Source organism: Rhizobium sp. SG741, from assembly GCF_012275435.1.
Classification (GTDB): Bacteria; Pseudomonadota; Alphaproteobacteria; order Rhizobiales; family Rhizobiaceae; genus Rhizobium; species Rhizobium lusitanum.
Map to the genome: position 1 here is coordinate 171,466 of NZ_JAAZQP010000009.1, position 57,671 is coordinate 229,136.

The following is a 57,671-nucleotide window of genomic DNA, read 5'->3' on the forward strand; positions in this document are numbered from 1 at the left end:
TGGGGGCCGCCCTGAAGGTGAATTCGCGGTCATCCTGCGAGACAGTGAGACCTTCTGGCCGATTGAGGGCAAGCAGATTGCGCAGGTCGCCGATCATCGCTTCATCGGATTTCATCTCGGTGCCGCCACGCAGAAGCGAGCTCGTCGCCCAGTCGGCGCCGGTCGAGCGGCCGATGCCAAGGTCGACGCGGCCGGGATAGCAGGCCTCCAGCAGGCCCATCTGTTCTGCGACGAGCAGCGGCGGGTAATGCGCCAGAAGCACGCATCCACCGATCCGGATGCGCGCCGTATGCGCTCCAATGACTGGCGCAAACGCGGCCGTATGGCTGGCTGCGACGGCCGCGACGTTGTGATGTTCCGCCAACCAGTAGCGGTGATAGCCGAGCTTCTCTCCAAACTTAGCCAGTTCAATCATGGAATTGAAGCAATCCGTCGCCGTCTGGTTCGAGCGGATCGGGCCGATGTCGAGGATGGATAGGGTCAGCTTCTCGCTCATGTCGGTCAGCTCACAATTCTGTCGGCGATCTGGTGGAAGGCGCGGATCTTGTCCTCGATGTCGAAACACATCATGGTCAGCATGACTTCATCAGCATCATAGGCGGCGCCCCGCGCCGAGATTTCCGCCACGGCATCATCGATCAGGCCGATGACTTCGCGGTTGGCGATCTGATCGAGATAGGCTTTCTGACTTGCGGAGAAGTCGATGCGATCGAGCGTGTCCGGTGATGGGACGGCCTTCGGATAGTTGCCGCTATCGCGCATCAGCCTGAAATAGTCGGAGGCCTTCTTCAGTTCCGCCAGTTTCGCCGGCGTATCCGCGCCGACGAAGTTAAGCGCGATCAGGACGCGCGGCTCGGGGAATTCAGGCGAAGGTCTGAAATTGCGTCGATACAGATTGACGGCTTCTCGCGTCGCCGCCGGATTGATGAAGAGCGCGATGGCAAGGCCCATTCCCTTTTCGGCCGCCATGCGCCCGCTCTCCGGATGAGAGCCGGCCGAGAGGAGCCAAAGCGACGGGGCACCGTCCACCTTGGGCATTGCAATCGCCTTCTGGTGCTCGTCGTGGAAGAAGCGCTCGAGCTGACCGACTTGCTGGGGAAAGTCGATCCCTTCGGGAGGGTTGAGGAGAGCGGTGGAATAGGGATCTCCGCCACTCGCACGTCCGATACCGCAATCGATACGGCCGGGAAACAGGGCTTCCAGAACCCGGAAATTCTCAGCCACCTTGTAGGCGGAATGGTTCGGAAGCATGACCCCACCCGAACCAAGCCGAATACGGTCAGTCTTGGAGCCGACGGCGGCCAACAAAACCTCCGGGGACGAGCCCTGTAGAATGCTCATGTTGTGATGTTCTGAAAGCCACAGCCGCTCGTAGCCGAGATAGTCTGCCTCCCGCGCCAACCACACCGTGTTCTGGATCGCATCTGTCGGAGAGCTATTTTCCGAAAGGGTCGACTGTTCGAGGATGGAGATTTTCACCGCTGTTCCTTTGATGAAGGGTGGCTACCCTTCTCATGCTGTCGGTTCGCATGCCGGCAGGGACATTTTGAGAGAGTACGCCTGCGTGAGTATTCGCGAGCTAGATTGTCCGGGCGAGCCGTTTAAGCCGATTACCGCCGGTTGACCGTGGGTACGCTAGACGAAGGTGTGTGGGCCCGTAACTATACGAGAGTGTAGGGACGGTTATTCCTAGATCCAGTGGCCGAGACGGCCTGCATTCCGGGGTGGAATGCCAGGGGAGGATCGCGCGCGGTGTCTCAAATGCACGCTTGGGCATCAAACTGGGCTTACCGCTCGTATGGGCTAACCTAGCCCTACGTATAGTTCAGACGCGTTGCCGATCGCCGTAATCTGCAGTTGGCTCGAGATCTGGAAGGTGGACATGGCAGAAGGACGTTTGGAGAAAGATTTCCCTGGCCGACCGGGTCGCCGATCGGTGCTGATCGCAGATCCAGTGCTGGCCCTCGACGCCGAGATCGCTCAACGCCTCGTTCGTGAAGGGTTCGACGTCATGGTGGCGAGACGCGTATCGGACGCCGCAAGCCAGATGGCCTCAACACAAGTTTCGCATTGCATGACGGAGCTGAGGTTCTCTGACGGCACGGGCTTCGACATCTTGCGCATGATCGCAGGACATCACCCATCCTGCAGAACCATTGTTCACAGCGGCCACTGCGATATCGCCACCGCGGTTGCGGTCGCGCGCGCTGGCGCAGCTGACGTCTTGCCGAAGCCGATGACAACCGATTTCCTTCTGGCGGTCTTGCTCGACCGGGACTTGAGACATTCGGGCTGTATGGAAACCTTGCAAGGCCCAAACGTGGTCCGCGAGGAGCATATCCGGCAGGTTCTGATATCTTGTGGGGCCAATGTATCACGCACCGCTCACCGATTGTCGATGCATCGGCGCACCCTTCAACGGATGCTGGAAAAATCGCCATCTCTTCGGGCGCTGGTCCGATGACCCTTCTTCGACCGACACTGCAATCGACGCCAAGCCGCTCCGTCAAAAATACCCATTTCGAGCGAAGCACCGTCCGCCTCGTACCTGAGGAGGTCCCGGTCGCGATCTCTTATGCTGGTTCCTCGCATGCCGTTTTGATGGCCACGCCGGATGATCTCGTCGACTTTGCGATCGGCTTCAGTCTGACGGAAGGGATCGTCCAGAGTGCTTCGCAAATCCGTTCGGTTGACGTCGTCGAAGGCGAGCTCGGGATCGACGTGCAGGTCTTTCTCGCCGACGATGTGTCAGACCGGCTGCGCGCAAGAAAGCGCAGTATCGCCGGCCCCGTAGGCTGTGGGCTTTGCGGTATTGAGTCGATCGATCAGGCGATGCGTACCCTACCTGACCTGTCTGCGGTCGAACTCCGGATGTCGCATGCCTCTATTGTGGCGGCGACGGCGGAGCTGGCGAGGGCACAGGACCTTCATCGCCAAACCAGGGCGGTTCATGCGGCTGGTCTCTATGTTGAGGGGAGCGGTCTCGTAGGAGCGCGCGAGGATGTCGGTCGCCACAACGCTTTGGATAAACTCTGTGGCTTCGTGTTCAGGTCATCCGTTGCGGCGGAAAAGGGCGCCGTCGTCGTTACCAGCCGCATATCGGTCGAGATGGTGCAAAAGACCGCCATGCTGAGCTGTGCGATGCTGATTGCAGTATCTGCTCCGACTGCGCTCGCCATCCGAACGGCTGAAGCGGCCGGCATCACCCTGATTGCGCTTGCGCGTGGTGAAGACTTCGAAATCTTCTCGAATCCCCATCGTGTTGGCCCATAACGGGGTTATTTCCTCGTCACCAAGCCTACCAACCAGCGCTTGCGAATTCAGGGCTGCTTTCCGTAGCCGAGCGCCTCGCCGACCCGCACAAGATCGGCAAGTGAGCGCACATCCATTTTGCGCATCACGTTTCCCCGGTGGAGTTTGACGGTTACCTCAGTAATACCGAGTTCGAAGGCGATCTGTTTGTTCATCAAACCGCGCACCACAAGCTGCATGACCTCCTGTTCACGTGGCGTCAGTGTCTGGTAGAGGGCCGCCGCCGCATCGATTACCGTGTCGCCCTGACGGATCTCATCGTCACGGGCCAGCGCGACGTTTACGGCCTCGATCAGCGCCGCCTGATCGAAGGGTTTGGTGAGGAAGTCGGATGCACCGGCTTTGATCGCCTTCACGCTCATTGGGATATCGCCATACCCCGTCATGAAAATTATCGGCATCTTGTTGCCTTTGGCGTTCAGATGCGCCTGCAGTGCCAGACCGTCAAGATCTGGTAACCTGACGTCGAGCAGGATGCAGCCTGCTCCAGGCCTCGCGGCGGCCAGGAACGTTTCCGTATTTTCAAAGGCAACGGCGTCGATTGAAAGGGAATGGAAGAGGTCGACGAGCGATTCTCGCATGGAGAGGTCGTCGTCGACGATATAGACGACCGGACCGGGCGGACGGGCAGGGGGCTTTCGAGAGGCGATCATGAGATCAGTCTTTCCAACTCCTGCTCAAGCCATGTCAATGCCTGGGATCGCCGTCATGCCGCCTCTGCGCGGACAATCTTCACCGGAACGCCCTTATAGGCCGGCGTGCCGGACTTTCGGTCGTAATGGCTGAGTGCCACGATGGCATTCATCTCCGGATAATAGCCGCCGACTGAACCCTGCGGAAGATCATATGCGACGGCAGTATAGCCACGGACCGAGCGCTCGAGACCGTTTTCCGCCACGGCATGCACATCAATCCGGTCGCCTTCCTTCAGACCGCGGGAGGCAAGGTCCGCGGCGCTGATGAAGATGACATCGCGCCGCCCGAAAACGCCGCGGTATCGATCATCCAGACCGTAGACGGTGGTGTTGTACTGGTCATGACTGCGCATCGTGGCCAGCACGAGCGTATCCGGATCTTTCAGTCTCGGGTCCTCGTCGAGACCGCAGGCAATCAGAAAATTCGCCTTTCCGGTCGATGTCCGCCATTCGCGATGGGAGGCCGGGACATTCAGCCGGAAGCCGCCGCGCACCCTGACCCGCTTGTTGAAGTCGGCGAAATCGGGGAAGACGATCTCGATCTTGTCGCGAATGCGGTCATAATTCTCGATCATGCCGAGCCAGTCGATCCCATGCCCGTTGCCGACCGTGGCATGGGCAATGCCGGCGAGGATGGCCGGCTCCGACTTTAGGAACGGGCTCGGCGGATTGAGGAATCCGCGCGAGGCGTGAACCATCGACATGGAATCCTCGACCGTGACCGATTGCGGTCCGGATGCCTGCGTATCGAGGTCGGTGCGACCGAGACAGGGCAATACGATGCAGGTCTTGCCGGTCAGAAGGTGCGAGCGATTGAGCTTGGTCGAAATGTGGACGGCGAGATCGAGCTTGCGCATGCCGGCGAAGGTAATCGTCGGGTCAGACATTGCCACGGCCAGATTGCCGCCGAGGCAGATAAGTGCCTTGGAGCGCCCTTCGGCGATGGCCTCGATCGCTTCGATCGCATTGTGACCCTTGTCGCCCGTCGGGCGGAAGCCGAAGGCACGTTCCATACCGTCGAGAAGGGCGGTATTGGGGATTTCGGTGATGCCGACCGTGCGATCGCCCTGGACGTTGGAGTGGCCGCGAACCGGGCAGATGCCGGCGCCCTCGCGTCCGATATTGCCGCGAAGCAGGAGTAGATTTGTGGCCTGCTGGACATTGTGGGTGCCGTTGGCATGCTGGGTTAGACCCATGCCGTAGCAGAGAATGACATTCTTGGCCTTGAGATAGACGTCGACGGCGCTTTCAATCGATGCGCGCGACAGGCCGGAATAGTGGAGGATATTGTCCCAGCTGGTCGCTTCCACGTCGCGGCGCAGGTCTTCAATGCCGACCGTGTGTTGCTCGATAAAGGCCCGGTCGAGGACACCGCTGCCGCCATTGGCCAGATCCAGCGCATCCCTTTCGAAGATCAACTTCATCATGCCCTTGATCGCAGCCAGATCGCCGCCGGTGCGGACCTGATGGTAGGCCGAGGCAATCTCGGTCGAGGAGAATGTCGCCATCTCGATCGGGTCCTGCGGCGCCGCGAACTTTTCCAGCGCCCGCTCCTTGAACGGATTGAAGACAACGATCGGCGTACCCCGGCGCGACGCTTCGTGCAGCGTGGTCATCATGCGCGGATGATTGGTGCCGGGATTATGGCCGAAGCTGAAGATCGCATCGCAATGATCGAAATCTTCAAGCGTGACCGTGCCCTTGCCCACGCCGATCGATTCCGGCAGCCCGACGCTCGTCGCCTCGTGGCACATGTTCGAGCAGTCCGGAAAGTTGTTGGTGCCGAAGGCGCGCACGAATGCCTGATAAAGGAAGGCGGATTCATTGGAGGCGCGGCCGGACGTGTAGAATTCCGCCTGATGCGGACTTTCCAGTGCGTTGAGCTCCTTGCCGATAACGGCGAAGGCGTCGTCCCATTCGATTGGCTGATAGCGGTCGCTTGCCGCGTCATAGATCATCGGATGGGTGAGGCGCCCCTCGTTTTCCAGCTCGTGATCCGTCCAGGTCCACAGTTCGGAAACGGTATGGGTGGCGAAGAATTCCGGGCTGACGCGTTTGGCGGTCGATTCCCAGGTGATTGCCTTGGCGCCGTTCTCGCAGAATTCGAAGGACGATGTGTGCTTTGGATCGGGCCAGGCACAGCCAGGACAATCAAAGCCTTCCGGCTGGTTCGCCTTCAGAAGCGTCGCCGTCCCTTGGGCGACAACCTGCTGCCGGGCGAGTGTTTCGGCAACCGCCTTGAGGGCTCCCCAGCCGCCAGCTGGTTCGTTATACGCCTTGATGCCATCGGGCCGCTTCTTTGTCATCGGGGTCTCCACGGTTCGTATGCGGATAGCCTAGCAGCGAAAGGAGATGGCCGAAGCTATACAGAAGCATAGGTCGGCTCCTAAAAAACGAGATGCTGGAAATCGACGCCGGATAACATCGAGACATTTCGCCGAATGAGGCGTGCTGCTTCCCGCCAATCACCTCGCTCGTGAGGCAGGGCGGACCAAGACCCTCGTTTGGCCGACCTATATTCATGGATGATAGCCGGGTGAACCTTCGCGGCGTTACGACTTCATGGAAGCGCGCCGGCATCGGTCCGCAATCCAGCAGCGCGACAGCGGAGAAAGCTATGAATTGTATTTCGAAGATCGCAGTGGTGACCTTGTCCACGATGGTGGTCCCGCAATTGGGCCATGCCCAAGCTGCGTCAGGACCTTCAGCCGGAATGCTCGTCTGTGTGGTCGATACCCGAAAAGATGAAATGAGCGACCCTGATCAGGATGTCGTTTGCGATTTCATTTCGGCAAGTGACGGAAGCCAGACCCGCTACTATGGGACGATCAAGGACTTGGGAATCGACGTTGCCGAAATAGATGGCGGGCATATGACCTGGCTCGTGCGTAATCCTGCATCCATCGCCACAATCGCGGGTGCTTACGGGGCATCGCCTGCCGCATCAAATCTTCAGCTCCCTCCACATGCGATGGTTTTGTCCGGCGAAGGTGGGACGGGGATCGTGCTGCAACCCGCAATGCTCGAAGGCTATGGCCTGAATTTCGCAGTCGGCGTAAAGGCTCTCACACTCACCAAGTCATGAAGTTTAGCTCGCCCCATACGAACGCATAGGGCGGATGTCTACCCGTATGATTTTCGAACGGACGAGAACTGACGAAACTCCCCTCGTCAAATCCCCAATGGAGAGTGGAAAATGCCCTTCAAGAAACTTGCACCAAGCAATCGGCGTCTCGGTTTTGCAATCATCACCATGGCCGGCCTATCACTGGCGCTGGCATCCTGCGAAACGGTATCGCAGACCGTTCAGTCTAAAGAAGATAACCTCTCTGCCGCCGGCTTCGTTGTCCGCCCCGCAAACACGCCGGCTCGCGTTGCAATGCTGAAGCGCTTGCCTGCGAACAAATTCCTCATGCGCAGCCGGGGCAACACGGTGAGCTACGTCTATGCCGATCCGATCAACTGCAACTGCCTGTATGTCGGAACACAGAAGGCCTACAGCCAGTACCGCCAGACGCAGGCTCAGGAACGGATCGCCAATAGGCAACTGCTGGCGGCTCAGACCTACGCCGACGCGAAATGGGATTGGTCCGGCTGGGGACCTGACTTTCCGGAATTCTATGGTCCCTTCGGTGCAGGCTACGGCTGGTGATCAATCGGTATTCTGACACGCGCTGTGGCAGCAACGACATAGGCTCATCACCAGAGAACGTTGCATAAGGCTGCTTGATTGGGCCTGACCTCGGCGTGCCGAATGAATGCGCGGTTCCAGAAATGGAGCCGCGCATTTTTAGTTCCTGAATGACCTCGGTCCTGTTCCCACTTCCGATTGCCCTCTCGACCGAAAACGGAGACCTCAGCATAGCCCGTCCATACCTTCGTGTAGGGTTCAGGTTCCATGAGTATGATTTTCCCAGGCCGATCAAGTCCGTAACTTTCGGGTCGTCGCCAAAGAGCGGCGATAGGGGAGCGCTTTCGCATCGGCGTCTCGTCCCCAATGTCTACCGAAAGGAATATCTCATGAACCGCGTTTCGAAACTTGCCAGCGCTGCAATCCTGCCCTCCATGTCGTTTGCCGGCGCAAGCTATGCCGCCGATAGCCTGAAGATGAACTGGGAGCCCGAGCTCGAAAAGACCCTCACGACGTTCAAGGCGCCGTTCAACGTCGACTACACCGATGATTACAATCGCGGCGATGACGATACGAAGCCGGGCCGCTGATGGCAGCGTGACTTTCTGGTTGTAGTAATCGACCGGCCCGGGCCGGTCTCCGGCCCACCCATTCCCTTCTACGGTTCGTGGTTGTCCAGCACTCCTATCCACCCGCTGGCACGACGGCCGCCACGCGCTCCTTTCCAAGGATCGCCCTCCCTCGAATGATCCTTAGCTTGAAAGGACCCAAACTATGCGCAAACAACTTCTCTTCTCCGCAGCAATTGCCGCCCTGTCTTTCATCGGGGCTCAGTCCGCCTCAGCTGTCGAGCATGTCGAAGCCGGCCGCCTCGACTGTGACGTCTCTGCCGGTCTTGGCGTGATTGTCGGATCGCAGCAGGACATGAGTTGCGTTTTCACGCCCAGCGACGGTGGTGCGAAGGAAGACTATACCGGCAAGATTACTGAGTTCGGGATCGATATCGGTGAAGTCAGCAAGGCCAAACTGGCATGGCTGGTCTTTGCGCCGGCCTCCCGTGAGACCTCCGCGCTATCCGGCACGTATACCGGCATCACCGCTGATGCGGCGCTCGGCGTCGGTGTCGGCGCCAAGGTTCTCGGTGGCGGCCTGCATGGCACCATCGCCTTGCAGCCGATCGCGCTTCAGGCCGAAGAAGGCGTCAACGTCGCGGCCGGTATTACCGCCTTGACACTTCACACCAAGAACTAAGCGGAAAGCCCCGGCATGTGCGGCACCATGCGTGGCGCACATGCCGATCGTCGAGACATGAGGGGCATGTTTGCTCCTGGCATATGAGTATTGGGGATCAGTCGCGTGAACGCGCCCGTAACACATACCGCAAGAGCCAGCACAGGACGATCGCCGAAGGGAAGCAACCTGATTGCCAACCGGCCGATTGATGCCGTAAGTGGCGTGCTGTTGAGACCAGGCCACGAATGCCGCATCGATGAGCTACGGCCCGGGCTTGCCGACTACCTGCGCCGCCGGTACCCCTCGCTGAGACCTGATGACTATATCGATAAGGCCAGCATCGAAGAGTTGCGACGTCAGTCCATCCTTGATTTGCTACGAGAAGATCGCGGCGAACTGACGTCGATCGAGAACGAAGTCGCCGAAAGCATTGCGTCACGCGAAACTCTAACGGAAAACCCCGAAACCGAGTTTGACGATCGCGAGAGCCTCGGCAGCCGGGTTGCCGATCTCGTCGCAGACTTCGGCGGCAGCTGGCCGTTCATCATCGGCTTTGGCGGCTTCCTTGCGCTTTGGATGATATTCAACACGCTGATCGGCCCTCGCGATGTCTTCGATGCCTATCCATTCGTTCTTCTCAATCTCGTTCTATCGACAATCGCCGCTTTCCAGGCGCCGGTGATCATGATGAGCCAGCGTCGGCAAGAGGCCAAGGACCGCCTTCGCTCCACGAACGATTACAAGGTCAACCTTAAGGCGGAACTCGAAATCCGGCGGCTTCACGAGAAGGTCGATCATCTCATTCAGAAACAGCGCCGCTCGCTAGACCTGGCAGAGCGCCGAGAGACCAAATCGAACGTCGGGGTCGCCGGCAAAGTCCATCGGGTCAAGCCGGCCCGAGTGACATCGTCGAAGGCGCGCTCGCCGTCGCTACGAAGGTCGATCACCGTAAGCCGAACTGAACTTACCCAATAACCCAAAGACCAGCAGCACCACAGTCGAGACCAGACCGACGTGATGAGCCCTTCCGATTCACCACCCTGTTTAGGAGCCGAACATGACCACCATCACCGCAAATTCCAATTTGAGCGCTGCGCTGAAGACCGGCCGCACCAGTTGGGTATGGTATGTGATCCTCGGAGTTGCCCTCATCGCCGTCGGCTTATTGGCCAGCATCAATCTCTTCGCCACAACCATCGTCTCGGTCATATATATCGCAGCCATGATGCTCGTCGGGGCTGTCTTCCAGATCGCTCACGCCTTCGCTGCCAGGAACTGGCGCCGACGCACGTTTGACCTGATCAGCGGCCTCTTCTACGGGGCGGCCAGTGCCATATTGATCTTCGATCCCATCTTGTCAGCCGTCGATATCGCGCTTGTCATCGGAGCGCTGCTGATCGCGGCGGGCATCTTCCGGATCGCGACGGCTCTCCGAGATCGTTCCAGAACGGGGTGGGGTTGGGTGCTCTCGAGCGGGATCGCCACAGTCGTTGTCGGTTTGCTGATCGTTCTGACATGGCCAGCGGTCGGATTGGGCTTGCTCGGCGCGATGTTGACGATCGACCTAGTGTTCCAAGGGTTTGGATTTCTCGCGTTCGGTATCGCCTTGCGGCGCCTGGTCAGCTGATCTCCCAACGGCGCCGGGGCGGCGGAGAACGACTACCCGGCACGCCAGCGAGGCGCAATGAGGAGCGAGCGATGTCATCCCAGGACTGCATCAGGGATTTGGGGGATGGGGGTAGGCCGGCTGGTCGAGGCATTGCTGAGCTTTTGCGCGTCTACATGCCGGGGACCTTGATGCCTCACCTGCGCTTGCTTTTCTATGCACTGCTCTGCGGGTTGCTATCGGGCCTTGGCGGCCTGTCCCTGGCGCTTCTACTTCATGCCATCCAGCATATAGCTTTCACCTACAGTCCTGGTGAAATCATCGGGTCCGAGAGCTTCCTGCAGGGCGTGTCAGCCGCCACGGCCGAGAGACGTATCCTGATCCTTTGCATTTGCGGGCTCGTCGCCGGTCTAGGGTGGTACAGTCTTGCCAGGTATGGTCAGCCGCTCCGTTCGGTCAACGCCGCGGCAAAGGGGGCAAGGTTGCCGCCGCTCGAAACCGCCGTCCACGCATTGCTGCAAGTCGTCACGGTTGCCCTTGGCTCACCCTTGGGCCGTGAGGTGGCTCCGAGAGAGGTCGGCGCGCTCCTTGCCCAGCGGCTGTTATCAGGCGCTGCCCTTGCCCCTGAGCAATACCGCCTCCTGCTGTCGTGCGGGGCAGGCGCCGGTCTCGCCGCGGTTTACGATGTCCCCGTTGCGGGGACGGTATTCATCCTCGAAGTGATGATGAAGCAGGCGCGTATTGCCGTCATATGGCCTGCCGCCGTCGCGAGTTTCACAGCGGCGATCGTCGCACGCTCGGCTTTGGGTGACGCGCCTCAATATCTGATACCCGACCATCACGTGACGTTGACGCTGGTGGTCGTCAGTGCTTTGCTGGGGCCGTTCTTCTCCGGCCTTGGCGCGGCCTTCAGGCGCCTGACAGCCGCCGTCACGCGAGACGCATCGCCGAGCCTTCGCGGGATATTTTACGCGCTGGCAGCCTTCGCCTTTATCGGGCTGTTGGCGGCCAAGGTGCCGGCACTTCTGGGAAACGGAAGAGGGCCGGCCGAACTCGCGTTTTCCCAGGAGATTTCCTTGCAAGCGGTTGCATGTCTAGTCGTCATGAAACTCGTGGCGATCGGGCTAGCCTTGAGGGTCGGTGCGAAGGGCGGGCTGCTAACGCCAGGATTTGCTATCGGGGCACTTATCGGTCTTCTTGCGGGCGGATCACTCGCGGTCTGGTTTCCAGCTGTCGAGCCTGGAGCGTTGGCGCTGATCGGTGGAACGTCATTTCTTGCCGCATCAATGCTGATGCCGATAACAGCTGTCTGCCTGGTGATGGAGTTTACCAATGCGCCTCTTGATATGGTGATCCCGATCGCGGCCGCGACAATCATGGGAGAGCTGTGCAGGCCTTGGATCAGGCGCGGAATTGCGCCGTTGCGAATCAAGTTCGCCGTGACCTGATACGTGTCACGGTTGGGACGACCGCGATAAATCCATGGGATTTCCGGCTGTGCTTGGCCGCACTAAGATCACCGGGGTGGCGAAACCGCGGTATTGATCATCGCGCGGAGGGCCCGGATTGCGACGAAATTCCCGAGCCTACCTATACGAAGGTGCAGGCCGTCCGATACTTCAATCGGATATGAAGAGCCGGACAGTTTTCGTAGCTTCATTCAGGTTTTCCGCAAGAGCGGCAACCAGTATTGATCCTGGAGATTGTCATGACCAGTCCGTCACTCGCCACACGGCGCCTTTCGCCGCTCACCACTCCCACCGACCTTGGTGCGATCGCTCGCCAGGAAATCTCGGCATCTCTGACCGCTCTGCTGGCGGATGTCTTCGCGCTCTATCTGAAGACGAAAAATTTCCACTGGCATATGTCCGGTCGCAACTTCCGTGACTATCACCTCCTTCTCGACGAGCACGGCGCAGAGCTCTTCGCGCTCACCGACGTGATCGCCGAGCGGGCCAGAAAGGTCGGCGGCACCACCTTGCGCTCGCTCGGTCATGCAACACGGCTTCAGCGGATCGCCGACAACGATGCCGACTTCGTCACGCCTGACGACATGCTGGCAGAGCTTCGCGAAGACAACACGCAGCTGGTTTCCATCCTGCGTGCGCTGCACGGCACGACCTCCGAGCATAACGATGTCGCAACGACGAGCCTGATCGAGGGCTGGATCGACGAAGCCGAACGCCGAGTCTGGTTTCTGTTCGAAATCTCCCGCAACGTCTGATGCGGTCGCCCTCCATGATCAGCAACTCTCTCCCGATCAATCGCCGCAACGTCCTGATTACAGGCGCCGCGACGGCCGCCGCAATGGCCCTTCCCTTTTCGTCCGCAGCACAGGCGGCCACGAAGAAGCACCTGAAACAAGGAAATATGACGATGAGCTACGTTACCACCAAGGATGGCGTCGAGATCTTCTACAAGGACTGGGGTCCGAAGGATGCACAGCCGATCCACTTCCACCATGGCTGGCCGCTGTCGTCTGACGACTGGGACACCCAGATGCTGTTCTTCCTCTCCAAGGGCTATCGCGTCGTAGCGCATGACCGCCGTGGCCACGGCCGTTCGAGCCAGGTCTCGGAAGGTCACGACATGGATCACTATGCCGCCGATGCCAATGCCGTCGTCGAACACCTGAGCCTGAAGAACGCAGTCCATATCGGTCATTCGACCGGCGGCGGTGAAGTCGCCCGCTATGTCGCGAAATACGGCCAGCCGCAGGGTCGTGTGGCGAAGGCGATCCTGGTTTCCGCTGTTCCGCCACTGATGGTCAAAACGGCCTCCAATCCTGGCGGTACGCCGATTGAAGTCTTCGACGGCTTCCGCGCTGCGCTTGCCGCCAACCGCGCCCAGTTCTTCCTCGATGTCGCCTCCGGCCCGTTCTATGGTTTCAACCGTGCCGACGCGAAGGTCTCTCAGGGTGTTATCGACAATTGGTGGCGCCAGGGCATGATGGGCGCAGCCAAGGCGCACTATGACGGCATCAAGGCCTTCTCGGAGACAGATCAGACCGACGACCTGAAGAAGATCACCGTTCCGACGCTGGTCACGCAGGGCGATGATGATCAGATCGTGCCGTATCAGGATGCTTCCGAACTGCAGATCAAGCTGCTGAAGAACGGCACGCTGAAGATCTACAAGGGCTATCCGCACGGCATGCTCACGACCCATGCGGACGTGATCAATCCGGACCTCCTGGCGTTCATCAAGGGTTGATCGAGAGCAACAGTATGGCCGGCTGATTGGGCTAGGCTCTGCCCCTTCGTTTATACACATGGCGACCCGATGGTCGCCATGTGCGGAGCCTTCTTCGTGATAGATCCAAGTGGGATCGAACAACGGAAGGGAGGGCCGAATTTCAGCTTGCCTATATCTTCGTATGATAACCCGGAGCCGCGCCTGCAGCTAGAAGGTCATACACTACAGTCATCCCGACACGACCTTGGAGGCAAACGACGATGGACGAAGAGCTCACAATGTCCGAGATCCTGACCGATCCGCTCATCCGCGTGATGCTCACGGCCGACGGGATATCACTCACGGACTTTGCCAACTTCCTTCATGAAGCCGCGTTGAGGCTGCAGGCTGACATGTATGTATCTGCAGCGAAGGCGCATTCGCTTGAAGCTGACCCTATCAAGATTACGCCCACAAACCCTTGTGGCGCCGTAGCTTCCTTCCCGCGTTGTACGGTCCAGAGAGGTATTGGATTGGCATTCGCGTAGATTGGGGCGGTGCTCAATTCGAGCCTTCGGTGACATGACCCACCGTAGCTGCCGCCATTGCAGTGTCGCGGAAATCTTACAGACTGTCCGATTAACGCGATAGTTGTTTTGCCGATTTTGCGATGTTGTAGAATATGATGTTCTGCAGCAGCCACTGGAATCGCAAACTGCGCCTTCCGCGACGAGGGGCTGCTGGTTTAGCCGCTACACGTCCCATAACTGGACCACATCGACGATATCACCCTGCTGCACGTCACCGCGGTTGCTGTTCAAGACGATCAACACTGTCGCATTTGAGATCGACTGGAGACTCGCAGATCCGCGCTCGGGCAATGGATCCGCGATCGTCATGCTTCTGACAGGGTCGATGACAAGCCGGCCGGGAAGGATTTGAGTGCGCCCCAGTGGTTTTGAAAAGGAGCGTGAAATCGGCAGCCTCAGGCGGTCGCTCTCAACGATCTAGCAGCCCGCCAACCGATAGACGAGTGTGCGACCCAGAATCGCGCATCCTGCAACTGCCGCGAGCGGGTTGCCGGGAAGGATGAGGATCGGGCAATGATCGACATCGCCGAAGCCGATTGGCTTGCCCGGCCGCATGTCGAGCCTCCAGAATTCCAGATGCCCGCGCTGAGAGACCGCTTGCGTCAGATGATCGGCAAAGCCGGCCGAGGCTCCCCCCGACGTGACGATCAGATCGTGGTCGCCTGCGGCGCCGACGAGGGCCGCGAGGAGCTGATCCATGCCGGTACGCCGGATATGAGGCTTATCGCTGGCTGATGTGAAAACGCGAACTCGATCGCCATTCATCCGAGCATTTTCCTGAACGACAACGCGATCTGCGCCCTTCGGAATCATCGCCCCAGTCATGATGCGCGCTGCTTGACCGGGTCCGATCTCATGGAAGCCTATTTCACCTGCAGCGATTATCGCCGTGACCTTGAGATCCGAACCGGTCTCGCCGGCGGTAAGATCTGCTGAGCGAACGGCGAAACCATCTATGGCGGCGTTGTCGAAACGGGGTAGCCCTGCCGGTGCTGTCGCATCACGTGCAAGAATGCTGCCGATTGCGTCACCCAATGGCATTTCCTGGGATCTCGGGAAGACCTCGAGATAGCTGGCAATGAACTCGCACGCCTCTGACAGGGTCTTGGGTATGGGATTATCAGTGCTCATGCTTTGCTCGTTGGCTGCCAATCCGCAGATACGCGGCCTGAATATCGCGACGAACCGGTGCGCCGTCGTCTGGTCAGTGACAGGGAACGCATGCAGCGATCAGCTTTTGGGCGCCTCAGGTGGGGGCGGCTTGAAATCCGGATGGAGAGGACCATAAGGCATCGATACCATAACCGCTGCAATAGCAAGACCAGCAATAGCCGCCCAGAATGACAGGACGAAAAGATCGCTGTAGGCAAGCACGGTTGCCTGGCTCCTGATCTGGGTTGCGACAACGGATAGGCTTTCAAGGTGGGCGCGTGTACCGGCGCCGAAAACATGCTGTAGCTTGCCAAGAAGCACATGTAATTGCTGCGACGTGGCCGAGATCGGGCTATTCAGGATGTCCGAATGATACTGTTCTCGGTGCCTCTGCAGTGTTGCGAGAATGCTCGTGGCGATTTCGACGCTGCCAAGCCGGACGACCTGAATATAGGCTGATACTGCTGTCGAGCGTGACGGATCTGAATTGCCGATGAGATAGACTATCGTGGCGAAGAAGGCGAAGGACTGGCCGGCTGTATGAAGGATGACTGTCGGGAAGAAGTTCCACGGCGCCCAGGATATCGTCAGTTGCGATCCAAACTGTGAGCCAATCGCCATCAGGCCCAGTCCCAACACGATGCACAAACGGGCGTCGAAGCGCCGCAGCAGCAGGCCGGCCAATGTAATGAATAGAAAGACCGGGATGACCGCTCCGGTGAGATAGAGGCCTGCGATGGATATAGGTCTCAAGCCCACGACGTTTTGCAGGAAGCCTGGAATGGCGATCGAGGCCCCGGCGCTCGAAAGCGCGTAACAGATGATGATCGCGTATCCAAGGCCGATATTACGGGTCATGATCACGCTGAAATGCGCCCAAGGATGCGTGACCAGGCTCTCGTTAATCAGAAACCCGATCGCCAGGATAAAACTGCCGGCGAGAAGCGCGATGATCGGGCCGGACTGCAGCCAGTCAAGGCGGTTGCCCTGGTCGAGCGCGACGTAGAGCATGGTCATGGATGATCCGAGCAGCATCATGCCACCCCAGTCAGCATTTTCCAGCAGGTTGACGTTGATCTGCTCCTTTGGCGCGGCAATGAACAGCAGAAGCGCGATCAGCGGCGCAACGATGACGTCCTGCCAGTACATCCATTGCCATCCAAGATAGTCACCGTAAAAGCCGACCAGCACGAAGCCGAGGTTCTGCGACAGAGGGACCCGAAGAGAGTAGATGGCGATGCCGATCAGCCAGTATTTCTTGTCGAGGTTGCGAAAGATGACCATGATTGTCGCCGGAATGAACACCCCGAGCAGCAGGCCCCTGATCGCATGAAGGGCAAAGAGCAGCGGCCCGTCATTGACGAGCGGGATTTCCAACGAGACAACGGAATAGACGAGCGCCGTGGGGATCATGATCCTGCGGACGCCAAAGACCGTCGCAAGCCAGGCGACGCCTGAGGCGATCAGGATCTGCGGTGCATTGGCGATGGTGCTGAGCCAGGATGCTTCATCGACACTCAACGAATAGGCCGCGCGCAAGTCCGGCAGACCCACCACGAAGACGCGTGTGTCAAACCCGACGACAAAGGACGCGAGCATCAGGGCGGCGACGATCAGGATCGGTCGCGTGACTGTGGTGCCGCTGGTGATCGGACCGAACGAGCGAATAACCGTCGTCATGGACGTGCGCTGTCGGGCGTTTCGACTGTGACGGTAGCAGACATGCCGGGCCGAAGGCGGTCCATCAATGACTGGCCTCCGTCAATCGCAATCTTGACTGGAAGACGCTGGACGACCTTTGTGTAATTTCCCGTCGCATTGTCGGGGGGAAGAAGTGCGAAGATCGATCCGCTGGCTGGAGAGAGATCGACAACGGTGCCGCGCAGCAGCTCTCCCGGAAAAGTGTCGATCCGGATTTCGACCTTGTTGCCGGCGGACATGCGTGACAGCTGTGTTTCCTTGAAGTTTGCGGTGACATAGACGTTTGGCAGCGGGACCTCGGCCAAGATCCCCGCTCCGGCGCTGACAAAATCGCCCTCATGAACGAGCTTTCTGCCAAGCATCCCGTCGAAAGGCGCATAAATCCGCGTATAGCCCTCGTTGATCTTCGCCGTATCACGATTGCCCTTGGCGGCATCGACCTGAGCCCTGAGCAATGGTTCCTGACCCTGCAGAACTTTCAATTGGGCCTGCTGTTGCGCAATCGCGGCGGCCGTCGATCGAACGGACGCGGTCGCCTGAAGCGCGGCAGCCTGTGCTTGTTGCAGAGCCTGTTGTGTCGTTGCGCCGCCGAGGTCGCTTTGGCGTTGATACTCTTCGACCGTCTGCGTCTGCTGGGCGAGGGCCGAGGTGTGCTGTGCTTCTGCCGCATCGATCGCGGCCTTCTGCAGCTCGATCTGGTTTGCCAGGTTTGCAAGCGTGGCATTTGCGGAAGCGAGATTGGCTGTGGAGACGGCGACCGCGGCTTCGTAGCTACGGGGGTCGATCTGCGCGAGCAGCTGCCCTTTCGTTACTCTCTGATAGTCGGCCACCGGCATGCTGCTTATCGTACCGCTGATCTGGGCACTCAGCGTCGAGATATCAGCGTTGACGATCGCGTCGTCGGTTGTCTGGCGAGAGGCACCAGCAACCCAGCTGTTCCAATCCAGCATGGTCGATGTCACTGCACAGGCAATGACGACGACTGCGAGAGCGGGGATTGCGACACGCTTGATTGTTGCCAAGACAGGTGAGGGGGCTGGCGCTGCGGAACTGCCTGTCCCTGTTGTGGTCTGATCAGTCATCTGTAGTGGAGCCTGTCCTGCGAGGTGTGACGAAAATTCTCGCGCGCAGGGTAACAAGTGGCAACGAGGCCGGACACTATACGCATGAATAGGTTCAGTGACCGTCGGTAGGGGGCAAATAGTTGCAGCTTGCGATCAGGCGGACTTCCGCAACGCGCCCAACGGAGCCGCCTCGACCGATGTCCCGATTGCGATCGTGCCGTCGGTGGGCTGTGTTGATCCCATATCCCTTCGCCAGATGGAGGGGGGAACGCCTTTGGTATTTCGAAACACCCGGGCGAAGTGTGCTTGATCTGCAAAGCCGCATTGTGCAGCGATTTCGCTGAGCGGAAGCAGCGTGCTTGTCAGAGTTTGCGATGCTTTCTCTATCCGGTGCTGGGCAAGCCACCTGTAGGGAGAAAGCCCGGTGGAAACTTTGAATGCCCTGGCAAAATATGTCGAGGATAGGCCGCACTCGATTGCGATCTATGACAGGCTCATGCGGTTGGTCACGCTGCTTTCGAGAAGGGCGATGGCACGGCTAAGTCGCAGTGGCGTCAATCCGCCACGGTTAATTTCCGACATTTGCCTTGCGCTGCCTTATTTCGGTTGATCGTCATATTCGAGACGATGACAACTGCAGCGAAACCAGTCGGGCAATAAGCCATTATTTAGTCGAAACCGTTTTGCGTAAAAAGCAAAGGCAAAGCAGGTGCTGACTTTGGCTCTCGCCATTGTCGAGTTGTTGCGTCGCCGTTGTCGCACAGGGGTGCATGGTCTGCACGCCGCATATCCCATCGGCGTTGATCACGGGCGTGGTACGCTGACGGTCAGTCAGGGCGAGATTTCGGAGAGACCTGATGCATGCTAAAGGAAGGCGTGAGGATGATGTTGCGTCGCCAGGCGGCGGGCGGCATCCCTTTGGCCTTACTGAAAGTCCTGGAAAAATGCGCCTGATCGGAAAAACCGCAGGCGATCGCGATTTCCTTCAAGGTTAGCGAGGAATTTCTCAGCAGATCTGACGCCTTGTCCAGCCGCCGCTGAGCAAGCCACCGATGTGGTGTTCCGCCGGTGGAGACCTTGAACGCTCGCGCGAAATAGGAGGATGAGAGGCCGCATTCTCGCGCAATATCGGACAGATTCAGCCGACCATGCAGGTTGGCATCGAGTAGCGCGGTCGCGCGGTTGAGCTGCATCGGAGTTAGCCCGCCGCGACGGATATGTGATTGGCGGTGAATACTGCCGTAAGTCGATGCAAGGTGGACCAGGAGACCGGTGCCGACATAATCCAAGAGCAGCTGGTTGGTGTCAAAGCGTCCGTCGAATATCGGGATCAATGCGTTGACGATGTTATGGACGACCGGGTCGTCGATATCTGCCCCCGGCGCAACGTTGAACCCTTCAAGTGGCTTGGTGCCGATCTCCTCCTCCAAAGAGTACAGTGCTCGTCTGGAGATGTAGAAGTTCGTGCAATCAAACGGTGACTGCAGGTCCGCTCGCCAAACTCTCGAGTAATCGTAAAGAGTGAAATTTCCCTGCCTGCTCCCGCGAAAATCGACCTTTTTCCCGTCGACCCACATCGCACCCTGGTAGTCGCGCTTCTGGAGAGAAAGCATGAACGCGTCTTCCTGGACGTGATCGTCGGTCATGCCGTGACCTGGCGTATCCCGCTTGATCCTGGATGCTGAAAGTAGCCCACCCGTTAAAGACGACGCAACGATATGCGGTGTCCGCAGTACCCGTAGATATTCCATGTTGCGGTTGTCTGACGTGTGGTCTTTCGACAATCGAGCCTCTCCATCCGCGCTGCGGCAAGTAGCAATTCAAAGTCTGTGTCACATATTTTCAGCATGTGCCACGGATCGACAAGCGTTAAAAGTATCCTGGCGAGCGGTCTGGCCTTAGCGGCAATTTGAAGAGCATCGTGGTTCCTCGATCGTCAGACCGGGCGATTTCGAGGTTTCCGCCATGAAGCTGAGCGATGGTACGTGCGATCGCGAGCTTGATGCCACGGCCGCCCTGCTTCGAGGAATAGGACGGGTCAAAGATCGCGTCCCGTGCCTCAAGCGGAATGGATTGGCCACTATCAGAGAGCGAAATGACCAGTTCATTGTCAAGCATCGTGCTTGAGATGTTCAATCGGCGTGGCCCTTGAACCTTCTTCATGGAGTCCAGGGCGACGCTGACCAGAGTGGTGATAGCTTGTTCGATCTGCTTAGCTTCAGCCAAGACGGCGGCTCCTTGTGAAAAATCGCATTCACTCTTGACATCCGCCTCAATCAGGTCGTCGGCAAGAATTTCGAGTGCGGCCTGTACACATGAGCTGACATCAATCAATTCTAACGCGGATCCGCCGGATCCTGTGGCAGAGCGATAACTCCCCATGACGCTTCCGACCGAGAAAGTCGATGCTGCGATCTTGCGCAACGACCGCCGAGCCTTCTCGACTTTCGGTGGGTCTTGGTTGAGCCAATGCAGGCCGGCACTGGCATGGGCGACCACCGCGGAAAGCGAATCGTTGATTTCGTGCGCGATTGTTTCCGCAACGCCAGCCAACGTGATTGGATTAATGTTTTCAAACATCGGATAGGGAATAGTCCGGACGGCCGAGCCTGTTTCGGGAAGGCTACGGGCGACCTGCGCCGATCCAACGGCAGCTTCCTGCAATCTCAAAACCTGCTCAAAAGCTGACGCGTAAAGCTCGATAGCCTGAACGGTGGATGTGGAGAACCCGTTCACATCGTCGGCCATTTCCAGATAGAGTATCGATGAAACAAGACTTGTCTGGCCCATCGGAACAGCGAGACAAGCTGTCGCGACTGCGGGCGCCTCACCCTGATGAGCGCACACGACGCTCGCGCCCAGTGAGGTAGCCTCCATAGCTGCCTTGGTTTGATGTGGCATGGGCATGGACGAAGGTATTCCGATGAAAGGCGCCTCGTTGCTGCCGCCCACAGACGTATGAATGAACAAGCCTTTATCGCCTGGGCAAAGTAGAAGCCCTCTGGCAGCACCGGAAAACTGGACGGCCGCATCCAGCAGTGCGACGATGCTCCCATCTGTCCTTCGGAGTCCGCCCATTGGTTCTACTCCCAAGCCAGAAAATGCGTCGACCATACCCAACACCGTGTCTAAATGTTCGTGCAGCGGGCATCAAAGCCGTTGACGCGCATGCTCGTCAACTTGGGATCGCTGCAGGCCCCCTTTTAGGGCGAGACTATTCAAATTGAGCCGACTTGAACGCCGTATTGTTCAAAATCACAGATCGGTGGCAGGAGGTTAAACGTGGCCGTAATCACGAGCCGCTGCAAAATGCGGCCTGGATGAGGGCCAGCCAGCATTCTTAACCGAGGGCGCTGCAGCAGTTTCGGGCTGTCAGTTTGCCAACATGCTCACGGCCATGTCTACAAAGGCACGTAGACGTGCTGATCGCCTCACGTCACGATGATAGCCCATCCAGATCTCTCTTAGGGGAGGGTCCTCACCGAGATCGACCCGCTTCAGTCGCGATTGCTGGTCGCCGACCGGACGGGGCAAGACCACTATTCCGACACCGGCACAACTCATTTGCGCCTGGACGTTCCGATTGTTCGATTTCAGAGCCACTTTCGCACCCGGCAGCTTCTGCTTCAGCCAATCGATATCGGGGAAGGCGCCGAGCGACGTGTCCATTGTTACAAGGGAGAACCCTTCGCCTTTTCCAGGTTCAGGCGTGTCGAGGTCCCTGTTGATGTAAACGCCATACGGCATCTGTATCAGCCGCCGCTGGACAATATCGGCTTCCGCGAAGGGCAGAATTCGGAAGGCGACGTCGGCTTCTCGCTGCGCCAGGCTGAAGAGGCGGGTTCCGGTCAGGACTTCGATATCGACATCAGGATGGGCCTTCGAAAATCTCGCCATGACCGGTGGTAGCACCCAGGCGCCGAACCAGTCGGGAGAAGAGATGCGTAGCGTCCCTTCAAGCTTCTGGACGTCACCGGCAAGCCTGCGCTCCATCGCAAGCGCCGATTCTTCCATGTGCTCCGCCATGGTCAATACCGCAGCACCTTCCTCTGTAAGGACATAGCCGTCGGCGGTGCGTTGAAAAAGTGTTTGACCAGTAGCCTCTTCAAGCGCCTGCAGCCGGCGACTGACCGTGGGGTGGCTGATCTTCAAAAGCCTGCCGGCGGCACCGAGCGTGCCACTACGCGCGACCGCCAGGAAAATACGAACGTCACTCCAGTCCATCTTCACCCCGTTCAAAACCGTACCGTGACTGTGCAACATCGTCGATTGAGGAACAAGGTCGTTCGGAAGATAAGACTTTCCATTCTTCCACGAAAGGAGGTCAGAGATGGCTTTCACCACTCAATCCACAGCGGTTGCCCCGAGAATGACGACACCGCTGACTTTCGCGATGGCACTTGCCACAGGCGTCGCTGTCGCGAACATCTATTACAACCAACCGATGCTGAAGATCATGGCGCACGAGTTTCCTGGCGCTGCCAGCCTCGTGTCTCCCGTCACCCAGCTCGGATACGCCGCCGGCCTCTTTTTACTGGTTCCGCTCGGCGACATTGTTGAGCGTAAGCGTCTGATCGTCGGGCAGTTTGCTGTTCTCGCGGTCGCACTGCTGGCGCTTGCATTCGCTTCGGGCACGGCAACTGTGCTGATCGCTTCCGTGTTCGTAGGTTTCACGGCGACGGTGGCACAGCAGATTATCCCGTTTGCTGCTCATCTCGCTTCTCCCGATCGGCGCGGCGCAACGGTTGGCACGCTGATGTCCGGATTGCTGGGTGGGATCCTGTTGAGCCGAACCGTTGCCGGCTATATCGGCGGCGGCCTCGGCTGGCGCGAGATGTATATGATCGCCGTGCCGGTGGCGATCCTCGGTGCCATCGGCATGTGGGCGGTTCTGCCGTCAGCGGCGCCATCGAGCCAGCTTCGCTATCCGGCGCTTCTCGCATCGATCCGCACGCTTTGGAAGGAGTTGCCGGAATTGCGTCGGGCGGCTTTCACTCAGGCGCTGTTGTTCGCAGGGTTCTCCGCCTTCTGGACTGTTTTGCCCTTCCGTCTGGCTGAACCGCAGTTTGGAATGGGGGCCGGCATGGCTGGCCTGTTCGGTATCGTCGGAGCGGTTGGTGTGATCGCGGCGCCGCTGGCAGGCAAGATCTCCGACCGACGCGGCCCTGCCATCGTCGTGAAGCTCGGGGCGATCATCTGCCTTCTGTCCTGGGTTCTGTTTGCGGCTTCGCCTACCATCACTGCTCTCGTCATCGGCGTCATAACCCTCGACTTCGGCATCCAGTCGGCGATGGTTTCGAACCAGTCGATTGTTTATTCTCTGCGTCCCGAGGCTCGCGCAAGGCTCAACACCGTCTTCATGGGTTCGATGTTCCTTGGTGGTGCTGCAGGTTCGGCGATCGGCACGGCTGCCTATAATCATTCCGGTTGGACGGCCGCGACGCTCGTCGCCTGCGCAGCCAGCGCGGTTGCCGTCGGTCTTCAGTTGAGCAGGCGGGCTCCTGAATGACCAAAGCGATGCGGCGGAGATGATCTCCGCCGCATCGTATCCTGCAAGTCGCCGCGATCGCGGATGCCCCGCCGCCTCGCGGCAGAGCCGGGTTGGCACCTACACCTTGGTATAGGGGCGCTACGCTTAGGTCTCAGTTCTTCGAGACTGTATTCATTCTAAAATAATGCGGTCATTCACCGCTCATTTCCGTATCAGACATCCGATACGAACATCGAAAGCTCCCCCTCATGGCGATATCTGCAACCGTGAACGGCAGGGCCGTTCAACTCGACGGCCCTCCGGACATGCCGCTTCTATGGGCCCTGCGAGATCTTCTTGGCATGACCGGAACAAAATTTGGCTGCGGTATCGGCCAATGCGGTGCCTGCACGGTGCAGGTCGACGGCAAACCGGTCAGGTCCTGCGTGCTGCCGATCGGCGAGCTGGACGGCGCGATTACGACAATCGAAGGGATTGGCGAGACCGAGGAGGGGCGCAGAATCCAGAAAGCATGGCTTTCACTCGAAGTCGTGCAATGCGGATACTGTCAGTGCGGTCAGATCATGGCAGCATCGGCGCTGCTTGCGCGCGACCCGAAGCCGGATGATGCGGCAATCGATGCGGCCATGTCAGGCAATATCTGTCGTTGCTGCACCTATCCGCGCATCCGCGACGCGATCAAGGAGGCTTGATATGGGGCTCTTTGGATTGCTCGACGACAATCGTCTCCCGACTCTCGGTCGCCGGAAGTTTCTCGCTGGCAGTGCGCTGGTCATAGGTTTCGCCTTCGCCAACTCTGCGCGCGCGCTTGTACCCACAACAGGCCTCGGTCGCGCGGGTGCTCTCGATGCTGCGGCAACCGGGTTCGATGGTTTCGTACCGGATGGGTTCATACGCATCGGCACGGACGGGCAGATCGTTCTTGTCGTCCCGAGCGCGGAAATGGGCCAGGGGATTGCAACAACCGAAGCGATGCTGCTTGCCGAAGAACTGGAAGTCGGGTTGGATCAGGTGGAAGTCGCTCTCGCACCGGCCGATCCGACCGCGTACAATCAGTCTATTCTGAAAGGCCAGATTACCGGCGGATCGACCTCCGTGCGGGCATTCTACCTGCCTTTGAGACAAGCGGGCGCCGCCGCGCGCACCATGCTCGTCAATGCTGCCGCAGGTCTCTGGCAGGTTCCGGCCGCCGAATGCAGCGCAGCAAGAGCGGTCATCACCCATAACCCGACGAGGCGGGCAGCCTCTTATGCTTCGGTTGCCGAAGCCGCCCGTTCGCAGCCCGTCCCTAAGGATGTTCAGCTGAAGAATCCGGGCGAGTTCAAGCTGATCGGCAAACCGCTGAAGCGGGTCGATACACCGGAGAAAGTCACCGGTGCGGCAAAGTTCGGCATCGATGTCATGGTCGAGGGTATGCGTTACGCCGCGATCACGATCTGTCCCACCATTGGCGGGAAGGTGAAATCCGTTGACGATACTGCGTCGCGGGCCTCGCCAGGCGTTGTTGATATTCTGCGGATCGAAGACGCCGTTGCGGTTGTCGGCGAGACCTATTGGGCCGCCAGGAAGGGCCTTGATCTGCTCGCGGTCGAATGGGACCTGGGACCGAACGCGGATATGTCCTCCGATGATTTGTGGGACGGGTTGCGCAATGCCAAGGCCACGCCGATCGTCGGCAAGGTGGTCGGAGATCCCGACATCGCCCTTGCTTCAGGCGTTCGGATCGAATCCACCTATGAGCTTCCCTACCTGGCACATGCTGCTCTGGAGCCGATCAACACGACCATTCACATGCAAGGAGATCGCTGCGACATCTGGGTGAGCACCCAGGTGCCCGAAATCGCCAGGGTCGTTGCCGCGGAGATCCTCGGATTACCGATCGAAAAGGTGACGGTGCATCCGCATCTGATCGGCGGCGGCTTCGGTCGCCGTCTTGCCGTCGACACGATCCAGCAGGCAGCCCGGTTCGGCAAACTCGCAAATTATCCAGTGAAGATCATCTGGACCCGCGAGCAGGATATCATGCACGACTATTTCCGGCCCGCCTATTTCGACAGGGTCACGGCAACGCTTGATCCGAAAACGCGCCTTCCTTCTGCGTTCCATCATCGCACGACCGGCTCGACCGTCAGAACCTATTACGATCGAAAGCCCTGGCCGGAAGGCAAGCTCGATCCCGATACGCTCGGAGGGTCGGTCGACATGCCCTATGCAATCCCGAACGGGAAGTGGGAATGGGTTCGTCAGGACAGTCCGGTTTCGTTGAACTGGTGGCGCGGCGTGGGTGAGGGTCACAACGTCTTCGTCATCGAAAGCTTCATCGATGAGCTCGCGCTGGCGGCGGGCAAGGATCCGATCGAATATCGGCTTGCCATGCTGCAGAACAACCCGCGTGCCATTGCGGTGCTGAAGAAGGTCGCCGACGCCTCTGGCTGGGGGGGAAAGCTTTCGGCTCGGCGCGGCCGCGGGGTTTCCTTGCACCACAGTTTCGGAACGTTCGCTGCCCTGGTGATGGAAGTTGAAGTCGATCGCTACGGCGAGGTCTATCTCAGGAACGGGACGATCGCCGTCGATTGCGGTCAGCCGATCAATCCGGACGGCGTCGTTGCCCAGATGACCGGTGGCACGCTGTTTGGCCTGTCGGCGGCGCTCCACAACGGGGTGACCTTCAAGGATGGCCGCGTTCAGGAAAGCAATTTTCATGACTACCGGCAGATCCGCATGAACGAGGTGCCGCCTTTCCAGGTCTTTGTCATGCCCAGCACCGAAAACCCCGGCGGCCTTGGTGAAGTCGGGACCGTCTCGGCGCCGGCAGCGCTCACCAACGCGATTTACGCCGCGACCGGTGTGCGGCTGCGTTCGCTGCCGATCGACCGCAAACTCTTGATGGAGAAAGGGCATGGCGATGAGGTCGCCGGTGCCAGCTACCAGTCGAAGACGATCACCAGCCACCGGGGAGTGGCACAATGAGATACTTGCCCAAATTCCTCTTCGTCATTTCTGGCTTGGTCGTCGTCGGGCTCGCGGCACTCGCCTTCTTTTTCTGGCCGCATCGACTGCCACAGGTGACCGCAAGTGCCTCTCAGCCGCATGGTTCGGAACTGATTGCACGCGGGAAATATCTGACCACCGCTGCCGACTGCGAAGCCTGTCACACCGTCCCCGGAGGCAAACCCTTCGCCGGTGGGCTCGCCTTCAAGCTTCCCTTCGGAACCATCTATTCGCCCAACATCACACCCGACACGAAGGATGGTGTCGGCTCCTGGTCGGATGCCGAGTTCGTCCGCGCGGTTCGCTCAGGTGTCGGTAGGCATGGTGAAGATCTCTACCCTGCCTTCCCCTACACATCCTACGCACTCCTCTCGACCGACGACATCCTTGCCATCAAGGCCTATATCGAAACGCTCAAGCCCGTGTCCGGTTCGGCGCCTGAGAATGAGGTGGCCTTCCCGTTCAATCAGCGCTGGACGCTGCGGTCGTGGAAGCTGCTCTTCATGCCTTTGGGGCCTTTTGAGCAGGATACCTCAAAGAGCGAGCAGTGGAACCAGGGCGCCTATCTCGTCGAGGCTCTGGCACATTGCGGCGAATGCCACACGCCGCGCGGCCTGATGTTCCAGCGCGAGCAGGGCGAAGCCCTGTCTGGCAGCCTCGTTGACGGCTGGAAGGCCTGGAACATCACCTCCGACAAGGAGACGGGTCTCGGCAAATGGTCGGACGAGGCGCTCGCCGCCTACCTGTCGAGGGGCTACGCGGCAGATCATGGTCCGGCTGCCGGGCCGATGCGGCAGGCAATAGATTTGAGCCTGAGCAAGCTGCCACAGTCTGATATCCAGGCGATTGTCACCTACCTGCGCACCGTTCCGGCGAAACCAGCAAGTTACGAAGGTCCGCCGGTCAACCCGGTCGCCCCTGCTGCCCAAGCAACGAAACCATGGACACCGGACGAAGGCGGCAACGCTGTTGGCAAACGAATATTCGAAGGTACCTGCGCCAGCTGCCACGGCTTTGATGGCTCAGGCCAAAATATCGCCCGCGCAGCCTTGTCCGGCTCTCATTCCGTCAATGACCCGAGTGGTTCAAACCTTGTCAGGGTCATCCTGCAGGGGACCGTGGATCAAAGCGGAACGTCGACGACGGCGATGCCGGCATTCGCAAAAGGATACTCCGATGCAGAGATTGCTGCGCTGGCGAATTATGTGATCGGTCATTTCGGTGGCATGAAGGGACAGGTCACACCTAACGTCGTCTCGGCCGCTCGATAACAGCCTACCGATGCTCGTGGCGAGCAGGCGCCCGGTTTCCAGAAGGGAACCGGGCGTTTTGCCATGGCTATCAATGAGGCCGGCTCGCCTTTGCCTCGGTCGCTCAAACGCACTTCGAATTTGAATATTGCAACACAAAACGCCCTATCCATTGGCATATCTAGGCATAGCCCAATCTATACCTACGTTTAGTTGCGACCAAGTCTCCCAACCGCGAATGTCATGGCAGACGCTCCGACTACGAGTGTCACGCAATCGAGCAAGCATTGCTCGCCATCGAACCATTCACGCGAAGGAGAGCCTCGATGCTGGGTTTCAGCGCATTGGAACTTGCGCGACTACAATTCGCTTTCACCGTCTCGTTCCACATTATCTTCCCTGCCATTACGATCGGCCTAGCCAGCTATCTGGCCGTGCTTGAGGCACTGTGGCTGATCCGTCGAAATCCGGTTTACGTAGAGCTCTATCACTTCTGGTCGAAGATTTTCGCCGTCAATTTCGGCATGGGCGTCGTCTCGGGCCTCGTCATGGCTTATGAGTTCGGCACCAACTGGAGCGGCTTTTCGCAATTCGCCGGCGGCGTCACAGGCCCGCTCCTCACCTATGAAGTGCTGACGGCCTTCTTTCTTGAGGCGGGCTTTCTCGGCGTCATGCTTTTCGGCTGGAACAAAGTCGGCCCCGGCCTGCATATGTTCGCGACGGCTATGGTTGCCATCGGCACGCTGATCTCCACGACCTGGATCCTGGCGTCGAACAGCTGGATGCAGACCCCTCAGGGTTTCGAGATCATCGATGGCCGGGTCGTGCCGACCGACTGGCTGGCGGTGATCTTCAATCCTTCCTTCCCCTTCCGGCTGGCTCATATGACGCTGGCAGCCTACCTCTCGACAGCACTGTTCGTCGCTGCTGCTGCAGCATGGCACCTGCTGCGGGGCCGCTCCACGCCGGCGATCCGGAAGATGTTTTCAATGGCGCTCTGGATGCTGCTTTTCGTTGCGCCGGTGCAGATGTTCGTCGGCGACGCCCATGGCCTCAACACACTCGAACACCAGCCCGCCAAGATCGCTGCGATCGAGGGGCATTGGGAGAATGATCCGAACGCCACCAGCCTCCCGCTGATCGCCTTCGGTATTCCCGACATGAAGGCCGAGGAGACGAAATACGCGATCGAGATCCCGTTCCTTGGAAGTTTGATCCTGACCCACAGCCTGCATGGCAAGATTCCCGGCTTGAAGGAATTCGCGCCTCAGGATCGTCCGAACTCGACGATCATCTTCTTCACCTTCCGCATCATGGTCGGTCTTGGCATGGCGATGCTCCTGCTCGGCGTCTGGGGTGCTTACCAGCGTTGGCGCGGCAAGCTGTTCGAAACCCGGCTCTTCCTGCTCTTCGCCCTCTGTATGGGGCCGACTGGGTTGATCGCGGTGCTGGCCGGCTGGATCACCACCGAGGTCGGGCGTCAGCCCTGGGTCGTCTACGGAATCCTGCGCACTCAGGATGCGGTCTCCAACCATTCGGTCCTGGCCCTCAGCGTTACGCTGGTCATGTTCATCGTCATGTATTTCCTCCTCTTTGGAACAGGCATCGGCTTCATGTTGAGGATGGTTGGCCAAGGTCCGGAAGAAGGCCGCGGCAGCATGGCGCCATCCCAGGATGGTCAGGTCCGTAGACCCGCAAGACCTTTTTCCGCCGCTCCCGACAATATCAATTCAACGCCGCTGCGCGAAACCACGGAGGTTTAAGATGGGTATCGATCTTCCCCTCATCTGGGCTGTCATCATCGCCTTCGGTGTTATGATGTATGTGATCATGGATGGTTTCGATCTCGGGATCGGCATCCTCTTCCCGTTCGTGTCCGATCGGCAGGAGCGGGACGCCATGGTCAACACCGTGGCGCCGGTCTGGGACGGCAACGAGACTTGGCTTGTTCTTGGCGGAGCCGCCATGTTTGCGGCCTTTCCGCTTGCCTACGGCTTCCTGCTCAGCGCGCTTTATCTGCCGCTGATGTTCATGCTCGCCGGCCTGATCTGGCGTGGCGTTTCCTTCGAGTTCCGCTTCAAGGCCGCGGATCGCCACAAGCCTTTCTGGGACAAGGCCTTCGCCGGTGGTTCTTATGTCGCGACCTTCTCGCAGGGCGTGGCGCTCGGTGCCTTCATCAACGGCTTCGAGATCGACGGCACGACATTCACTGGTACAGCGCTCGACTGCTTCACGCCGTTCAGTATCTTCACGGGCGTTGCGCTGATGGTCGCCTATGCGCTTCTCGGCTCGACCTGGCTCATCATGAAGACGACCGATGACCTGCAGCGCCGCATGCGCGATCTGGCCCAATGGATCTCGATTGCCCTGCTCGTGGCCATCATCATCGTCAGCATCTGGACCCCGATCATGCATCCGCAGGTGGCGGCACGCTGGCTGAGCTTCCCCAACCTCTTTTTCTTTGCGCCTGTGCCGCTTCTCGTTTTGGGGGTGACCTGGCTTCATCTGCGTGTCCTGCGCAGCCGCGCGGTCCATGTTGCCCCCTTCATTCTCGCGCTGATCATGATCTTCCTCGGCTACACCGGCCTAGCAATCAGCATGTGGCCCTACGTGATACCGCCCTCGATCACAATCTGGGCGGCAGCGTCGACGCCGGAAAGCATGGGCTTCGCGCTGGTCGGAACGCTGCTGATCATTCCAATCATCCTCGTCTACACGTCCTGGTCCTATTACGTGTTTCGCGGCAAGCAGGCTGTGGGCGAGGGGTATCACTGATGGCGTTCCGGAGCCTCGCTCACGGTCCCGCCAAACGGGTCGGATGGTTGGTCGCCATCTGGTGCCTGTCGGTGATCGGTCTCGGCGTCTTCGCCATGATCTTCCGCTTCATCATGTCCCTGGCGGGACTGACCGAATAGGCCCGCCAGCTTCATTCAATCAAACCAATTCCAGCTTTGAACACTGCCATTGAGGCTGTTCGCCTTCGCAACTGACGCAGTTAGCGATCCATCAAGGAGAGTACCATGAGCAAGAAAGCAGCAGACGTCATCACCGAGATCCTTCACGCCGCCGGCGTGCGCCGCATCTATGGCGTCGTTGGCGACAGTCTGAACGGGCTGACCGAATCTCTGCGCGTTCGCAAGGATATCGAATGGGTCCACACAAGGCATGAAGAGACCGCAGCCTTTGCCGCCGGCGCCGAAGCGCATCTGACCGGCGAGCTCGCCGTCTGCGCCGGTAGCTGCGGACCGGGCAACCTGCACCTGATCAATGGTCTCTTCGATTGCCACCGTTCTCGTGTTCCGGTGCTTGCCATCGCCGCTCAGATCCCTTCGGCGGAGGTCGGACGCGGCTATTTCCAGGAAACCCATCCGGATCAGCTATTCCGTGAGTGCAGCCATTTCTGCGAGATGGTGAGCCACCCGGATCAGCTTCCCGGTGTTCTGGAATCGGCGATCCGCGCAGCCGTCGGCAAGCGTGGCGTGGCGGTGATCGTCATTCCAGGCGATGTGGCGCTGTCCGAGTTCACGGGCAAGATCTCCCAACCGGCGGCATTCGCTCTGCCGCAGCCGACAGTCACGCCCCAGCCCAGCGAGATCGTCCAGTTTGCCGACATTCTCAACAGCAGCTCCAAGACGACGCTGTTTTGCGGCCGCGGTTGCCAGGGCGCCCATGCCGAGCTGCTGAAGCTGGCCGAGAAACTAAAGGCTCCGATCGTCCATGCACTTGGCGGCAAGGAACATGTCGAATGGGACAATCCCTATGATGTCGGCATGACCGGCCTTATCGGCTTTTCTTCCGGCTACGCCGCGATGCAGGATTGCGATACGCTCGTCATGCTGGGTACCGACTTTCCCTATCGTCAGTTCTTCCCCTCACATGCCAAGGTCGTCCAGGTAGATCTGCGACCGGAAAATCTCGGGCGCCGTGTCCCCCTCGACCTCGCCCTTGTCGGCGACGTCAAGTCGACGATCGAGGCCGTTCTTCCGTTGGTCGAGGCCAACCCGAACACGTCGTATCTCGACTTCTGCAAGAAGCGGTATGTGAAGGCGCGGGCCGGACTCGATGAGCTGGCCACCGGCAAGGCGGGTCGGACGATCCATCCGCAATATCTGGCAAAGCTCGTCAGCGACCATGCGAGCGAAGACGCCGTATTCACCTTCGACGTCGGCACGCCAACCATCTGGGCCGCGCGCTATCTGAAGATGAACGGCAAGCGCCGGATCATCGGTTCTCTCGCCCACGGTTCCATGGCCAACGCCATGCCGCAGGCAATCGGCGCGCAGTCCGCTTATCCCGGCCGTCAGATCATTAGCCTGTCCGGCGATGGCGGCTTCTCCATGCTGATGGGCGATTTCCTGACACTGGTGCAGCAGGATCTGCCGGTCAAGGTCATCATCTTCAACAACTCGACCCTCGGCTTCGTGGCCATGGAAATGAAGGCGTCCGGCTTCCTTGAAACGGGGACCACGCTGAAGAACCCGAACTTTGCCGATTTCGCCCGGTCGGTCGGAGTCCATGCGCTTCGGGTCGAGGATCCTTCGGAACTTGAAGGGGCGATCAAGGACATCCTGGCGCATGATGGACCGGCGCTGCTCGACGTCGTCACCAATACCCAGGAACTGTCCATGCCGCCGCAGATCAAGGCGGAACAAGTGAAGGGCTTCAGTCTCTGGGCCCTGAAGACGGTGATGAACGGTCGCGGCGACGAACTGGTCGACCTGACGCTGTCGAACTTCCTAGAGCGCTGACATGATCCTTGAAGCTGCACTTGAACGCCTGGTCAAGATTGGAACGTTGACCGTGACCTTTCCCGATGGATAGGTGAAAGCCTTCGGCACGGGAGAGGAGCCGCGTGCCTCTCTTGCAATCCGGAGCACACTGGCCCAGCGCCGGCTGGCAAGAAACCCGGCGCTTGCGCTCGGCGAGGCCTATATGGACGGAGAAATCGAGTTCGGAGACGGCGACCTCTTCGGCACGCTCGATTTCCTCGCCATGAACTCGATGGAGGGCGGCAGCCATCCCTTCGACAAGCTGATGGAGAAGGTCCGCCGGCTGCGTCGCAGTCTCGACCAGTTCAACACGACCGGGCGCTCCAGGCGCAATGTCGCCCATCATTACGACCTCGACGATCGCCTCTATTCGGTCATGCTCGATCATGACCGGCAATATTCCTGCGCCTATTTCCCCGACGGGGACGAGACGCTGGAAGACGCCCAGCTGAAGAAAAAGGTCCACATCGCCTCCAAGCTCATGCTGGACCGGCCGGGTCTTGAGGTTCTGGATATAGGTTGCGGTTGGGGCGGCATGGCCCTGTTCCTGGCAAGGGAATACGGCGCCCGCGTAACGGGGCTGACCCTTTCCCAGGAACAGCTTTCCGTGGCTCGTCGACGGGCCATCGAGGAGGGTTTGAGCGATCTCGTCTCCTTCGAACTGATTGACTACCGCAACTGGGATCACAAGGTCGACCGGATCGTGTCAGTCGACATGTTCGAACATGTCGGCATCAATCACTACAAGACCTTTTTCGACAAGGTGAAGTCGCTTCTGCGCGACGACGGTGTGGCGGTGATCCATGCGATCGGGCGGGCAGACGGGCCGGGTAGCACCAACCCCTGGATCGCCAAATACATCTTCCCCGGCGGTTACTCGCCGGCAGTGTCGGAAGTCATGTCGGTGGTGGAGAAGTCGGGCCTATGGGCAACGGATATTGAAATCCTGCGCCTGCATTATGCCAGGACGCTTGAGCTGTGGCGCGAGCGTTTTGACCGGCATCGTGCCGCCCTGACGACGGTTTATGATGAACGGTTCTGCCGGATGTTCGAGTTCTATCTCGTCGGATCGGAACTTGCTTTCCGCCGCTGGGGTCACATGAACTGGCAGATTCAGCTGACGAAAGATGTTGCAACAGTGCCTTTGGCTCGCGACTATATGGCGGCAGCGGAACGGCGAAAATTAGCGTCCATGACATCACAGGATGCGACGCCGATACATGCGGTGCCATTGAGAGCCAGCCATGGGCGCGCAGAGCAGATAGCTCAATAAACGAAACAGGGGAAGGAATCCTATTTGGATTCATTCCTTGCGACCTTTGGCGGGTGGCATTTTGGCGACCGCCAAAGGTCTTTACTGCGGAAGAAGGGCGCTCATTCCCGAACACAGCTCGATCGTCTCCAGCCGACCCGAAATAGAATAACGTGAGAAGCAGGCCATCCACCCCACCTTCAATGTCGGGGCCAGAACCAAATTCGTGTTTACTTGCCCCTGCTGACTTGGATCCGCCTATTCGGCAGCTGTCTGGCCGCCGTTGGGGGGGGCTTGTGTCAAAGGAAGGCGGAAGATCATAGTTGTGCCTGCAGCATTCGAGCTTCCGATGCCAAGGCTGCCGCCGTGGACTTCTGCAATCGTCTTGCAAATTGCAAGCCCCATGCCAAGACCCTTGTCCTTGGTCGTAAAGAACGGGTCGAATATTGACTCACGTGCGGAAGCCGGAATTCCGGTACCCGTATCTGTGACAGCTAGAACAACGAATGCATCGCGTATCTCGCTTTCAATCTTCAGTCGGCGCCCGTCCGCGCGAGGGTCCATTGCGTCGATTGCGTTGGTCATCAGGTTGAGAACTACCTGCTGGATCTGGATCGGGTCGGCAAAAAGCTGCCCGCCTTCAATCAGGTTGCAGTCAATCTCGACGCCTTTTGTTCGCTCGTCTGTCTCTACAACCGACAACACGTCGTTTACCACGTCTTTGATGTCGATAAACTCGAGGTTGGCGGGGGCCTGTTTTACCAGAGCACGCAGGGCCGATATGATATTGCTCGCCCGTACACCTGATTGTTCGATTTTACTAAAATTCGTTATCGCATTTTCGATCTGTGGGGTCGGCTGCTTCAGCCAGCGAATGCCCGAGTGCGCGAACGTTACGATGGCTGACAGCGGTTGGTTCACCTCATGAACGATCGAAGCCGCCATGCTGCCAAGAACTGTAACATGTGAGTTTTTAATCAATTCTGCGCGCGCGCTGACAAGCTCGGTTTCGCGGAATTTCCGGGCGGTATTGCCACGCAATTGTTCGTGCAATTGTGCTTTGAGACGAAGAGATTCGGTCGTTGCGATAGCGAAGAGTTCGATCGCCTGTTCGATCTCGAGCGAGAACGCATCGCTCATGGCGTTGTTCTCGAGATACAGTACCCCTATCACTCTGTCCTTATCCATCAACGGAACGCAGAGTAATGAACGCGCAGGGCATTCGCGCAGGCTCTCGGCGTGGATATCGCCAGCTTCGGTCACCGCGTTGCCGTAGCGCAGACTATGTGCAGATTTCACGACCATGTTGATGATGGATACAGGGGCCATCTCGCCAGTCATGAGGCAGGGCTCGGTGGTGAAGCTCGTCATGCCGTCGCGAAACCGTGTGCTGGCAACGATAGACAACTGAACCCCATCCACGGCGATCAGTTGTCCGCGCATTGCGCCGGAATAGTCTATGGCTGCGGCAACCAGGTCGTTGATCAGCGAATCGGCACGCTCGATTGGTGGAATGCTCTGTTCGGGCAGTTCGACATCGACGGGCACGGAGAATATGTTTGCGAATTCGATGCGCAGCCGATCTGCCTGTTGCTCTGCACCCCACTTATGGAAATTCTCCTGGGCGTGGCGGATATGGCCAAATGCGGAGAAGGAGAGGCCGATCTCAAGAGCCAGGCGACCTACACGCTCGTGGACGAGGGCAAGCTCGTGCAGAAAGCCTGCCGCCTTTGCGGCATTGATGGATAGCTCGTACTGACGCAACGCCTCCATCGTGTCGCCCGAGGCACGGGCTGCTTCTGCATTGATGAAGGCAAGCTTGTTGGCGAAGGTGGTCGGGTTCTGCTCTGCGAGGAGGCGAAGAATATCCAGCCCTGCTGAATTGGGTGTTCCGCTTCCGAGCATCTGCTCGCACAATGCCGTGTAGAAATGAAGGTCTGCAAGGTGGATATGTGCCGGCGTTGTCCATTTCCATGTGCGCGCCTCTGAAAATGACTCCGCAGCAGCTGCCAACTTCCCGTTGTAGAATTGGGAAATCCCTTCAAACAAATGACCCCAGAAGATCAGCGGCGACATCTGAGAAGCGGCGTCTGCCGTCGCGATTGCCAAGATCGTTCCAGGCTCTACGGCGCGGTCTTTCAAACTGTCTACAAGGGCGAGCTGAACCCGAAGGATTCGCACGACCTCCTCGAACCCGACGCTTCTCGCCATGGCAATCCCGCGATTGGCCTCGTTGCTGACCACAGACAGCGGCGCTCCCATGGCGAGCAGATCTGACACGATATGGTTCGTCGCGTAGCAGGCCATGCTGATATCGCCGCTGTTCTTGCCATGCTCAAACGCTTCCTTGGCGCGCGAAAGCGCATAAGAAAGTGGCTGCAGCCACACGGAAACCTGGTCCAAAGCAACAAGGGCCGAGGTTCGATATGCCTGGAAAGAATGAGCATGAGAAAGCGTCACAGCAGCTTCGGCCATGGCCAGGGCGCTGTCGAAGTCGCGATAGTCGCTGGCGATGCATACGCCGCACCATGCCAGACCGTAGCATGTCGCTTCGCTCACGCCGTGAGCAGCGGATAGCTCGACAATCTTTGCGGTATGAAGGAATTTGAGGCCATCGTCGGAGAAAAATGAAGACTGCAACGTCGCGAGGAGATCCATGGCGACGATGATGGTTTCATCCGTTAGGGGAGGCTGCGCAGAAATCGCGGGGAAATTGAGCGCCTCGATCGCAGAATAAACAGCGCTGCGGGCACATTCCAGCTCTGAAGGGGACGGTTTCCTTGTAAGTTTGATATCGAGTAGATCCAAACCGACCAGTGCAATGTCCATTGCCTGCTCGAATTGCCCGCGCAGGATCAATACCGCCGCGCGCAGACGCGCGGCTCGAGCGCGCTCATGCGTCGAGTTCGCATGGGCGATCAGTCGCTCCAATTCGCTGTCGTCAATCGCGGCACCATCGCGCTCAACTAGGATGGCGCAGCGCAGCTCTGCGAATTCCCAATGATACCGATCCGAGGCATCCAGGAGCGAAACGAGTTCTATCCCCTTTTCCGCATAACGAAGTGCGCCTTCGAGCGACCCCACTGCCTTGGCAATCTTGGCGGCCTTGTCGAGAGCGGCAAGAGCTGGGCCGAGGCCTTCAAGGAGGAGCGGGTGATGTTTTGCCTTGACGATCTGCTCCGCTGCAGCCAGCTGCTGGTCGGTCGCAGATGCATTGAGTGTGAACATTGCTCTGGCAATCTTGGCATGCCGCTCGGTACGTTCATCTTTGTTCAAGCTTGCGCGAATGTGCTCGCGAACCGCATCGTGCGAAAACTGCCATGCGTCGCCCTCCGTTTTGAAAAGGCCTAGCAGTAAAGCAGGCTCGATCAAGCGGTGAAGGTCCTCGATGTCGATGGAGGTCGCCGAGGTCAAAAGGGCGTTGGTGCCTGTGAACCCAATACAGGCGGCAGATTGCAGGACATTTCGTGTCGCATCCGGCAACTCCGTGATGATGCGGGTCAAAAGCGCGTCGAGGCTCCAGTTTTTCTGGTGAGAAACGAACTGGGCGAGGTCAGGCGCTATTTCGGCTCGATCCAGGACATTCAATATCAATTGGATGTGAAACGGATTGCCGGCCGCGACCGACTGGACCAAACGGGCGAGCGGACCCGTCGTTTCTCCGAAGCGCTTCGAAGACACCAGTCCTTCCACAGCTTCAAATGCTAATGTCTTAAGGACTATGTCAGTGACGCGGACAGCGGTGTCGCCGAGGAAGCTCTCCAGACCCGTGTCGCCGAAGTCAGTCCGGTCGTCGTTTCGATAGGTACCGATCACCAGAACGTCACGGAATCCACGTTCCGAAAGCGCGCGCATCAATTGCATCGAGCTTTCGTCGAGCCAGTGGAGATCGTCTATCAGAAGGACCAGTGGAGATTTGGGGGATGTGCTGGATTGTATGGCTTCAATAAGCCGGTCTTTGACCCGATTTACGGGACCAAGTGTGCTTGCATCACGAACCGATGCGATCTCTTCGAGTTCTCGGGGCGAAAGTAGCCGAGCGAGAGCCTTGAGGATAGCGCTATATGGTACATGCCGAAACGCCTCGTCCGCCTTGCCGATAGCATGCCTAATCGTGTGGTGAGCCGAAAGAAATGCATTGACCACCGAGGTCTTGCCGTAACCGGCGGCACCGCCGATCAAGACGATCTCGCCATATCCGCTCTGGATCACGCGTTCATAGGCCTGGCGAAGGAGTTCGAGTTCAGCTTCCCGACCAAAAATCTGTCGGTTTCCAAAAGCGTAGTTCATGATGTACCGCCGAGGGTTCGCTTGCGAACGACACGAAGAGCATCGGGGTCAGGCGCTGTCAAAACGTTTCTGCAGTGCAGCAAATCTTTAGGTGATCAATATTCAAAATACATGCATTTTAGACAATACGGAGGGATTTTAGTGGGTTAGCCCGTGCGGACGTCGTTGCAAGGGCTACTCGGCAGACGGCAAATGCCTCAACCGCGAACCTCAGTATTTCGACGGGATCGTCGCTCAGCTTCGAACGGTGCGGGGTTGCAAGCAAGCTGTCGTTGTTCATCAGCACAGAGCTTCACCCTTCATGGGTCCTGGCGGGCAAGAGAGTGGTTCGCTCGCATTGTTCGAATACGCACTGCGTCGAGCAGCAATGTGATGACAGCCAGTACCGCTATGAGGGCCACCCCTGCAACAACAGCGTTTGCCAGCCCTGCAGTAGTCGCGATACGCCCGAGTGAAAGGGCGACTGCCGCTTGGGCGAGATATGCGACAAGGAATAATGCAGACAGGGTCGCTGCTCGATGCGTTTTCGGGGCTCCTTCATTGATCAAGGACAGCCCTCCCAAGAGCAGAAGGCTATAGGCCACTCCAGCCCCAATTTGAGCGGAGGCGAAGACAATGAGGAGTTGCTCCTCTGCGGCGATAGCCAGACAGCCCACCGAAAGCAGCCCGATGACAGCTCCGATCCGCAATACGCTGCCTGGAGACCTACCGCGGACGGGAGCGGTTGCAAAGGCAGACGATACCGCAAAGATCGTGATAATCCCTCCGTTCATCAACGCGTTTGTCGAAGCGACCACGTCATGTGCAACCTGAGCACCAAGGGAGAGCGTCATTGCGCCCAACACATAGGCGGTTGTGACCGCAGCAGTGGCCGATACAAACGGTGCAAAGAACCCATTGGGGATAGACGGAATGCCTGGTCGCCACTTTCGATGAGGTCGCGATGCTGTGCGATTTGGCAAATGCCAGGTTGCGATCGTAACAAGCACCAGGATGCCGGTCAGGACTGCAAAGTTCAGCCGGGAAGGGAAGGGGGCGTATTGGATCAAGGCGCCGCCGACGAGCGCCGCGCCCGATATGCCGATCGCTTGCGCGACCGCCGTGACGCTTCCTGCCTGCTTGAGCTTGTCGGGGGCGCTGAACTCTAGAACAGCCGCGGCCGAGGGGCCGGCCGATAGACCGACACCTATCCCCATGAACGCTCGCCCAACAAAGATCCAGTCGATGTCAGGCGCGATCGCAAAGATCAACGATCCGATCGTCGACGCAAAGAGACCAATCAACATGGTTTCTCGGCGACCGATATAGTCCGAGAGATTGCCGAAAAGCACGAGGACCAAAACGACGAACACCGGATAGACCGCGAAAATTGCGGTCGTCGAAAAGGTCGAGAGGCCCCACTCATGCGCGTATATCGGATATGTCAAAACCGGAGCGGCGCTCGTCCAGATCGTGTGGGCGACAACGGCAGCAGCGGTCAGGAAACTTGCCTGCCGCCCAAATATCTTACGTCTCATCGGGTGACCTCCGGCACACGGCGAAGCCGGAAAGCAGAGCCTAGGCGCTCGGCGCGCCCGACCCCGGGATATCGCCATCGAAATCCGAGGAGCTTTGCCCGCTCTTCTTCCGCCTGATTAAGGATTTGGCGTCGCGTGGTAGCCGCCTGTCCCGCATCAATGTCAAAGCCAAAGCTCCAATCGGGATGTTCGAATGAAACAACGTCGCTGGCCACCGCATCGCCTGTCACGATGAGCGGCACGTCGCTTTCGAGAATCACCGCGATGTGACCTGGAGTATGGCCGCATGAGCTGAGAACCCGCAATCCGGGTATGATCTCGTCACCATTTTCAACCAGCGTCACGCGCCCGAGGATCGCGGAAAGAGTTTTTCGCGTGTGGGACCGGCTCATACGCTCATATTCTGTTGTCGGTTCATCGTTGTCCGTCATCCAGAATGACCACTCGGCTTCGCTCATCACATAGCGCGCATTTGCATACCGCAGTGACCCGTCCGGCCGCACAAGGCCCCAGATGTGACAAGGATGGGCATGCGTAAGAACGACAAGGCTGATGTCGGCCGCATGGCCGCCAATCGCTTCCAGATTGGCTTCCAGAAACCCTGTTTTCTCGCTTTTTCTTTCGCCGGCACCGACGTCGACGAGGATCATCTCATCCGCGGTCACAAGGAAGGGTATGTTTGATGGCGCAAGACAAATCTCGTCGGAGCCACTGTCCTCACATTGAGATCCGTCCGAAGCTGTATGAACGTTTTCCGCCAAAGGTCCGAAATCGGAGCTTTCAGCTGGTGCGTCCGAGAGGACGGTGACGTCAAATGCACCATGGCGGAAGCTGTAAAAATCTCTCATCGATGTCATGACTATTCCAATCTGTTCGATAAGGCACAGATCGGGTGTCTGAAGTGCGAATGGAACTGACGATTCCGGACAGTCAAAGTTCAAAAGTGAACCGGACATCCTGTGCGATGATCGGTGGAGCGTCATTCACCGTGAAGCGTCCCGAGAGCCTCATTGGCGATCGCCGAGGCACTGATTGCGGCAGGGAAGCCGCCATAGAAGGCGAGATGGGTGATTGCTTCACTGATTTCCTTCTTGCTCAGTCCGTTTTCGACGGCGCGGCGAAGATGCGGGGCGAGCTCGTTCGGCCGGTACATCACCACAAGGGCAGCGACAGTGATCAAGCTGCGGTCACGCTTTGAAAGGCCGTCACGTTCCCAAACTTTGGAAAACAGAGGGTCATCGACAAAATCGGCGAGCGCTGGCGTGAAGGCTCTGGCCCTATCACGGGGGCGGATTTGGTCGGGCATCTGATTGTCTCCAGGGGATTGAGGCATTCCATGACAATACTGATCGCCATCCCGATGGCCCATCGCGCAAAAGTCTGGTCTGACCAGACCTTTGTATAGGTGACGGCCGCAGCTGAGGCCGCTAACCTAGCTCCACAGTCGCTGATCTGCGATGGCGTTGGCGGCATGGCGGACAGACGGGACAATTGGATGGGCTTCGCGCAGGCAGAATTTCAGACGGCACGTCATGGAGAAATCCCGACGCCCCGGCTTCCGACCCCAGTTGCAAAGGCCGGCCCGCTCTTTTTCAGCCTTAACAGCTATACCAAGATGCGAGGCTTCTCTAACGCGACGCTGGCGCAGGCGGGAATGTTGCTGCTCCCCATGAAGTTCAATGATGCATCGGATCGGTTCGATGCCATTGAATGGGGGCATTGCTTTCATCTGATCGCGCAAAAGCTGCACGCGCGCGAGTCTTCGCCTTTCGAATTGGGAATGTCACCGGGCATATCGTTTGTATTCGACGCTTGTGGTGATGTGGAAATCATAGACAAGCCCCCCGTGGCAACCGCATCTGACAAGCTGAAACGCCAAGCCAGACACAATGCCGGCAGCAAGCCGGAGCTTGTGGTCCATCTTGTGTCGTCGCTTCGTCGCGAACATCTCGTCCTCGGAAAGGACACACTTTTGCTTCCTTGCCTCGAACCAGCGCAGGGTCGCGGCGGCTCAGTGGCGGATTTCCTTCGCGCCGACGGATGCTGGGCGCTTCCCTCTACGGTCCTGTGCCGAGAAATCGCCTCGCGAATACAGGCGTTCTGCTGACGGGCCTTGGGGTAGGCTGGAGGGAAGGGCGGTAGCTCGTCGCCACCGCCCCGCGGCAATCAATGCCAAGGAAGGTTCTGTCGCAAACTTTTGGAAAGGTTGCGGAAACAGCTATCGCTGAACATAGTTATGCTGCGATTGCGGCGAATTGCTGAAATGCGGATTGGCCACTTGTTGGAAATTGCCGCTTGCGGATCATATGCGCCACTTCGATGCCATCCAGTGTTGCTGATGCAGACTGAGAGGATTTGAAGCCTTTCATCGGATGTGTCAGCTTCTTAATAAACCGGTGGTCTTGCACGATCATGTTGTTGAGGTATTTGACCTGCAGGATCTCGATCAGCCAGAACCATCCCTGCAACAGCAGCAGCCAGTTAATGTTTTGCAAACCTGCCAGGTTCGCACCGCTCTTGTCGATGACGACCTTTTCAGGCCAGCCGTTGTTCTCGATCGTGCGGGCGAAGAAGGCGCTGGCCGCAGCCTCATCGCGGTGTTCAGACAGCATGAAATCAAGGGTTTTGCCGAATTTGTCGACAGCCCGATAGAAATAGGTCCATTTGCCTTTGACCTGGATATAGGTCTCGTCCATCCGCCAGGAACTGCTGGTAGCAGATTTCTGGCGCTGGGCCCGGCCGGCAATCAAGGGCGAATATTTCACAACCCATCTGTTCAGCGTCGCGTCGTCAACGACAACACCACGCTAAGCCATGATCTCTTCTAAATCACGATAGGAGACCGCATATCTGATGTAGAAAAACACCGCGTATAAGATCACGTCTTTCGGGTAGTGACTGCCTTTGAAATCGATCATGATCGGGGAACCCAACAATGCCTGCTCATCTTCAACTCAGATCTATGGCATGACCATACAGGTTGCAAATCCGGTGAAAAGTTTGCGACAGAACCTCTCACAAAGGGCTGAACAATCGGGCGGAGAATTCCCATCAACCCATCAGACGGCGTGAGCGGATCATGAAACGCTTCAAATCATCACGACAGCTTCAAGGCTTCGTTTCCATCCACGACCCGATCGCCAACCTATTTCTTGTTCCGCGCCAAGACACTCCTTCTGCCCATTGTCGCGAGCTGCGAGCGGCCGCGATGCAGATGTGGAGCGAGATCGCCCATCTGCAGGTCGCTTGATCACAGACCTCGTGCCGCACTTTAACCCAAGGCCGATAACTTTACAGTGCCCGGCATCGCCCATTCCTCAAGCCAGCATGGAACCGGTCTCGATGAACCGCTGGTGCCAGGATAGTGCTTCGCCCAGTAATGACGGTGACTGCTGGCCATAGGAATGTTCCTTGGCTCGCCGGAAATAATCGAGCAGTGCCGGTTTGTAGTCGGGATGCGAGCAGTTCCTGATGATCACTTCGGCACGCTGCTTGGGCGAAAGGCCGCGCAGGTCGGCCAGCCCCTGCTCGGTGACGATTACCTGCACGTCCTGGGTGATGTGATCCACGTGGCTTGCCTGCGGCACGATTGCGGAAATCTTCCCGCCCTTGGCCGTCGAGGGCGTCATGAAGATGGAAACATAGGCGTTGCGTGCAAAATCGCCTGACCCGCCGATGCCATTCTGGATCCGCGACCCCATGATGTGCGTGGAATTGACATTGCCGTAAATGTCGGCCTCGATCAGCCCATTCATCGCGATACAGCCCAGACGCCGGATCAGCTCCGGATGATTGCTGATTTCCTGGGGGCGAAGGATCATCTTGTCGCGGAAGCGCGCCATGTCGCCATTGAGCCGTGCTGCAGCCTCGGGGCTCAGCGAAAACGCCGTGGCGGAAGCCATGCGAAGTTTGCCCGCCTCTAGCAGGTCCAGCATGCCGTCCTGGATCACTTCCGTGTAGGCGGTCATGTCCTCAAACGGCGCATCAACAAGACCGCCGAGCACGGCGTTGGCAATGTTGCCGACACCCGACTGGATTGGAAGCAGGGAGGCGGGAAGCCTCCCCTTTGCCACCTCATGACGAAAGAATTCCAGCAGATGCCCGGCGATGGACCGCGCCGCCTCGTCCGGCAGCGCGAAAGGAAGGTTACGGTCCGGCGCGTGGGTCTCGACGATAGCGACGATCTTTTGAGGGTCGCAGCGGAAGTACGGCTCGCCGATGCGCTGGTCGGGGCGAACGAGTGGGATGGGGCGGCGGTCGGGCGGCAATGCGGTGCCGTAGTAAATATCGTGCATGCCTTCGAGGGCCGCATTCTGCCAGTTGTTGACCTCGAGGATCACCTGGTGCGCGCGATCGAGCCAAGTCTTATTATTGCCAACCGAGGAAGACGGGATAAGCGAGCCGTCGGGCCTGATCCCGGTCACTTCGATCACTGCCGTATCGAGCGGTCCGAGAAAGCCTTGCCACGCCATGGGTGCGACCTGGCTCAGGTGCATGTCAAAATACTCCATCTCGCCGCGATTGATCATTTCACGGGCGACCGGATCGGAATTATATGGCAAGCGAAACTCTATGCCGTCGGCCGTGGCAAGGGCGCCGTCCAGTTCTGGTCCGGTTGAAGCGCCGGTCCAGACGCGTACCCGGAAAGGGTTGCCGGCTGCATGCTCGGCTTCGATCCGCCTGGCCAATGCGAGGGGGACGGCTTTGGGATAACCGGAGCCCGTAAAGCCACTCATTCCCACGGTACTTCCCGAAGTGATGAATGAAGCTGCGTCCTCCGCACTCGTGATCTTGGCGCGCAATCTTTCGCAGCCGATGCGTTGGCGATCCACCATTCCTATCTCCCTTTTCATATCAATTCGCTCGTCGTCGCTTGCCGGCCGCAACTGGCCGAACGATTGTCGGCCAGTTGATGGGTCTTTACTCCAATGAGCATGACCTGTTAGCGACCCAACCACAGATCAAATACCATCCCTCTAGCGGCGGCGCCTTGTTCCAAGTCAAGGCAGATTGGTTGACGGTGTTTCCAGCCTGATGACTTTCGGTATTGAGGGTGCGCTCGACGGTCTTCTCCAACGCTTTCGTCAAGGTCAGCTCCAGCGTCGGGATCGCAAGATCCGCCGCCGCTCGCCAACACGACTGTCGTCGTTCGTTCATCGGAATAATTTATAAGGACGGTGTCAACCGTTGGGGTGCCATGCAAGTCGATATGTCCGACCTCGACCAACTTCAAAGCGCGTATAAAGCAGCCGTGGGGGAGTGGATCGCGGCGATAAAGCAGGAGGAGGAACTGGCCTCGGTCAATCACTCTGTCGCAGACGTCGACAAATGGGAGGCGGCACATTTCAAGGAGGATGACGTGCGCGGCAAGGCGCTTCCCTCGAATCTCAAGATTGCGACCGCTCCGAAAGATGTCGATGTTCAAAATGAAGTCGGCTTTTACACGGCCAGGTACGAGAAAGAAGACGACCGCCTTGTCGTTCACCGCCGCCTGGTCCTGAAAGCCAGAGAACTGAAAGCCGCGGACTACATGGATCTTGAGAGGCTAATCTACGCGGCGCAGAACGACTTTACCGCGATAGTGACGACGAGCACTACGCAGACCGAAGCGCAGCCGGCACATGTGGACGTCGACATGGGCAAAAGCCATTCGTGAGACGCGCGCTCGCCGATGAAGGTGCGGAGCTCGCGGTGGCTTCGCCGTGACAGGCAGAGCGGGGATGGCGGTAGATGCAGCAACCGAGCTTTGAAATTCAGCGAAAATTAAGAGATCAGATGGGGCCATCCGCGCACGATCGTAACCTACTTTGTAGCGGGATTGCGTAATCGGATCAATACGTTGAATTCCATCTACGGGGGCGAATCTAAATGAGCCAGAATAGTGTTGATTTGGCTGTGGCTAACATGGCGGTCGTCGGTGATCAGGTGACTGGCCGTCTGAGCACCAACGTCGATTGGACTGCTCGACGGCGACGCGTCATCGTGGCGGCGGGTATCGATTGCGCCTGTATAGCCCTGAAGAAGCATGCCATGCACCTTCATCACCCGATAGACACGTTTAGCGTTTGGCCACGAGCGGCTTTCGCTGCAAGCGTTACGGCGCAGGATGGCGTGAACCCGGCGATATCCGTATGTTGGCATATCGGCGATGATCGCTTTGTTCTCATGCCGCTGTAAGCAGCGATGTAGGGACGAGCGGGTCAAATGCGGGATCGTAACCTGCAGGGCGTAGAGGCAGTCATCCAGCGGCAGCAGTGTGTGTCGGCGGAAGGCAACGATGATCGCCTCTTCCTCGATTGAAAGTGTCGCCGCGCCCTCAGCTATGATCTATTGATGAGGAAGGGGTTTTGGCAACGGCACTTCAGTGCACCCCAGCCACCTGCTGACGATGCGTAGCGCTCGATCCCATCCGGTCCTTCTCGCTCATCGCAATTTCCCTTCGTCGTATTCGCTGGGTCTAGCATGGAACCCATCGATGCGAACCTAGATCGATGTATAGGTCTAGGTAGACGTCTATTCGATGTGCGTGCAACGCCGTTGGACATACCTTGCTCAGATCAATTGGCGATGGAGCAGGATGATGGAAAACACCGGACAGATACAGGCCGGGGCGACAAGGGCCGCCCATGATGATGCGATCGGACAACCAGCACTGCTGGCCATGGCCGTCGCGGGCGGCATTGCCGTCGCGAACATCTATTACAATCAGCCGATGCTCGGTCTTATCGAGGCGGATTTTAGCCAGCAGCCGATTACCGGCATGGTGCCCACGGCGACCCAGCTCGGCTATGCGCTCGGGTTGTTCTTGCTGCTGCCGCTCGGCGACCTCGTTAATCGCCGCCGCATGATTATCGGTCAGTTGGTGGTTCTGGCGGCAGCGCTGGCGCTCGCGGCACTTGCGCCGACCGCCTGGATGCTGGTCGTAGCCTCCGTCATCGTCGGCGCGTGTTCCACCGTCGCCCAGCAGATCGTACCCTTTGCCGCATCTCTGGCAGCGCCGGAAAAGCGCGGCGCCACGATCGGAACGGTCATGGCAGGGGTACTGTCGGGTATATTGTTCAGCCGCACCCTCTCCGGTTTTGTCGGTGTGCATGCAGGCTGGCGCGAGATGTTCTGGATCGGGGTGCCGCTTGCCCTTTTCGCCGCAGGTCTCATGTTTGCCGTCCTGCCCCATCACCGGCCGATATCGACTTTGCGCTATCATCAGGCGATCCGGTCGCTCGGCCAGCTGTGGCAACGGCATCCGGCATTGAGGGCTGCAACGACCATTCAGGCATTCCTGTTTGCGTCCTTCACGGCCTTCTGGACCATTCTGGCGCTCTATCTCGCCGGGTCAAAGTTCCAGCTGGGAGCGGACGTTGCAGGTCTGTTCGGTATCGTGGGTGCAGTCGGCATATTTGCGGCGCCTCTCGCAGGCCGGATCGCCGACAGACGGGGACCACACTTTGTGGTCTGGATGGGCGCGGGCCTATCGATCGCCGCCTGGCTGATCTTCGGCGTCTGGGCATCGGTCGCTGCCCTGGTTGTCGGCGTCATCGTGCTCGATTTCGGAATACAAAGTGCGCTCATTTCCAACCAGCACATTATCTATGCGCTCGATGCGGATGCCCGCAGCCGGCTCAACACGGTATTCATGACCGGTATGTTTCTCGGTGGGGCGGCAGGCTCCGCACTGGCGACGTTGGCATGGGGCCAGGGCGGCTGGCTCTTCGTTAGCCTGCTTGGCGCGGCACTTGGCATCGCAGCGTTCTCTGTGAAAATCTTTCATCATCGCCGGCATTCGCCAACGGTTGTCGGACACTGAGGTCGGGACCATGAAACAGCTTCGTATCAGAATCGTCGGCGGTTCGCTCGCCGGCCTCTTCGCCGGCATTTTGTTACAGCAGGCCGGCCATGATGTTCGCATCTACGAGCGATCGAAGAACGGTCTTGCCGGCCGGGGAGCGGGCCTGGTCGGTCAGAGCGACCTGCTGCACATTCTCCGGCTGATCGGGTGTGAACATGTTGCCCGTATCGGCGTGGTGGCGAAGGAACGCATCTATCTCAATCAGGATGGTAGTATCGCCCAGACCGTTAACATGCCACAGACGCAAATCTCCTGGGATTTCCTGTTTGAAACCGTCGCGTCGCGTATCGCGCCCGAAACCTATTTCTTGGGCCGGGACGTCGTCGAGGTGCTGGACGGCGGGAGCGGTGCGGAACTGATTTTTGGTGACGGTACGCGGGAGAGAGCCGATCTTGTGATCGGCGCCGATGGCCTCGGTTCCGTGGTGCGCGGGGCGGTCAATGCCAGGGATAATCGAAATCGCTATTCCGGCTATGTCGCTTGGCGTGGGTTGATTCCGGAAACGAGCGTGCCAGCGGCCGCCGCGCTGCTTCTCGACCGGTTTGCCTTCCATGTCCGCCCGGGCGTGCACGCTCTCGGCTATCTTGTTCCAGGTTCGAAAGGCGAGTTGAGCAGGGGTGACCGTCGATACAACTGGGTCTGGTACCGCAAGGTGCAGCCAAGCGCACTTGCCGGCACGTTCACCGATCTCGATCAGCGGACGCATTCGTTTTCGCTACCGCGTGGTGGCTTGTCGAATGACCGCCGGGAAACTTTTCGCGCCGATGCCAGGCAGATGCTTCCGCCGCAATTCGCGCTGGCGGTGGAAGCGGAGCCCAGCCCGTCGATACAAGGGATTTTCGACTACGAGGCACCCCGCATGATCGGCCGATCCATCGTTCTGGTCGGTGACGCCGCATTCGTCGCGCGACCGCACACCGCGATGGGCGTGTCGAAAGCAGCCGGCGATGTCATGGCGTTGAGCAACTGCCTGGCGTCTGCGGTTGACCTTCATGCCGCCCTGCAGCGGTTCGAGGCTGATCGCATCTCCGTTGGCCGGGAAATCGTTGCATATGGCCGGCAGCTTGGTGCATCGGCAATTTGAGCGTCGACTGATCGTCTATCACGTCAGAGAATGACATTTCGACCCGTTGGCATCCGCCAGCGGGTCGTTTGATTTAGAATATTGGCCGGCGTTTCAGTGCGAGGTCTTCGTCAGGCTGAGCGCAGCGTGGATCTGGGAGACAACGGCGGCACCTTCTCCGACTGCGGCGGCCACCCGCTTGGTCGATCCGGCCCTGACATCGCCGATGGCGAAGACATTCGGCAGGCTGGTTTCCAGCGGCAGGGGACTGCGGGTGAAACTGCACAGTGCATCGAAGGATCGTCCGGTGACGATGAAGCCCTTGTCATCGGTATGGACGCGGTCGCTGATCCAGCCGGCATTCGGATCAGCGCCGATGAAGAGGAAAAGATGATGAAGTGACAGCTGTCGTTCGCTGCCATCAAGCCGATTGCGCAGGGTCGCGGATTTCAAGCCGCCTGCGGGATCGCCGTCGATCGCATCCACTTCGCAGTGCATGTGCAGTTCGACATTGGGGAAAGCCCTGATGCGGTCGATCAGATATTGCGACATCGTCTCTTCGAGCGCGCGCCGGACGACGAGATGCAGTTTCCTGACCTGAGGTGCGAGAAAGGCAATGGCCTGGCCGGCCGAATTGCCGCCGCCAACCAGGGCGATCTCTTCGCCGGCGCAGAGTTTTGCCTCGATTGGTGACGCCCAATAGGAGATGCCATTGCCCTCGAAGCGTTCGATGTTGGCGATACCCGGGCGCCGGTAGTGCGCACCGGAAGCAATGACGATCGTACGCGACGTCACGTCTTTACCGCCGGCAAGATTCAATGTCAGCACACCGGTATCGCGCTCGGACGCGATCAGGCCTTCGACCGCGACCGGCAAGACCATTTCCGCGCCGAATTTAAGTGCCTGGTTATAGGCGCGCCCGGCCAGCGCCTGGCCGGATATGCCGGTCGGGAAGCCGAGATAGTTTTCGATCCGCGACGACGCGCCGGCCTGTCCTCCTACCGAACGTTCGTCGATGACGATGACGTCGAGCCCTTCGGAGGCGGCATATACGGCGGTGGCGAGGCCAGCCGGCCCAGCGCCAACAACGGCAACGTCATAAAGCTTGCCGGGTGTGAGTTCCGGCGTCATGCCAAGGCAAGCGGCGGCTTCCATGTCGGTCGGGTTTTTTAATACCGTTCCATTGGGGCAGACCATCAGCGGCAGTTCGGACGCGAGGATGCCCAAGCGTTCGGTCAGAGCACGGCCTTCGCCTTCACTGGCAGAATCGAGCACGATATAGGGAAAGGCGCTGCGGGCAAGAAATCCTTGTAGGCGTGACAGCGCTGCATTCCCCGGAACCCCGATCAGAACAGAACCCGCGCCGGAATCGATCAGACCAACGCGACGCAGGATAAAAGCCCGCATGATAATCTCGCCGACATCCGCCGAGCCGATCACCAGGGCGCGAAGATGGGCTGCATCGAAGGCAACCGCGGTGCAGCCGTCGGAGCCAGCCCGTGCCCCGGCCAGTGTCGGACGCCCTGAAAGTTGATTGACTTCACCCGACAACTGACCGGCACCATGGGTGGTGATCGGCACCTCATGCGACAGGCCTTCATGGCGAAAGACATCCATCGAACCTTCAAGCACCAGCCAGGCAGGTGCCGCGTGATCGCCGACCTTGTAGATAAATTCCCCGGGTTCAAAATGCTGCGGCTCGCCACTGGCAAAACGTTTGGCCGTCTCGACCTGACGAGGGCTCAGTTCCGGAAACATCTGGTGCTGTCTTGCACTGAGATCCGCCATCAATTTTTCTCCTGGCTTGAAACGTGTCGGAAATGGCGTCGAGGATTTGTGGTGGTCTAGTAATAGCGAGGTATAGGGCCAAGCTGCGGAGTCTGGTCCGGCAATTCAACCATGATCTCGTCGACGTAGCACCATCCCCAGCCTTCCGGCGGATCGTACCCTTCTATGATCGGATGCTGTGTGGCATGGAAATGTGCGGTGGCGTGGCGACCGGGGGACTGGTCGCAGCACCCGACGTGGCCACACTCGCGGCAGAGCCTCAGGTGAAACCAAGCCTGTCCGGTTTCAAGGCATTCCTCGCAGCCCAGCGTTTTGGGGCGAACCGTGCGGATCGTCGATGTGTGCGAACAACCGTGCGACATGGATTTACTCCTCCTTGGCGTGGATCAGTGCTTCAGCGCCTGTTCGAGACACTGGAGCAGTTGGTTAAGATTCACGGGCTTGCCGAGAAAGGCAAAAGCGCCGCCACTCATCGCCGCCGCCCTTGTTATACTGTCGCTATAGGATGTCATGAAGATCATCGGCGGTTTCAGCGTATCCTGTTTGTTCAGCACAGCCTGCAGCTCGATTCCCGTGAGACCGGGCATTTTGACATCCACGAGCATGCAGTCGATTGAGGCGCGATCCTGGTCGGCAAGATACTCTTCCGCGGACGCGAACAGGCGGCTCTGGTAGCCGCAGGACAAAATGAGATCGTCAAGCGCTTCGCGGATCGACCGATCATCGTCGACGATGGCTATGACTGGTGTTTTGTACAATTTCTTTTGGCCTTGCCGTATTGGATCAACAACCCGGTATATGCTCCTTCCAGGCCGGTCCTTGTACCATACAAGGGTCTAGGTTTTGCCTCTCACAGCCCAAGCAGCTCGGCTTTACGGACCAGATCTGCTACCGAGCGTGCCTCCATTTTGCGCATGACATTGCCGCGATGGAGTTTGACGGTGATCTCGCTGATGCCAAGGTTGAAGGCGATCTGTTTGTTCATGAGGCCCTGGACGACAGCCGTCATGACCTCGTGTTCGCGGCGGGTCAATGTCTTGGCCAGTTCCGTGACGGCGCCACTCGCCGCAGACTGTTGGCGCAGGTCCCGGTCTTTCTGAAACGCCACGGAGACAGCATCGAGGATATCCTGATCCCGGAACGGTTTGCTAAGAAAATCCACCGCGCCGGCCTTCATCGCCCGCACGGTCATCGGTATATCGCCATGGCCGGTCATGAAGATGATCGGCATCTGGTTGCCGAGTCTTTCCAGATGAAGCTGGAAGTCCAGGCCATTGGCGCCGGGCAGCCTTACGTCGAGCAGTATGCAGCCTGGCCGCTTGAGATCGGCATTGTCCAGGAAATCCTGAGCGCTTTCGAACGCTTGCGCTTGCGTTCGCACCGACAGGAAGAGATCGACAAGCGCCTCTCGGATCGATGGATCGTCATCCACGACGTAAACGACGGGCGTATTGTTGCTCGTGGTTTTGGCGAGTTTTCTGGCATCATTCATTGGATAGCCTCCATCGGCACGATCATTTCGAACAGCGCGCCGCCTTCGATGTGATTGCTGGCGGTCAGGGAGCCACCACGGGCTTCGAGCATGCTGCGGCAGATTGCTAGTCCCATGCCGAGGCCGGTTTCCTTGGTGGTGCAAAACGGCTTGAACAATTTTTCGAGAATGCCGGCGCTCAGGCCAGGCCCACTGTCACAGACACCGACCCGGACGCTCCGTCCATCCGCCGGATTGATCGATACCGAGATCCGTCGAAGATCTTCCGGCGTCGCGGCCATTGCCTGAATGGCGTTGGTTATAAGGTTGATCAGCACCTGCTGCAGTTCGATGCGGACAGCACGGACGCTGGTGACGCCGGAAGTCTCGCTCGTTTCGAATATAATCCGGTTCCGGGAAAGTTCGCTCTCCATCAATGTTTGTGTCTCGCTGACGAGATCGGCCAGTGACACTGGCTCAATGACTGGCGAGCGCTCGGTCAGCATCGACCGGGTGCTCTGAATGATGTCGCTGGCACGCTGGCTGTCGCGCACGATGCGTTCAGCAGACCGGGAGACCGCAGCCAGATCCGGAGGGTCACGGTCTAGCCAGCGCTGAAGGGTTTGTGCATTGACGACAATTGCGCCGAGTGGCTGGTTGAGTTCGTGGGCCAGCGATGCAGACAGGGCGCCGACGGTCGCCGCGCGTGAGGCCAGTGCGAGTTCAGCCTGGGCCTCGAACAACGCCTTCTGGGCCAGTTCCCGCTCGGTGATATCGAACATGCCGACAATGACGCGGTTGAAATTGGCCACGTCCGCTGGAAATCCGACCGTCAGCAACACCAGCTTGGTGGTGCCATCGCTGGTGATGATCGTGCCCTTTCCCTCGAAATAGCTTTGGTTTTCAAATATTGCCGCCATTAGCCCGAGAAAGGTGGCGTCATCCTGTGCGATGTAGCGGCGCATCGAGCCGCCGTTCTGTGCGCTGACATTGCCGAGAAGCTCCAGTGCCGCGGCATTGGCGGCGACCGTGGGGACGCTCGCAATACAGTTTGAGATGAAGTCCGGATTGTCTCGCGCGTAGGCACGCAGATCGACGACACCCTGCGTCTTCAGTTTCATCAACAACGCGCGCACCTCAGAATAATCACGCTCCCACAGGGCGACGCGGCTCTGCTCGAAAATCGTCCGGTAGCGTTCCTCGCTACTCTGCAAGGCGACATTGGATTTTATCAGATCATGACGCGCACGGTGGTTCCTTATGATCAGCGCACAGGTAATCAATATGGCCGCGACGGCCACAGCCAGGCGCAATATTGCTGCAAGGTCGGTGTCTGTGCCGTGGGCAGCCACGTAAGATAACATTGAAAGACCAACACAGACCGCCGTCAGCAGCAACGTTCCCTTTTCTGTCAGCGTTTCCGCCGACAGTAGGAGTGTGATGACATAGAGCGTGGCGAGCGCGCTGTGAATGTCGGTGAACGTATCGAGATAGAAGACTGTTGCCGCAAGAGCGAATGCGAACGACAGAATGCCAGTTTCGTAGCGTGCTGATAACCGTCGTTTTGGATTCACAAGTTCAAGCGAAGGCATGCCGGTTCCCACCTGGATGTCGATCGCGTCATCAAGCCATCCCGTTGGAGAAAACGCAATTCCAAAATCCGCTATTCGCGTGTGAACTCAATCTGATAGGCGGTAAAAAAGAAAGGCCATCCCAGGGCGGCTGGGATGGCCTCGATCGGATCGCGACATCCGCAGGTTCGGGGGGAGGAGCCGCCTGAACCGTCAGGGCCTCGGTGCCCAGCGTGTCTTCTTGGGAGGAGGTTGAAGACATTCGATATCTAACCTCAGCCGCAGCGCTGCGAAACTATACCAAAGTGTGGGTTCGACTAGCCAAGCATTGGATGTTGCGGGCGCGGGGCCTGGTCTAAAAAGTCTCCAGCAACCCGCTCAACCCAATGGAGATCATGATGGACCGCACACTCGCTGAAAAACACCGCAAGTCGCCGCTTGCAACACCGACAACGCTTGGCACAAACGCGACTGCCGATATATCCGGCGCACTGACGGCGCTTCTGGCCGATGTCTTTGCCCTTTACCTCAAGACCAAGAATTTCCATTGGCACATGAGCGGGCCGCATTTCCGCGACTATCACCTGATGCTTGACGAACAGGGCGAGCAGATTTTTGCGATGACGGACGATGTCGCCGAGAGAGCCCGCAAGATCGGCGGCACGACGATCCGCTCAATCAGCCATATTTCCAAACTGCAGCGCCTGCTCGACAACGATGCTGATTTCGTCACGCCGGCGGACATGCTGGCCGAACTTCGCGACGACAATCTCACGCTGGTGTCGTTGATGAAGGAGACCCACAATCTCTGCGACGAGCACGGCGATATCGCGACTGCCAGCCTGATCGAGAACTGGGTCGACGAGGCCGAGCGCCGCGCCTGGTTCCTGTTCGAAAGCACTCGAAGCGCCGAGTAAGCATATCGGCCCGTCGATGGTCATGTCGGCCAATATGGACTTGGCCGGCTCAAAATCTCGGAGATATCTCATGACCAGCGAATTTTCCCTTTCCCGCCGGCAGGTTCTACTGACCGGCACTACTATTTCATTGGCTCTGGCTATTCCGGCTTTCGCTTCTGAAAAGAAAATTTCCCCACATCAGCAAGGAATCGAACCGATGACCCATAGTTACGTGACCACCAAGGACGGCGTTGAAATCTTCTATAAGGACTGGGGTCCAAAGGATGTGCAACCGATCGTATTCCACCATGGTTGGCCATTGTCGTCCGACGACTGGGATGCGCAAATGCTATTCTTCGTCAGCAAGGGCTACCGCGTCGTTGCACATGATCGCCGCGGTCATGGCCGCTCGTCACAGGTGAGCGACGGTCACGACATGGATCATTACGCCGCCGATGCCTCCGCCGTGGCTGAGCACCTGAACTTGCGCAACGCCGTCCATATCGGCCATTCGACAGGCGGCGGCGAAGTCGCTCGTTACGTCGCCAAATATGGGCAGCCGCAGGGCCGTGTCGCCAAGGCTATTCTTGTCAGCGCCGTTCCGCCGCTGATGGTCAAGACCGCAGCCAATCCTGATGGCACACCGATCGAAGTATTCGATGGTTTCCGTAACGCACTCGCAGCCAATCGCGCGCAGTTCTTCCTCGACGTTGCCTCCGGCCCATTCTACGGCTTCAACCGCGAGGGCGCGAAGGTCTCTCAAGGCGTGATCGACAATTGGTGGCGCCAGGGCATGATGGGCAGTGCCAAAGCCCACTATGACGGCATCAAGGCCTTCTCGGAGACCGACCAGACAGAAGACCTTAAGGCAATCACCGTACCGATGCTGGTCACACAGGGCGATGACGACCAGATCGTTCCCTACAAGGACGCCGTGGAACTCCAGGCCAAACTGCTGAAGAACAGCACCCTAAAAATCTACAAGGGCTTCCCGCACGGCATGCTGACCACGCATGCCGACGTGATCAATCCGGATCTGTTGGCGTTCATCAACGCCTGATTGTACCCTATCCGAAGGCGTGTGCAGCGTCCACCTCATGGCAGGAGCATACGCCATTCCTCGCCGGGCGGCCCAATTCACGCGACTCGCGATCCAGTAGCTGCAATGTTAGTTCCAAGTCGCGCGAGGAACAGAGCCGCATTGCGCGGGAGAGCGACATGAGGTTACAGGGCTTCCTAGATCCTTGGTGTCCACGGGCTTGGAATAGCAGGGTCAGTGGTTCGGATCCGTTCAAGAGCCACGACAAGTCATATCGTTTTCCAGCTTACAGATCTCGATGCCGGGCGGTGGGCTCAGTCTCCGCTCTCAGCTGAAGGTAATGCGCTTTCAGGCGATCCAGGCTGAAAGCTCTGTTGAGCCCGCTGGGGTTAGGCAGTACCCAGGTTTGTGCTCCGGCAAAAAAGTCGCTTTGCTTGCCCCAGTCGCAGTCGGGCTTGGATGTGATTGCTGCAAAAGCCGCTTTACCGAGAAAGGCGAGGTTCGCGGGCGCGAACTTCCTCATCTTTGCTTCAAAGAGAGGTGCTGCCTCTTTGTAGTCGCTCGTCGTTATCTCAATGGCACTCCTCGTCGCGCGGGAGACAACGGCGGTGATGCCGCATCCGTAAAGGAGAAGCTCCTGCTCTTCTTCGGCCTGCAGGAGTCGCGGCGTGAAGCCGGAAAGATGTAGCGCCTTCCAAAATCGGTTACTCGGAGACGAGAAGTTGCGCCCGTCCCGGACAGCCGTCAAGGCGGGGTTCAGGCCGCAGAAGACGACCGAAAGACGGAAGTCAAGAACGTCAGACAGCCCGACTGCCGCCTGCTCGGCATTCTGATGACGAACCATATCCGAGGACATCGGTTACGCTCTCCTGTCGATTGGTTACGCCGATTAATGCCGATCACTGCTTCGAGCGGCTGGAAAGGCCGGTAATCTGCATCATGATGGGGCTTATAACCTCCTCCTTATGGAGTTCGCCAATCAGCAGTTTGAACCAGCTGAAGCCGACCCATAACGAAATCTTGTCATCAACCTCGTGCGCCTGCAGTTCGCCCCGGTTTGCCGCGTCAGTCAAAATTCGCCTGACGTCGGCTGTCCGTTCGGGAAGGAACTTGTCACGTAAGGCGCTGAGGGCTTCCGGAGTGCCTTGCGCTTCGGCGATCAGTCCGCGCAGCGCGGCTCCTGCCGGATGCGATGCCCAGAAACGCCAGAGGCTTGTCGTGTATTGCACGAGATCAGCAACGAGGTTTCCGGTGTCGGGAACAGGCACGGAAGCCGACCGTTCGGTCGTATAGATGGCGATGAAGAGGTCGGCCTTCGTTGGATACCAGCGATAGATGGTGGTTTTTCCGGCGCCGGCGCGTCGTGCGACCTCATCGACCGAAAATCCCGCATAACCCCTCTCCGAAATCAGGTCCCGGGCGGCGGCAAGCACCGCTGCTTCGGCGTCGGGGCTGCGGCGCGATCCGATCGAGGTCCGTTTCTTTGCTGTCGAGGTCTTTGTCTTCGTGGTCATTACCAGCACCTATCCCAACTCGCCACCACCGATCAATGGCGAGTGGTCTATCTTTCAACCAAATGTGCCCGGGAGGGCGAGGGGGCGAACTGCTCAGTGAAGTATTGCGTCTCTTTAGCGACGAGCCTGTTGTGAAATTCCATGATGCTCACCGCATCAGAGGATTTGCCGTCATAGTTCAGAACGAATTCCGTGACCCATAGGTTAGCGCTGCCGGTGATCCGGCGAACGCTAAACCACTTCTTGTTGGGCTGGGCGAAGTGGCTTTCCTGGATCTCGCGGCGACCATGGATACGCTCGCCGGACTGCGGATATTCAAGCAATGCATCGTCGTGATAGATTTCATGCTCGACGTCAAAATCGCCGGCGTCTGATGCCGCCCAATGCCGCTCGAGCGCCAATCTCACTCTTTGGTCTTCCATCTTGGGCTCCTATAACTGCCGTCGTACGAACTGAAACTGGAGCTCCGAGGGCGATCGAAGCCTGGCGGCGCGCCAGAGAAGCATTGACGGTCGCCTTGCCCCTCCGGGAGAGCTTGACTTGCGATCTACGTCGATTTCACCCGAGGGATGAAACCGGGAACGCCTGTCTCGACGACGCTGTTGAACCGAACGTTCGTCGATATGTCGGAACGGATCCGTACCATTTCCTGATCTGGAAGCGCCGAGATTGCGAAATTTTCCTCGATGCGAAGCGGTTTGATCGACGTCGTCAGGAAGGCGGTGCCGCGCTGTACGGCCCAGGCAAGGGCCACCTGCGCCG

51 protein-coding genes and 3 pseudogenes (2 of these 54 only partly in view) are annotated in these 57,671 nt (G+C 58.6%); 28 read left to right on the forward strand and 26 right to left on the reverse strand.

What is annotated here, in order from left to right:
- Together FHT29_RS22610 and FHT29_RS22615 are read right to left on the reverse strand one after the other, a co-directional pair.
- Positions 1-496 carry the beginning of an MsnO8 family LLM class oxidoreductase gene (locus tag FHT29_RS22610; RefSeq protein WP_168600151.1) on the reverse strand. Its footprint begins 548 nt before the window's first position, so only the first 496 of its 1,044 coding nucleotides appear in the window; it begins with the start codon at positions 494-496; the stop codon falls past the left edge of the window.
- A 5-nt stretch (positions 497-501) separates the two neighbouring features.
- Positions 502-1,479, reverse strand: coding sequence for an MsnO8 family LLM class oxidoreductase (locus FHT29_RS22615; protein WP_047557361.1), 978 nt, complete (start codon positions 1,477-1,479; stop codon positions 502-504).
- A 403-nt stretch (positions 1,480-1,882) separates the two neighbouring features.
- Here FHT29_RS22615 and FHT29_RS34970 point away from each other — a divergent pair, with 403 nt between their 5' ends.
- Together FHT29_RS34970 and fdhD are read left to right on the forward strand one after the other, a co-directional pair.
- Positions 1,883-2,464, forward strand: coding sequence for a response regulator (locus FHT29_RS34970; protein ID WP_168600152.1), 582 nt, complete (start codon positions 1,883-1,885; stop codon positions 2,462-2,464).
- Positions 2,461-3,273 carry a formate dehydrogenase accessory sulfurtransferase FdhD gene (fdhD, locus tag FHT29_RS22625; RefSeq protein ID WP_047557358.1) on the forward strand — a complete coding sequence of 271 codons (813 nt, stop codon included), beginning with the start codon at positions 2,461-2,463 and terminating at the stop codon, positions 3,271-3,273. The genes FHT29_RS34970 and fdhD overlap by 4 nt, the downstream gene beginning before the upstream one ends.
- A 47-nt stretch (positions 3,274-3,320) precedes the next feature.
- Here the strand turns inward: fdhD and FHT29_RS22630 are convergent, their stop codons facing one another.
- Positions 3,321-3,965, reverse strand: coding sequence for a response regulator transcription factor (locus tag FHT29_RS22630; protein WP_047557355.1), 645 nt, complete (start codon positions 3,963-3,965; stop codon positions 3,321-3,323).
- Between the two features lie 53 nt (positions 3,966-4,018).
- Positions 4,019-6,313 (reverse strand): FdhF/YdeP family oxidoreductase, encoded by a 2,295-nt coding sequence (locus FHT29_RS22635; RefSeq protein ID WP_168600153.1) that lies wholly within the window; start codon positions 6,311-6,313, stop codon positions 4,019-4,021.
- A gap of 215 nt (positions 6,314-6,528) precedes the next feature.
- Here FHT29_RS22635 and FHT29_RS22640 point away from each other — a divergent pair, with 215 nt between their 5' ends.
- From FHT29_RS22640 to FHT29_RS22685, 10 genes are all read left to right on the forward strand, one after another.
- Positions 6,529-7,092 (forward strand): DUF992 domain-containing protein, encoded by a 564-nt coding sequence (locus FHT29_RS22640; protein ID WP_047557350.1) that lies wholly within the window; start codon positions 6,529-6,531, stop codon positions 7,090-7,092.
- Between the two features lie 111 nt (positions 7,093-7,203).
- Entirely contained in the window at positions 7,204-7,659 is a 456-nt protein-coding gene (locus FHT29_RS22645; RefSeq protein ID WP_052212275.1) for a hypothetical protein, read from the forward strand.
- A 368-nt stretch (positions 7,660-8,027) separates the two neighbouring features.
- Complete coding sequence (locus FHT29_RS22650) at positions 8,028-8,228, forward strand: hypothetical protein (protein WP_037198668.1); 201 nt, start codon at positions 8,028-8,030, stop codon at positions 8,226-8,228.
- 184 nt (positions 8,229-8,412) lie between these two features.
- Positions 8,413-8,889: a DUF992 domain-containing protein gene (locus tag FHT29_RS22655; RefSeq protein WP_037198666.1), complete on the forward strand. Its 477-nt coding sequence runs from the start codon at positions 8,413-8,415 to the stop codon at positions 8,887-8,889.
- Between the two features lie 105 nt (positions 8,890-8,994).
- Positions 8,995-9,846 (forward strand): DUF1003 domain-containing protein, encoded by an 852-nt coding sequence (locus FHT29_RS34585; RefSeq protein ID WP_052212272.1) that lies wholly within the window; start codon positions 8,995-8,997, stop codon positions 9,844-9,846.
- Positions 9,847-9,928: 82 nt separating this feature from the next.
- Positions 9,929-10,498 (forward strand): HdeD family acid-resistance protein, encoded by a 570-nt coding sequence (locus FHT29_RS22665; protein ID WP_047557344.1) that lies wholly within the window; start codon positions 9,929-9,931, stop codon positions 10,496-10,498.
- 170 nt (positions 10,499-10,668) lie between these two features.
- The gene (locus tag FHT29_RS22670; protein WP_210166083.1) at positions 10,669-11,925 is read left to right on the forward strand and encodes a chloride channel protein; all 1,257 of its coding nucleotides are present in this window, start codon (positions 10,669-10,671) and stop codon (positions 11,923-11,925) included.
- A gap of 260 nt (positions 11,926-12,185) precedes the next feature.
- Complete coding sequence (locus FHT29_RS22675; protein WP_037198664.1) at positions 12,186-12,701, forward strand: DNA starvation/stationary phase protection protein; 516 nt, start codon at positions 12,186-12,188, stop codon at positions 12,699-12,701.
- A gap of 14 nt (positions 12,702-12,715) precedes the next feature.
- Entirely contained in the window at positions 12,716-13,690 is a 975-nt protein-coding gene (locus tag FHT29_RS22680; RefSeq protein ID WP_047557605.1) for an alpha/beta hydrolase, read from the forward strand.
- A 242-nt stretch (positions 13,691-13,932) separates the two neighbouring features.
- Positions 13,933-14,199, forward strand: a complete 267-nt coding sequence (locus FHT29_RS22685; RefSeq protein ID WP_047557342.1) for a hypothetical protein — start codon at positions 13,933-13,935, stop codon at positions 14,197-14,199.
- Positions 14,200-14,658: 459 nt separating this feature from the next.
- Here the strand turns inward: FHT29_RS22685 and FHT29_RS22695 are convergent, their stop codons facing one another.
- The 6 genes from FHT29_RS22695 to FHT29_RS22725 all read right to left on the reverse strand — a co-directional run bounded on the left by FHT29_RS22695 (position 14,659) and on the right by FHT29_RS22725 (position 22,382).
- Positions 14,659-15,372 (reverse strand): molybdopterin-binding protein, encoded by a 714-nt coding sequence (locus FHT29_RS22695; protein WP_131512033.1) that lies wholly within the window; start codon positions 15,370-15,372, stop codon positions 14,659-14,661.
- A gap of 99 nt (positions 15,373-15,471) precedes the next feature.
- Positions 15,472-17,073 (reverse strand): MFS transporter, encoded by a 1,602-nt coding sequence (locus FHT29_RS22700; RefSeq protein WP_112442353.1) that lies wholly within the window; start codon positions 17,071-17,073, stop codon positions 15,472-15,474.
- Entirely contained in the window at positions 17,070-18,176 is a 1,107-nt protein-coding gene (locus FHT29_RS22705; protein WP_047557335.1) for an HlyD family secretion protein, read from the reverse strand. Before FHT29_RS22705 ends, FHT29_RS22700 begins: the two co-directional genes overlap by 4 nt.
- A gap of 809 nt (positions 18,177-18,985) precedes the next feature.
- A complete protein-coding gene (locus FHT29_RS22715) occupies positions 18,986-19,942 on the reverse strand; it encodes an AraC family transcriptional regulator (RefSeq protein WP_246703077.1) in 957 nt (318 codons plus the stop codon).
- An 85-nt stretch (positions 19,943-20,027) separates the two neighbouring features.
- On the reverse strand, positions 20,028-21,236 hold the full coding sequence (locus tag FHT29_RS22720) for a HAMP domain-containing sensor histidine kinase (RefSeq protein WP_047557333.1): 1,209 nt from the start codon (positions 21,234-21,236) through the stop codon (positions 20,028-20,030).
- Between the two features lie 294 nt (positions 21,237-21,530).
- Positions 21,531-22,382, reverse strand: coding sequence for a LysR family transcriptional regulator (locus tag FHT29_RS22725; RefSeq protein WP_037198737.1), 852 nt, complete (start codon positions 22,380-22,382; stop codon positions 21,531-21,533).
- Positions 22,383-22,488: 106 nt separating this feature from the next.
- Here FHT29_RS22725 and FHT29_RS22730 point away from each other — a divergent pair, with 106 nt between their 5' ends.
- From FHT29_RS22730 to FHT29_RS22770, 9 genes are all read left to right on the forward strand, one after another.
- The gene (locus FHT29_RS22730) at positions 22,489-23,667 is read left to right on the forward strand and encodes an MFS transporter (RefSeq protein WP_037198658.1); all 1,179 of its coding nucleotides are present in this window, start codon (positions 22,489-22,491) and stop codon (positions 23,665-23,667) included.
- A 230-nt stretch (positions 23,668-23,897) separates the two neighbouring features.
- On the forward strand, positions 23,898-24,341 hold the full coding sequence (locus FHT29_RS22735; RefSeq protein ID WP_037198656.1) for a (2Fe-2S)-binding protein: 444 nt from the start codon (positions 23,898-23,900) through the stop codon (positions 24,339-24,341).
- A 1-nt stretch (position 24,342) separates the two neighbouring features.
- Positions 24,343-26,619, forward strand: a complete 2,277-nt coding sequence (locus FHT29_RS22740) for a molybdopterin cofactor-binding domain-containing protein (protein WP_047557331.1) — start codon at positions 24,343-24,345, stop codon at positions 26,617-26,619.
- Positions 26,616-27,911 (forward strand): c-type cytochrome, encoded by a 1,296-nt coding sequence (locus tag FHT29_RS22745; RefSeq protein WP_047557329.1) that lies wholly within the window; start codon positions 26,616-26,618, stop codon positions 27,909-27,911. The genes FHT29_RS22740 and FHT29_RS22745 overlap by 4 nt, the downstream gene beginning before the upstream one ends.
- Before the next feature lie 305 nt (positions 27,912-28,216).
- A complete protein-coding gene (locus FHT29_RS22750; protein WP_037198650.1) occupies positions 28,217-29,653 on the forward strand; it encodes a cytochrome ubiquinol oxidase subunit I in 1,437 nt (478 codons plus the stop codon).
- A gap of 1 nt (position 29,654) precedes the next feature.
- Complete coding sequence (gene cydB, locus FHT29_RS22755) at positions 29,655-30,665, forward strand: cytochrome d ubiquinol oxidase subunit II (RefSeq protein ID WP_168600154.1); 1,011 nt, start codon at positions 29,655-29,657, stop codon at positions 30,663-30,665.
- The gene (locus FHT29_RS22760) at positions 30,665-30,805 is read left to right on the forward strand and encodes a DUF2474 domain-containing protein (protein ID WP_080760542.1); all 141 of its coding nucleotides are present in this window, start codon (positions 30,665-30,667) and stop codon (positions 30,803-30,805) included. Before cydB ends, FHT29_RS22760 begins: the two co-directional genes overlap by 1 nt.
- A 105-nt stretch (positions 30,806-30,910) precedes the next feature.
- Complete coding sequence (gene poxB / locus FHT29_RS22765; protein WP_047640084.1) at positions 30,911-32,638, forward strand: ubiquinone-dependent pyruvate dehydrogenase; 1,728 nt, start codon at positions 30,911-30,913, stop codon at positions 32,636-32,638.
- A 73-nt stretch (positions 32,639-32,711) separates the two neighbouring features.
- Positions 32,712-33,932 carry a cyclopropane-fatty-acyl-phospholipid synthase family protein gene (locus FHT29_RS22770; protein WP_312865290.1) on the forward strand — a complete coding sequence of 407 codons (1,221 nt, stop codon included), beginning with the start codon at positions 32,712-32,714 and terminating at the stop codon, positions 33,930-33,932.
- A 237-nt stretch (positions 33,933-34,169) separates the two neighbouring features.
- On the opposite strand, the gene FHT29_RS22775 is transcribed toward FHT29_RS22770, so the two are convergent.
- From FHT29_RS22775 to FHT29_RS22790, 4 genes are all read right to left on the reverse strand, one after another.
- Positions 34,170-38,201: an AAA family ATPase gene (locus FHT29_RS22775; RefSeq protein ID WP_168600155.1), complete on the reverse strand. Its 4,032-nt coding sequence runs from the start codon at positions 38,199-38,201 to the stop codon at positions 34,170-34,172.
- Positions 38,202-38,500: 299 nt separating this feature from the next.
- Positions 38,501-39,718 (reverse strand): MFS transporter, encoded by a 1,218-nt coding sequence (locus FHT29_RS22780; protein ID WP_047557318.1) that lies wholly within the window; start codon positions 39,716-39,718, stop codon positions 38,501-38,503.
- A complete protein-coding gene (locus tag FHT29_RS22785; RefSeq protein ID WP_047557316.1) occupies positions 39,715-40,575 on the reverse strand; it encodes an MBL fold metallo-hydrolase in 861 nt (286 codons plus the stop codon). Before FHT29_RS22785 ends, FHT29_RS22780 begins: the two co-directional genes overlap by 4 nt.
- 122 nt (positions 40,576-40,697) lie before the next feature.
- A complete protein-coding gene (locus FHT29_RS22790) occupies positions 40,698-41,024 on the reverse strand; it encodes a carboxymuconolactone decarboxylase family protein (protein ID WP_112442377.1) in 327 nt (108 codons plus the stop codon).
- 189 nt (positions 41,025-41,213) lie between these two features.
- Here FHT29_RS22790 and FHT29_RS22795 point away from each other — a divergent pair, with 189 nt between their 5' ends.
- Entirely contained in the window at positions 41,214-41,825 is a 612-nt protein-coding gene (locus FHT29_RS22795) for a hypothetical protein (RefSeq protein ID WP_112442379.1), read from the forward strand.
- A 127-nt stretch (positions 41,826-41,952) separates the two neighbouring features.
- Here the strand turns inward: FHT29_RS22795 and FHT29_RS22800 are convergent.
- Positions 41,953-42,636: pseudogene (locus FHT29_RS22800) on the reverse strand (IS6 family transposase).
- Between the two features lie 95 nt (positions 42,637-42,731).
- Between FHT29_RS22800 and FHT29_RS22805 the strand changes: the two are divergent.
- Positions 42,732-42,968, forward strand: a pseudogene (locus FHT29_RS22805) (DDE-type integrase/transposase/recombinase); the annotation flags it as partial.
- A 67-nt stretch (positions 42,969-43,035) separates the two neighbouring features.
- Here FHT29_RS22805 and FHT29_RS22810 read toward each other — a convergent pair.
- Entirely contained in the window at positions 43,036-44,553 is a 1,518-nt protein-coding gene (locus tag FHT29_RS22810) for an acetyl-CoA hydrolase/transferase family protein (RefSeq protein ID WP_047557311.1), read from the reverse strand.
- A gap of 374 nt (positions 44,554-44,927) precedes the next feature.
- On the opposite strand from FHT29_RS22810, the gene FHT29_RS22815 reads away from it, so the two are divergent.
- The gene (locus FHT29_RS22815) at positions 44,928-45,374 is read left to right on the forward strand and encodes a DUF3858 domain-containing protein (RefSeq protein ID WP_168600156.1); all 447 of its coding nucleotides are present in this window, start codon (positions 44,928-44,930) and stop codon (positions 45,372-45,374) included.
- Positions 45,375-45,650: 276 nt separating this feature from the next.
- On the opposite strand, the pseudogene FHT29_RS34590 reads toward FHT29_RS22815, so the two are convergent.
- Positions 45,651-46,021, reverse strand: a pseudogene (locus FHT29_RS34590) (IS3 family transposase); the annotation flags it as partial.
- Between the two features lie 277 nt (positions 46,022-46,298).
- Here FHT29_RS34590 and FHT29_RS22830 point away from each other — a divergent pair.
- Complete coding sequence (locus FHT29_RS22830; protein WP_047557600.1) at positions 46,299-47,522, forward strand: MFS transporter; 1,224 nt, start codon at positions 46,299-46,301, stop codon at positions 47,520-47,522.
- 10 nt (positions 47,523-47,532) lie between these two features.
- Positions 47,533-48,648: an FAD-dependent monooxygenase gene (locus tag FHT29_RS22835; RefSeq protein ID WP_047557303.1), complete on the forward strand. Its 1,116-nt coding sequence runs from the start codon at positions 47,533-47,535 to the stop codon at positions 48,646-48,648.
- 93 nt (positions 48,649-48,741) lie between these two features.
- On the opposite strand, the gene FHT29_RS22840 is transcribed toward FHT29_RS22835, so the two are convergent.
- The 5 genes from FHT29_RS22840 to FHT29_RS22860 all read right to left on the reverse strand — a co-directional run bounded on the left by FHT29_RS22840 (position 48,742) and on the right by FHT29_RS22860 (position 53,478).
- Positions 48,742-50,415 carry an FAD-dependent oxidoreductase gene (locus FHT29_RS22840; RefSeq protein ID WP_047557301.1) on the reverse strand — a complete coding sequence of 558 codons (1,674 nt, stop codon included), beginning with the start codon at positions 50,413-50,415 and terminating at the stop codon, positions 48,742-48,744.
- 56 nt (positions 50,416-50,471) lie between these two features.
- Entirely contained in the window at positions 50,472-50,777 is a 306-nt protein-coding gene (locus tag FHT29_RS22845; RefSeq protein ID WP_081999626.1) for a UBP-type zinc finger domain-containing protein, read from the reverse strand.
- A gap of 24 nt (positions 50,778-50,801) precedes the next feature.
- Positions 50,802-51,173, reverse strand: coding sequence for a response regulator (locus FHT29_RS22850; RefSeq protein WP_047557299.1), 372 nt, complete (start codon positions 51,171-51,173; stop codon positions 50,802-50,804).
- 92 nt (positions 51,174-51,265) lie between these two features.
- Positions 51,266-51,907 carry a response regulator transcription factor gene (locus FHT29_RS22855; RefSeq protein WP_047557296.1) on the reverse strand — a complete coding sequence of 214 codons (642 nt, stop codon included), beginning with the start codon at positions 51,905-51,907 and terminating at the stop codon, positions 51,266-51,268.
- Complete coding sequence (locus tag FHT29_RS22860; protein ID WP_168600157.1) at positions 51,904-53,478, reverse strand: ATP-binding protein; 1,575 nt, start codon at positions 53,476-53,478, stop codon at positions 51,904-51,906. The genes FHT29_RS22855 and FHT29_RS22860 overlap by 4 nt, the downstream gene beginning before the upstream one ends.
- A 377-nt stretch (positions 53,479-53,855) precedes the next feature.
- Between FHT29_RS22860 and FHT29_RS22865 the strand changes: the two genes are divergently transcribed.
- Together FHT29_RS22865 and FHT29_RS22870 are read left to right on the forward strand one after the other, a co-directional pair.
- Positions 53,856-54,374 (forward strand): DNA starvation/stationary phase protection protein, encoded by a 519-nt coding sequence (locus FHT29_RS22865; RefSeq protein WP_047557598.1) that lies wholly within the window; start codon positions 53,856-53,858, stop codon positions 54,372-54,374.
- 70 nt (positions 54,375-54,444) lie between these two features.
- Positions 54,445-55,416: an alpha/beta hydrolase gene (locus tag FHT29_RS22870; protein WP_168600158.1), complete on the forward strand. Its 972-nt coding sequence runs from the start codon at positions 54,445-54,447 to the stop codon at positions 55,414-55,416.
- Between the two features lie 265 nt (positions 55,417-55,681).
- Here FHT29_RS22870 and mug read toward each other — a convergent pair whose 3' ends face one another.
- From mug to FHT29_RS22890, 4 genes are all read right to left on the reverse strand, one after another.
- Positions 55,682-56,251 carry a G/U mismatch-specific DNA glycosylase gene (mug, locus tag FHT29_RS22875; RefSeq protein ID WP_168600159.1) on the reverse strand — a complete coding sequence of 190 codons (570 nt, stop codon included), beginning with the start codon at positions 56,249-56,251 and terminating at the stop codon, positions 55,682-55,684.
- 43 nt (positions 56,252-56,294) lie between these two features.
- On the reverse strand, positions 56,295-56,909 hold the full coding sequence (locus tag FHT29_RS22880; protein ID WP_168600160.1) for a TetR/AcrR family transcriptional regulator: 615 nt from the start codon (positions 56,907-56,909) through the stop codon (positions 56,295-56,297).
- A 47-nt stretch (positions 56,910-56,956) separates the two neighbouring features.
- Positions 56,957-57,331, reverse strand: coding sequence for a nuclear transport factor 2 family protein (locus FHT29_RS22885; RefSeq protein ID WP_168600161.1), 375 nt, complete (start codon positions 57,329-57,331; stop codon positions 56,957-56,959).
- A 125-nt stretch (positions 57,332-57,456) separates the two neighbouring features.
- Positions 57,457-57,671: the end of an aldo/keto reductase gene (locus tag FHT29_RS22890; protein ID WP_168600186.1), read on the reverse strand. It continues 718 nt past the right edge of the window; only the last 215 of its 933 coding nucleotides appear in the window; its start codon lies beyond the right edge, outside the window; the stop codon is at positions 57,457-57,459.

Bases quoted from the DNA above. Each gene is read 5' to 3' on its own strand.
- FHT29_RS34970 (WP_168600152.1), top strand. From the start codon at position 1,883: ATGGCAGAAGGACGTTTGGAGAAAGATTTCCCTGGCCGACCGGGTCGC.
- fdhD (WP_047557358.1), top strand. From the start codon at position 2,461: ATGACCCTTCTTCGACCGACACTGCAATCGACGCCAAGCCGCTCCGTC.
- FHT29_RS22630 (WP_047557355.1), bottom strand. From the start codon at position 3,965: ATGATCGCCTCTCGAAAGCCCCCTGCCCGTCCGCCCGGTCCGGTCGTC.
- FHT29_RS22635 (WP_168600153.1), bottom strand. From the start codon at position 6,313: ATGACAAAGAAGCGGCCCGATGGCATCAAGGCGTATAACGAACCAGCT.
- FHT29_RS22640 (WP_047557350.1), top strand. From the start codon at position 6,529: ATGGATGATAGCCGGGTGAACCTTCGCGGCGTTACGACTTCATGGAAG.
- FHT29_RS22645 (WP_052212275.1), top strand. From the start codon at position 7,204: ATGCCCTTCAAGAAACTTGCACCAAGCAATCGGCGTCTCGGTTTTGCA.
- FHT29_RS22650 (WP_037198668.1), top strand. From the start codon at position 8,028: ATGAACCGCGTTTCGAAACTTGCCAGCGCTGCAATCCTGCCCTCCATG.
- FHT29_RS22655 (WP_037198666.1), top strand. From the start codon at position 8,413: ATGCGCAAACAACTTCTCTTCTCCGCAGCAATTGCCGCCCTGTCTTTC.
- FHT29_RS22665 (WP_047557344.1), top strand. From the start codon at position 9,929: ATGACCACCATCACCGCAAATTCCAATTTGAGCGCTGCGCTGAAGACC.
- FHT29_RS22670 (WP_210166083.1), top strand. From the start codon at position 10,669: ATGCCTCACCTGCGCTTGCTTTTCTATGCACTGCTCTGCGGGTTGCTA.
- FHT29_RS22675 (WP_037198664.1), top strand. From the start codon at position 12,186: ATGACCAGTCCGTCACTCGCCACACGGCGCCTTTCGCCGCTCACCACT.
- FHT29_RS22680 (WP_047557605.1), top strand. From the start codon at position 12,716: ATGATCAGCAACTCTCTCCCGATCAATCGCCGCAACGTCCTGATTACA.
- FHT29_RS22685 (WP_047557342.1), top strand. From the start codon at position 13,933: ATGGACGAAGAGCTCACAATGTCCGAGATCCTGACCGATCCGCTCATC.
- FHT29_RS22695 (WP_131512033.1), bottom strand. From the start codon at position 15,372: ATGAGCACTGATAATCCCATACCCAAGACCCTGTCAGAGGCGTGCGAG.
- FHT29_RS22700 (WP_112442353.1), bottom strand. From the start codon at position 17,073: ATGACGACGGTTATTCGCTCGTTCGGTCCGATCACCAGCGGCACCACA.
- FHT29_RS22705 (WP_047557335.1), bottom strand. From the start codon at position 18,176: ATGACTGATCAGACCACAACAGGGACAGGCAGTTCCGCAGCGCCAGCC.
- FHT29_RS22720 (WP_047557333.1), bottom strand. From the start codon at position 21,236: ATGGGCGGACTCCGAAGGACAGATGGGAGCATCGTCGCACTGCTGGAT.
- FHT29_RS22725 (WP_037198737.1), bottom strand. From the start codon at position 22,382: ATGGACTGGAGTGACGTTCGTATTTTCCTGGCGGTCGCGCGTAGTGGC.
- FHT29_RS22730 (WP_037198658.1), top strand. From the start codon at position 22,489: ATGGCTTTCACCACTCAATCCACAGCGGTTGCCCCGAGAATGACGACA.
- FHT29_RS22735 (WP_037198656.1), top strand. From the start codon at position 23,898: ATGGCGATATCTGCAACCGTGAACGGCAGGGCCGTTCAACTCGACGGC.
- FHT29_RS22740 (WP_047557331.1), top strand. From the start codon at position 24,343: ATGGGGCTCTTTGGATTGCTCGACGACAATCGTCTCCCGACTCTCGGT.
- FHT29_RS22745 (WP_047557329.1), top strand. From the start codon at position 26,616: ATGAGATACTTGCCCAAATTCCTCTTCGTCATTTCTGGCTTGGTCGTC.
- FHT29_RS22750 (WP_037198650.1), top strand. From the start codon at position 28,217: ATGCTGGGTTTCAGCGCATTGGAACTTGCGCGACTACAATTCGCTTTC.
- cydB (WP_168600154.1), top strand. From the start codon at position 29,655: ATGGGTATCGATCTTCCCCTCATCTGGGCTGTCATCATCGCCTTCGGT.
- FHT29_RS22760 (WP_080760542.1), top strand. From the start codon at position 30,665: ATGGCGTTCCGGAGCCTCGCTCACGGTCCCGCCAAACGGGTCGGATGG.
- poxB (WP_047640084.1), top strand. From the start codon at position 30,911: ATGAGCAAGAAAGCAGCAGACGTCATCACCGAGATCCTTCACGCCGCC.
- FHT29_RS22775 (WP_168600155.1), bottom strand. From the start codon at position 38,201: ATGAACTACGCTTTTGGAAACCGACAGATTTTTGGTCGGGAAGCTGAA.
- FHT29_RS22780 (WP_047557318.1), bottom strand. From the start codon at position 39,718: ATGAGACGTAAGATATTTGGGCGGCAGGCAAGTTTCCTGACCGCTGCT.
- FHT29_RS22785 (WP_047557316.1), bottom strand. From the start codon at position 40,575: ATGACATCGATGAGAGATTTTTACAGCTTCCGCCATGGTGCATTTGAC.
- FHT29_RS22790 (WP_112442377.1), bottom strand. From the start codon at position 41,024: ATGCCCGACCAAATCCGCCCCCGTGATAGGGCCAGAGCCTTCACGCCA.
- FHT29_RS22795 (WP_112442379.1), top strand. From the start codon at position 41,214: ATGGGCTTCGCGCAGGCAGAATTTCAGACGGCACGTCATGGAGAAATC.
- FHT29_RS22810 (WP_047557311.1), bottom strand. From the start codon at position 44,553: ATGGTGGATCGCCAACGCATCGGCTGCGAAAGATTGCGCGCCAAGATC.
- FHT29_RS22815 (WP_168600156.1), top strand. From the start codon at position 44,928: ATGTCCGACCTCGACCAACTTCAAAGCGCGTATAAAGCAGCCGTGGGG.
- FHT29_RS22830 (WP_047557600.1), top strand. From the start codon at position 46,299: ATGGAAAACACCGGACAGATACAGGCCGGGGCGACAAGGGCCGCCCAT.
- FHT29_RS22835 (WP_047557303.1), top strand. From the start codon at position 47,533: ATGAAACAGCTTCGTATCAGAATCGTCGGCGGTTCGCTCGCCGGCCTC.
- FHT29_RS22840 (WP_047557301.1), bottom strand. From the start codon at position 50,415: ATGGCGGATCTCAGTGCAAGACAGCACCAGATGTTTCCGGAACTGAGC.
- FHT29_RS22845 (WP_081999626.1), bottom strand. From the start codon at position 50,777: ATGTCGCACGGTTGTTCGCACACATCGACGATCCGCACGGTTCGCCCC.
- FHT29_RS22855 (WP_047557296.1), bottom strand. From the start codon at position 51,907: ATGAATGATGCCAGAAAACTCGCCAAAACCACGAGCAACAATACGCCC.
- FHT29_RS22860 (WP_168600157.1), bottom strand. From the start codon at position 53,478: ATGCCTTCGCTTGAACTTGTGAATCCAAAACGACGGTTATCAGCACGC.
- FHT29_RS22865 (WP_047557598.1), top strand. From the start codon at position 53,856: ATGGACCGCACACTCGCTGAAAAACACCGCAAGTCGCCGCTTGCAACA.
- FHT29_RS22870 (WP_168600158.1), top strand. From the start codon at position 54,445: ATGACCAGCGAATTTTCCCTTTCCCGCCGGCAGGTTCTACTGACCGGC.
- mug (WP_168600159.1), bottom strand. From the start codon at position 56,251: ATGTCCTCGGATATGGTTCGTCATCAGAATGCCGAGCAGGCGGCAGTC.
- FHT29_RS22880 (WP_168600160.1), bottom strand. From the start codon at position 56,909: ATGACCACGAAGACAAAGACCTCGACAGCAAAGAAACGGACCTCGATC.
- FHT29_RS22885 (WP_168600161.1), bottom strand. From the start codon at position 57,331: ATGGAAGACCAAAGAGTGAGATTGGCGCTCGAGCGGCATTGGGCGGCA.